Origin of the sequence: Halomonas sp. ALS9 (genome assembly GCF_001651035.1) — a bacterium.
Classification (GTDB): domain Bacteria; phylum Pseudomonadota; class Gammaproteobacteria; order Pseudomonadales; family Halomonadaceae; genus Vreelandella.
In genome coordinates, this window is record NZ_LXRG01000065.1 from 337,873 (window position 1) to 394,842 (window position 56,970).

At 54.1% G+C, this 56,970-nt stretch carries 52 protein-coding genes, 2 tRNA genes and 1 pseudogene (2 of these 55 cut by a window edge); 33 read left to right on the plus strand and 22 right to left on the minus strand.

The window, feature by feature from the left end:
• Positions 1-1,171, plus strand: the 3' portion of a protein-coding gene (locus tag A6R74_RS05800) for an O-succinylhomoserine sulfhydrylase (RefSeq protein ID WP_064233504.1). It extends 56 nt beyond the left edge of the window; 1,171 of the gene's 1,227 nt are visible here — the last part of the coding sequence; the start codon falls outside the window, past its left edge; its stop codon occupies positions 1,169-1,171.
• A gap of 115 nt (positions 1,172-1,286) precedes the next feature.
• Here the strand turns inward: A6R74_RS05800 and A6R74_RS05805 are convergent, their stop codons facing one another.
• The gene (locus A6R74_RS05805) at positions 1,287-1,565 is read right to left on the minus strand and encodes a hypothetical protein (RefSeq protein ID WP_064233505.1); all 279 of its coding nucleotides are present in this window, start codon (positions 1,563-1,565) and stop codon (positions 1,287-1,289) included.
• A 386-nt stretch (positions 1,566-1,951) separates the two neighbouring features.
• Between A6R74_RS05805 and A6R74_RS05810 the strand changes: the two genes are divergently transcribed.
• From A6R74_RS05810 to A6R74_RS05820, 3 genes are all read left to right on the plus strand, one after another.
• Positions 1,952-2,518, plus strand: a complete 567-nt coding sequence (locus A6R74_RS05810; protein WP_064233506.1) for a cytochrome b — start codon at positions 1,952-1,954, stop codon at positions 2,516-2,518.
• 79 nt (positions 2,519-2,597) lie between these two features.
• A complete protein-coding gene (locus tag A6R74_RS05815) occupies positions 2,598-3,182 on the plus strand; it encodes a YceI family protein (protein WP_064233507.1) in 585 nt (194 codons plus the stop codon).
• 93 nt (positions 3,183-3,275) lie between these two features.
• A complete protein-coding gene (locus A6R74_RS05820) occupies positions 3,276-4,610 on the plus strand; it encodes an MATE family efflux transporter (RefSeq protein ID WP_064233508.1) in 1,335 nt (444 codons plus the stop codon).
• Here the strand turns inward: A6R74_RS05820 and A6R74_RS05825 are convergent.
• The 4 genes and pseudogenes from A6R74_RS05825 to A6R74_RS05840 form a co-directional block, all read right to left on the minus strand.
• Positions 4,607-6,091, minus strand: coding sequence for a hypothetical protein (locus A6R74_RS05825; protein ID WP_064233509.1), 1,485 nt, complete (start codon positions 6,089-6,091; stop codon positions 4,607-4,609). The two genes, A6R74_RS05820 and A6R74_RS05825, sit on opposite strands and share 4 nt — an antisense overlap.
• 169 nt (positions 6,092-6,260) lie before the next feature.
• Positions 6,261-7,451: an amino acid aminotransferase gene (locus tag A6R74_RS05830; protein ID WP_064233510.1), complete on the minus strand. Its 1,191-nt coding sequence runs from the start codon at positions 7,449-7,451 to the stop codon at positions 6,261-6,263.
• Positions 7,452-7,790: pseudogene (locus A6R74_RS05835) on the minus strand (4a-hydroxytetrahydrobiopterin dehydratase). It abuts the gene before it with no gap.
• A gap of 30 nt (positions 7,791-7,820) precedes the next feature.
• The gene (locus tag A6R74_RS05840) at positions 7,821-8,723 is read right to left on the minus strand and encodes a GGDEF domain-containing protein (RefSeq protein WP_064233511.1); all 903 of its coding nucleotides are present in this window, start codon (positions 8,721-8,723) and stop codon (positions 7,821-7,823) included.
• A gap of 245 nt (positions 8,724-8,968) precedes the next feature.
• On the opposite strand from A6R74_RS05840, the gene cobA reads away from it, so the two are divergent.
• The 4 genes from cobA to dcd all read left to right on the plus strand — a co-directional run bounded on the left by cobA (position 8,969) and on the right by dcd (position 12,782).
• Positions 8,969-9,790, plus strand: a complete 822-nt coding sequence (gene cobA, locus A6R74_RS05845) for a uroporphyrinogen-III C-methyltransferase (protein ID WP_064233583.1) — start codon at positions 8,969-8,971, stop codon at positions 9,788-9,790.
• Positions 9,791-9,995: 205 nt separating this feature from the next.
• Entirely contained in the window at positions 9,996-11,228 is a 1,233-nt protein-coding gene (locus A6R74_RS05850; RefSeq protein WP_064233512.1) for a hypothetical protein, read from the plus strand.
• A 175-nt stretch (positions 11,229-11,403) separates the two neighbouring features.
• Positions 11,404-12,204 (plus strand): iron-sulfur cluster carrier protein ApbC, encoded by an 801-nt coding sequence (apbC, locus tag A6R74_RS05855; RefSeq protein ID WP_064233513.1) that lies wholly within the window; start codon positions 11,404-11,406, stop codon positions 12,202-12,204.
• Between the two features lie 11 nt (positions 12,205-12,215).
• On the plus strand, positions 12,216-12,782 hold the full coding sequence (dcd, locus tag A6R74_RS05860; RefSeq protein WP_040481325.1) for a dCTP deaminase: 567 nt from the start codon (positions 12,216-12,218) through the stop codon (positions 12,780-12,782).
• Between the two features lie 83 nt (positions 12,783-12,865).
• Here dcd and purN read toward each other — a convergent pair whose 3' ends face one another.
• Positions 12,866-13,621 carry a phosphoribosylglycinamide formyltransferase gene (gene purN / locus A6R74_RS05865; protein WP_064233514.1) on the minus strand — a complete coding sequence of 252 codons (756 nt, stop codon included), beginning with the start codon at positions 13,619-13,621 and terminating at the stop codon, positions 12,866-12,868.
• A complete protein-coding gene (gene purM, locus A6R74_RS05870; RefSeq protein WP_064233515.1) occupies positions 13,618-14,685 on the minus strand; it encodes a phosphoribosylformylglycinamidine cyclo-ligase in 1,068 nt (355 codons plus the stop codon). The genes purN and purM overlap by 4 nt, the downstream gene beginning before the upstream one ends.
• 265 nt (positions 14,686-14,950) lie before the next feature.
• Here purM and A6R74_RS05875 point away from each other — a divergent pair, with 265 nt between their 5' ends.
• Entirely contained in the window at positions 14,951-16,078 is a 1,128-nt protein-coding gene (locus tag A6R74_RS05875) for an AI-2E family transporter (protein WP_064233516.1), read from the plus strand.
• Entirely contained in the window at positions 16,075-16,782 is a 708-nt protein-coding gene (gene hda / locus A6R74_RS05880; RefSeq protein ID WP_064233517.1) for a DnaA regulatory inactivator Hda, read from the plus strand. Before A6R74_RS05875 ends, hda begins: the two co-directional genes overlap by 4 nt.
• Positions 16,783-16,890: 108 nt before the next feature.
• On the opposite strand, the gene A6R74_RS05885 is transcribed toward hda, so the two are convergent.
• Positions 16,891-17,265, minus strand: coding sequence for a phasin family protein (locus tag A6R74_RS05885; protein ID WP_064233518.1), 375 nt, complete (start codon positions 17,263-17,265; stop codon positions 16,891-16,893).
• Positions 17,266-17,555: 290 nt separating this feature from the next.
• Between A6R74_RS05885 and A6R74_RS05890 the strand changes: the two genes are divergently transcribed.
• Entirely contained in the window at positions 17,556-18,932 is a 1,377-nt protein-coding gene (locus tag A6R74_RS05890) for a class II fumarate hydratase (protein ID WP_064233519.1), read from the plus strand.
• A gap of 36 nt (positions 18,933-18,968) precedes the next feature.
• On the opposite strand, the gene A6R74_RS05895 is transcribed toward A6R74_RS05890, so the two are convergent.
• Entirely contained in the window at positions 18,969-20,039 is a 1,071-nt protein-coding gene (locus tag A6R74_RS05895) for an endonuclease/exonuclease/phosphatase family protein (protein ID WP_064233520.1), read from the minus strand.
• 303 nt (positions 20,040-20,342) lie between these two features.
• Between A6R74_RS05895 and A6R74_RS05900 the strand changes: the two genes are divergently transcribed.
• Both A6R74_RS05900 and A6R74_RS05905 read left to right on the plus strand, forming a co-directional pair.
• Positions 20,343-20,419 (plus strand) — tRNA-Val (locus A6R74_RS05900).
• 22 nt (positions 20,420-20,441) lie between these two features.
• Positions 20,442-20,518, plus strand: a tRNA-Val gene (locus A6R74_RS05905).
• A 55-nt stretch (positions 20,519-20,573) separates the two neighbouring features.
• On the opposite strand, the gene A6R74_RS05910 is transcribed toward A6R74_RS05905, so the two are convergent.
• The 4 genes from A6R74_RS05910 to A6R74_RS05925 all read right to left on the minus strand — a co-directional run bounded on the left by A6R74_RS05910 (position 20,574) and on the right by A6R74_RS05925 (position 23,737).
• Positions 20,574-21,062 carry a GAF domain-containing protein gene (locus A6R74_RS05910; protein WP_064233521.1) on the minus strand — a complete coding sequence of 163 codons (489 nt, stop codon included), beginning with the start codon at positions 21,060-21,062 and terminating at the stop codon, positions 20,574-20,576.
• Between the two features lie 102 nt (positions 21,063-21,164).
• On the minus strand, positions 21,165-21,956 hold the full coding sequence (locus A6R74_RS05915) for a MetQ/NlpA family ABC transporter substrate-binding protein (protein ID WP_064233522.1): 792 nt from the start codon (positions 21,954-21,956) through the stop codon (positions 21,165-21,167).
• Positions 21,957-22,059: 103 nt separating this feature from the next.
• A complete protein-coding gene (locus tag A6R74_RS05920) occupies positions 22,060-22,713 on the minus strand; it encodes a methionine ABC transporter permease (RefSeq protein WP_064233523.1) in 654 nt (217 codons plus the stop codon).
• Positions 22,694-23,737: a methionine ABC transporter ATP-binding protein gene (locus A6R74_RS05925; protein ID WP_064233524.1), complete on the minus strand. Its 1,044-nt coding sequence runs from the start codon at positions 23,735-23,737 to the stop codon at positions 22,694-22,696. The genes A6R74_RS05920 and A6R74_RS05925 overlap by 20 nt, the downstream gene beginning before the upstream one ends.
• Before the next feature lie 316 nt (positions 23,738-24,053).
• Between A6R74_RS05925 and A6R74_RS05930 the strand changes: the two genes are divergently transcribed.
• From A6R74_RS05930 to moaE, 10 genes are all read left to right on the plus strand, one after another.
• The gene (locus A6R74_RS05930; RefSeq protein WP_064233525.1) at positions 24,054-24,686 is read left to right on the plus strand and encodes a riboflavin synthase; all 633 of its coding nucleotides are present in this window, start codon (positions 24,054-24,056) and stop codon (positions 24,684-24,686) included.
• A gap of 247 nt (positions 24,687-24,933) precedes the next feature.
• Positions 24,934-26,232, plus strand: coding sequence for an NCS2 family permease (locus A6R74_RS05935; RefSeq protein WP_064233526.1), 1,299 nt, complete (start codon positions 24,934-24,936; stop codon positions 26,230-26,232).
• 38 nt (positions 26,233-26,270) lie between these two features.
• Positions 26,271-26,816 (plus strand): adenine phosphoribosyltransferase, encoded by a 546-nt coding sequence (locus tag A6R74_RS05940; protein WP_007114414.1) that lies wholly within the window; start codon positions 26,271-26,273, stop codon positions 26,814-26,816.
• A 6-nt stretch (positions 26,817-26,822) separates the two neighbouring features.
• A complete protein-coding gene (gpt, locus tag A6R74_RS05945) occupies positions 26,823-27,302 on the plus strand; it encodes a xanthine phosphoribosyltransferase (protein ID WP_007114413.1) in 480 nt (159 codons plus the stop codon).
• A gap of 2 nt (positions 27,303-27,304) precedes the next feature.
• Positions 27,305-27,988, plus strand: coding sequence for a uracil-DNA glycosylase (ung, locus tag A6R74_RS05950; RefSeq protein ID WP_176459045.1), 684 nt, complete (start codon positions 27,305-27,307; stop codon positions 27,986-27,988).
• 95 nt (positions 27,989-28,083) lie between these two features.
• Positions 28,084-28,713: a uracil phosphoribosyltransferase gene (gene upp / locus A6R74_RS05955; protein WP_007114411.1), complete on the plus strand. Its 630-nt coding sequence runs from the start codon at positions 28,084-28,086 to the stop codon at positions 28,711-28,713.
• A gap of 87 nt (positions 28,714-28,800) precedes the next feature.
• A complete protein-coding gene (locus A6R74_RS05960) occupies positions 28,801-30,033 on the plus strand; it encodes a uracil-xanthine permease family protein (RefSeq protein ID WP_064233527.1) in 1,233 nt (410 codons plus the stop codon).
• Positions 30,034-30,104: 71 nt separating this feature from the next.
• On the plus strand, positions 30,105-30,677 hold the full coding sequence (mobB, locus tag A6R74_RS05965; protein WP_064233528.1) for a molybdopterin-guanine dinucleotide biosynthesis protein B: 573 nt from the start codon (positions 30,105-30,107) through the stop codon (positions 30,675-30,677).
• Positions 30,678-30,717: 40 nt separating this feature from the next.
• A complete protein-coding gene (moaC, locus tag A6R74_RS05970) occupies positions 30,718-31,515 on the plus strand; it encodes a cyclic pyranopterin monophosphate synthase MoaC (protein WP_064233529.1) in 798 nt (265 codons plus the stop codon).
• A 2-nt stretch (positions 31,516-31,517) separates the two neighbouring features.
• The gene (gene moaE, locus A6R74_RS05975) at positions 31,518-31,985 is read left to right on the plus strand and encodes a molybdopterin synthase catalytic subunit MoaE (RefSeq protein ID WP_276204775.1); all 468 of its coding nucleotides are present in this window, start codon (positions 31,518-31,520) and stop codon (positions 31,983-31,985) included.
• Positions 31,986-32,009: 24 nt separating this feature from the next.
• Here the strand turns inward: moaE and A6R74_RS05980 are convergent, their stop codons facing one another.
• On the minus strand, positions 32,010-33,620 hold the full coding sequence (locus A6R74_RS05980) for a ribonuclease J (RefSeq protein WP_064233530.1): 1,611 nt from the start codon (positions 33,618-33,620) through the stop codon (positions 32,010-32,012).
• Positions 33,621-33,850: 230 nt separating this feature from the next.
• Here A6R74_RS05980 and purU point away from each other — a divergent pair, with 230 nt between their 5' ends.
• Positions 33,851-34,705: a formyltetrahydrofolate deformylase gene (gene purU / locus A6R74_RS05985; RefSeq protein WP_064233531.1), complete on the plus strand. Its 855-nt coding sequence runs from the start codon at positions 33,851-33,853 to the stop codon at positions 34,703-34,705.
• 34 nt (positions 34,706-34,739) lie between these two features.
• Positions 34,740-35,411, plus strand: a complete 672-nt coding sequence (locus A6R74_RS05990; protein ID WP_064233532.1) for an energy-coupling factor ABC transporter permease — start codon at positions 34,740-34,742, stop codon at positions 35,409-35,411.
• A 9-nt stretch (positions 35,412-35,420) separates the two neighbouring features.
• Here the strand turns inward: A6R74_RS05990 and lexA are convergent, their stop codons facing one another.
• Positions 35,421-36,101 (minus strand): transcriptional repressor LexA, encoded by a 681-nt coding sequence (gene lexA / locus A6R74_RS05995; RefSeq protein WP_064233533.1) that lies wholly within the window; start codon positions 36,099-36,101, stop codon positions 35,421-35,423.
• A gap of 267 nt (positions 36,102-36,368) precedes the next feature.
• On the opposite strand from lexA, the gene A6R74_RS06000 reads away from it, so the two are divergent.
• The 4 genes from A6R74_RS06000 to A6R74_RS06015 all read left to right on the plus strand — a co-directional run bounded on the left by A6R74_RS06000 (position 36,369) and on the right by A6R74_RS06015 (position 39,297).
• Complete coding sequence (locus A6R74_RS06000; RefSeq protein ID WP_064233534.1) at positions 36,369-37,061, plus strand: TetR/AcrR family transcriptional regulator; 693 nt, start codon at positions 36,369-36,371, stop codon at positions 37,059-37,061.
• On the plus strand, positions 37,039-37,575 hold the full coding sequence (locus tag A6R74_RS06005) for a L,D-transpeptidase (RefSeq protein WP_064233535.1): 537 nt from the start codon (positions 37,039-37,041) through the stop codon (positions 37,573-37,575). The genes A6R74_RS06000 and A6R74_RS06005 overlap by 23 nt, the downstream gene beginning before the upstream one ends.
• A 63-nt stretch (positions 37,576-37,638) precedes the next feature.
• Positions 37,639-38,670 carry a beta-N-acetylhexosaminidase gene (gene nagZ, locus A6R74_RS06010; RefSeq protein WP_064233536.1) on the plus strand — a complete coding sequence of 344 codons (1,032 nt, stop codon included), beginning with the start codon at positions 37,639-37,641 and terminating at the stop codon, positions 38,668-38,670.
• 48 nt (positions 38,671-38,718) lie between these two features.
• Complete coding sequence (locus tag A6R74_RS06015) at positions 38,719-39,297, plus strand: hypoxanthine-guanine phosphoribosyltransferase (protein ID WP_064233537.1); 579 nt, start codon at positions 38,719-38,721, stop codon at positions 39,295-39,297.
• A 31-nt stretch (positions 39,298-39,328) separates the two neighbouring features.
• Here A6R74_RS06015 and ppsR read toward each other — a convergent pair whose 3' ends face one another.
• On the minus strand, positions 39,329-40,162 hold the full coding sequence (ppsR, locus tag A6R74_RS06020) for a posphoenolpyruvate synthetase regulatory kinase/phosphorylase PpsR (RefSeq protein ID WP_064233538.1): 834 nt from the start codon (positions 40,160-40,162) through the stop codon (positions 39,329-39,331).
• A gap of 272 nt (positions 40,163-40,434) precedes the next feature.
• Here ppsR and ppsA point away from each other — a divergent pair, with 272 nt between their 5' ends.
• Positions 40,435-42,810, plus strand: a complete 2,376-nt coding sequence (ppsA, locus tag A6R74_RS06025) for a phosphoenolpyruvate synthase (protein ID WP_064233585.1) — start codon at positions 40,435-40,437, stop codon at positions 42,808-42,810.
• 164 nt (positions 42,811-42,974) lie between these two features.
• Positions 42,975-44,765, plus strand: coding sequence for a gamma-glutamyltransferase (ggt, locus tag A6R74_RS06030; protein WP_064233539.1), 1,791 nt, complete (start codon positions 42,975-42,977; stop codon positions 44,763-44,765).
• 8 nt (positions 44,766-44,773) lie between these two features.
• Here the strand turns inward: ggt and A6R74_RS06035 are convergent, their stop codons facing one another.
• The 3 genes from A6R74_RS06035 to acnB all read right to left on the minus strand — a co-directional run bounded on the left by A6R74_RS06035 (position 44,774) and on the right by acnB (position 50,047).
• The gene (locus A6R74_RS06035; RefSeq protein WP_064233540.1) at positions 44,774-46,717 is read right to left on the minus strand and encodes a glycerophosphodiester phosphodiesterase family protein; all 1,944 of its coding nucleotides are present in this window, start codon (positions 46,715-46,717) and stop codon (positions 44,774-44,776) included.
• A gap of 42 nt (positions 46,718-46,759) precedes the next feature.
• The gene (rraA, locus tag A6R74_RS06040; protein WP_064233541.1) at positions 46,760-47,257 is read right to left on the minus strand and encodes a ribonuclease E activity regulator RraA; all 498 of its coding nucleotides are present in this window, start codon (positions 47,255-47,257) and stop codon (positions 46,760-46,762) included.
• A gap of 186 nt (positions 47,258-47,443) precedes the next feature.
• Positions 47,444-50,047: a bifunctional aconitate hydratase 2/2-methylisocitrate dehydratase gene (gene acnB / locus A6R74_RS06045; RefSeq protein ID WP_064233542.1), complete on the minus strand. Its 2,604-nt coding sequence runs from the start codon at positions 50,045-50,047 to the stop codon at positions 47,444-47,446.
• Between the two features lie 548 nt (positions 50,048-50,595).
• On the opposite strand from acnB, the gene A6R74_RS06050 reads away from it, so the two are divergent.
• Together A6R74_RS06050 and A6R74_RS06055 are read left to right on the plus strand one after the other, a co-directional pair.
• Positions 50,596-51,279 carry a tRNA-(ms[2]io[6]A)-hydroxylase gene (locus tag A6R74_RS06050; RefSeq protein WP_064233543.1) on the plus strand — a complete coding sequence of 228 codons (684 nt, stop codon included), beginning with the start codon at positions 50,596-50,598 and terminating at the stop codon, positions 51,277-51,279.
• 27 nt (positions 51,280-51,306) lie between these two features.
• Positions 51,307-55,206, plus strand: a complete 3,900-nt coding sequence (locus A6R74_RS06055; RefSeq protein WP_064233544.1) for an AAA family ATPase — start codon at positions 51,307-51,309, stop codon at positions 55,204-55,206.
• 21 nt (positions 55,207-55,227) lie between these two features.
• Here the strand turns inward: A6R74_RS06055 and A6R74_RS22220 are convergent, their stop codons facing one another.
• The 3 genes in view from A6R74_RS22220 to queE are tightly spaced (each overlapping or abutting the next) and all read right to left on the minus strand, a layout consistent with a single transcriptional unit that may run on beyond the window.
• Positions 55,228-55,485, minus strand: coding sequence for a YkgJ family cysteine cluster protein (locus tag A6R74_RS22220; RefSeq protein WP_082906607.1), 258 nt, complete (start codon positions 55,483-55,485; stop codon positions 55,228-55,230).
• Complete coding sequence (locus A6R74_RS06060) at positions 55,482-56,363, minus strand: 6-pyruvoyl trahydropterin synthase family protein (protein WP_064233545.1); 882 nt, start codon at positions 56,361-56,363, stop codon at positions 55,482-55,484. The genes A6R74_RS22220 and A6R74_RS06060 overlap by 4 nt, the downstream gene beginning before the upstream one ends.
• Positions 56,363-56,970: the 3' portion of a 7-carboxy-7-deazaguanine synthase gene (gene queE, locus A6R74_RS06065; RefSeq protein ID WP_064233546.1), read on the minus strand. The gene runs 37 nt beyond the window's last position; 608 of the gene's 645 nt are visible here — the last part of the coding sequence; the start codon falls outside the window, past its right edge; it ends in the stop codon at positions 56,363-56,365. The genes A6R74_RS06060 and queE overlap by 1 nt, the downstream gene beginning before the upstream one ends.

Here is a 56,970-nt window from a genome sequence, read left to right on the forward strand (position 1 = left end):
GTGGTCACTTGAGACGCTGGCGATCCGTGCGGGCCATCAGCGCACCTTTGAGCAGGAGCACTCGGAGCCTATATTTCCGACCTCAAGCTTTGTTTACGCAAGCGCTGCTGAAGCGGCGCGTAAGTTCGGTGGGCAGGAGCCGGGCAACGTTTACTCGCGCTTTACCAACCCTACGGTGCATACCTTTGAGCGCCGCCTGGCGGCTCTTGAGGGTGGCGAGCGCTGTGTGGCCACCAGTTCAGGTATGTCGGCGATCCTTTCCACCGTGCTGGCGCTGCTGTCAGCAGGCGATGAGATTGTTGCTTCCCGGTCGCTGTTTGGCTCGACGGTGAGTCTGTTTGATAAATATTTTGGTAAGTTCGGTATTACCACGCGCTATGTTGAGCTTTCCAACCTCTCTGCCTGGGAGGCTGCCATTACCCCCAAAACGAGACTGCTATTTGCCGAAACGCCCTCAAATCCGCTGTCAGAAATTGCCGATATATCGGCTCTTGCAGCGTTGGCAAAGCGTCACGATGCGCTATTGGCCATCGATAACTGCTTTCTTACCCCGGCACTCCAGCAGCCGCTGGCGTTTGGCGCTGATTTGGTGATTCACTCGGCGACCAAGTATCTGGACGGCCAAGGCCGTGCCGTCGGGGGGGCTGTGGTAGGTAGTCATAAACTGCTTGAGGAAGTTTTCGGTGTGGTGCGTACTTGCGGACCTTGCCTTAGCCCCTTCAACGCGTGGATTTTTACCAAAGGACTGGAAACCCTGTCGCTACGTATGAATGCCCACTGTGACAACGCCTTGACCCTGGCGCGCTGGCTGGATGCCCACCCGGCGGTTACGCAAGTCTTCTATAGCGGTCTGGAACATCATCCCCAGCACGATTTGGCTAAACAGCAGCAAAAAGGTTTTGGTGCCGTTTTGGGTTTTGAAGTGAAGGGCGGCCAGGAGGGTGCGTGGCAGGTGATCGACGCGACTCGTATGCTCTCTATCACGGGTAACCTAGGTGATGTAAAAACCACCATTACTCATCCTGCGACCACCACCCATGGCCGTTTATCCGATACGCAAAAAGAAGCGGCGGGTATTACGCCAGGGCTAATTCGCGTGGCAGTAGGCCTTGAGAGCCAGCAGGATATCCAGCGCGATCTTGCCCGTGGCCTGGATGTTCTCGCTGGCTAGTTGATAGTGAGCAATCCGGCGCTAACGAAAAACCCACCTTTGATGAAGGTGGGTTTTTCGTATTTCTGAAACTTAATGGATCATATGCTGTGCAAGCAAAGAACCATTCTGTGTTTTAAGAAGCGTTGCGGTGGGGCAGGTCTGACAGCGCAATCTGGTCTTCATTATTGGAAGAGTGATTGATGTGCGAGCTCGGAGCAACAACGCTGTTATTCTCTGCACCGCCGTTAACTAAAGGCAAATCAGCCGGCGTCATGTGCAAAGTGTCAGTGCTGTAATTCGCTGAAGAGCTAGGGTGAACAATCTGGTTAAGTTCGCCAGAGCCCTGTTCAGCTAGAACGGCAGTAGAAGTCAACGTCATGGCAATAGCAGTGATAAGGGTGATCTTTTTCATGATTGGCGCTCTCTAATAGAAAATTTGTGTGCAGCTTTTAAGCTCGTTGCACAATGTCTCTTAGGACATGCGCTAATAGTAAGCGTGCAAACAAAATAATTAAATTGATTAAACTTGCAGGATTTGTTCGATTTTGTAGAATGGTTTTTCGGTAAATTTTTCAGAAAGGTGTTTCGTTAAAAATCGTTAGCTGGTTATTCAATGGTTTTTACGAATGAAATATTCTGCTTTTTTCAGAGGTTTTCAGTAGCCTGTAGCGGTAAGGTTCAAAGCATGGTGCATTGCGCAATCCAAGCTCTGATAAGCGCGTTGGCGAAATTGAAGTACCCATGGATAAGAAGCAGTCATGATAATAAGCAGTCATAGATAAAATGAGGAATAGCAAAATGTTGCGAAACAGTCGCAGCGGATGGGGATTGATCAGTATTCTATTTCACTGGTTAAGTGCGCTGACCATTATCGGACTGTTTGCATTGGGCTGGTGGATGACCGATCTGGGCTATTATGACCCTTGGTATAATCAGGGGCCCTGGGTACACCGCTCAATTGGTATCTTGCTGCTGTTTGCCACACTGGCGCGTTTGGTATGGCGCTTCGTCCAGCCGACACCCCGTGCAGAGGGTAGCCGATTGGAAACTATTGCGGCTCATCTCGGTCACATTATTCTTTATGTACTTGTATTAGGCGTCATGGTGAGTGGCTACTTGATCTCTACCGCCGATGGGCGTGGTATCAGCGTATTTGGTTGGTTCGAGGTGCCTGCGCTGTTATCTGATCTGCCCAATCAGGCAAGCTTGGCGGGTGACATCCATTGGTACAGTGCTTTGGCGCTAATGATTTTAGCCGGTGGGCATGCGCTCGCAGCGCTTAAGCACCATTGGTTAGACAAGCACACAACGCTGGTGCGTATGTTTAACCCCGCTTATAGCATGCGCTCTGATTCAGAGTCGTAAGATAGATCCGTTTTGACCGCCGTGAAGACGATGTCCGCCTGTCACGGTGTTTATTAAGTAACCCAAGGAGTTGTTATTCATGTTAAAGAAGACTGCATTTGCCACTGCGATTGCCGCCGCGGCGCTGGTACCATTGAGCCAGGCTCAGGCAGCTGATTATCAAATCGATACCGAAGGCCAGCATGCCTTCGTTCAATTTAAAATTTCCCACCTGGGCTTCTCTTACATTCTGGGTAGCTTTGAAGAGTTCGATGGTCAGTTTGCTTACGATCCTGAAAACCTCGATGCCTCCTCTGCCGAAATCGAAGTACAGGTTAATAGCCTGACCAGTAACCACGCCGAGCGTGATCGTCATATCTTAAGCGGTGACTTCCTCAACGCCAGCGAGTTCCCCACCGCCACATTCACCTCAACAGGCTTTGAATCAACGGGTGAAAATGAAGGCGTACTGACCGGTGACCTGACCCTGCACGGCGAAACCCAGGAAATTGAAATGCCGGTGACGTTGATGGGTGAAGGCGATGACCCTTGGGGCAACTACCGTGCTGGTTTTGAAGGCAGCACAACGCTGACTCTGAGCGATTACGGAATCGATATGAGCGATTTCCCTGAATCCATGCATGAGCTTGAGCTATACGTGACGTTCGAAGGTATTCGTCAGTAAAGAGTACGTTTAGTTAAACGCCATCACCCCGCTAGGGGTGATGGCGTTTTTGCGTTTAAGGTGAATGAAAGGAGAGTTGACTTGGCAATTGTTATGCAACAACGCGAGTTGGCAATAACCCTATGGCGCCAAACATGGCCAATGGCCATTGGGGTATTGGCGCTATTGGGTTTTCAACTTGTTGATAGTGCGTTTATTGCCCGCCTGGGTACCGCACAGCTAGCCGCCCAGTCGTTCACCTTTCCGCTGTCCTTTCTGATTATCGGCATTCAGGTGGGCATGGGCATTGCCATTGCTGCGCTTATTTCCCGGGCATTAGGCGCAGGGGAAGGTGATCGGGCTAGGCGCTTAAGCAGTTTGGTGTTAATGGCTGGCGGCGGGGTGATCGGTCTATTGGCGATCGCTTTATGGCTATTCCACGTGCCAATTTTTCAACTACTGGGGGCGGATCAAACCACACTCTCGTATATCCGCATTTATTGGGGCCCGCAGCTGCTATCAGCTTGGCTGGGGGCACTGCTCTATTTTAGCTATAGCGTCTTTCGCGCCCATGGGGACACCCGTTTACCGGGCAAGATGATGGTGCTGAGTAGCCTCGTTAACCTTGCGCTCGACCCTCTGCTGATTTTTGGGGTAGGCGATTGGCAGGGCTGGGGATTGCCGGGTGCTGCCTGGGCAACCGCGATTGCCTTTTCCGTGGGGCTGTTGGTGACCTCGCGCAAATTGCTCAAACGCCAGTGGGCATCGCAACAGGGACTGTGGTTAGAAGCACAACAGTCGTGGCGGCCGTTTGCTGGCATTGCGGCTCCCGCTATGGTCAGCCAACTAATGCCACCCTTGGCGGCGATGCTGGCTATTTCTGTGGTGGCGGGCCTGGGTGAAAGTGAAGTAGCGGCCTGGGGCTTGGCGAGCCGTTTGGAAACGCTCTCGCTGATGGTGATTCTGGCCATGACCATGTCGCTGCCACCGTGGTTAGGACGCTGCTACGGCGCCGGTGATTGGGGGCAGATACAGCAGCTGATGCGTTTGGCGGTCAAGGTCGCGCTAGCTTGGCAGCTAGGCCTTGGCGTGGTGCTAGCGTTAGGGGCTCCCTGGCTAGCCATGGCCTTAGCGGGTAACCCTGACGTGCAAAGCGAGCTCACGCTGCTGATTCGCTTTTTACTCCCCAGCTACGCAGCGCTGGGCGTTTGTATGCTAGTGGTTTCGGCGGGGAATGCCTTAGGTTGGCCGCTGCGAGCGATGCTGCTATCCAGCGCTCGGCTGTTTATTTGCTATTTACCCTGCCTATGGCTGGGCTCGCAGTTATTCGGTTGGTGGGGGCTGGCGGCGGGCGCCGCCGTGGGTAACCTGCTGGCGGGCTTTATGGCGTGGCAAGTTATGCGACGTATTTTGTCCCGCCCGCATCGGCAGGCGGGATTCGTCAATTAACGCAGTCGACCTGCTTCTTGAAAAGAGAAGTAGATAAACAGTAGTGCCATACCCAGGTAGCCCATCACGAACTCAGGGGCGGCATTGGGCGATAGCTCCGGGGCATGCATCAGCCCAACGAAGGAAAAGCCTGCGGCAATGGCCGCGAAGGCGGCCGCGCGCCGGAACTGGTGGTCAATCACCGACACGGTCATAGCACCGAGCAGAATGGCCATAAACATGGCCCCTTGGCCCATCACCACAATGGCGCTGGAAATGTCTGTGACGACCTCGCCCGCCCCGCGGTTAAAGCGCGTCATTACGTAGTTGGCGAAGTAGGGCAGCATGGCCAGCGCCACAGCGGGGTAGTAGCGCGTGTCGTTGGCTTGAAAGGCGGTGGCAATCATCGACATACCGACAAACACCAGGATGGGTGCGACCACCGAAACGGGAATAATCGCGGCCAAGGCGGCGATTAAGCCGAACATGGTCGCCAGCGCATATACCGCGCCGTTGAGCAGGCTGTAGCCGCGGCCTGCGCCCATCCACTTGGCCCCCACGGTGGCAATATAGACCGTGGTAGGAAACACGCCGCCAAATAGGGCACCAATCATAGTTCCTGCGCCATCCACTGCCTGACACTCGCGGACATCGTACTTATCGCCCGCGGCTTCCATCGCCTCCACATTATTCATCGTCTCAATAGCGTTATAGAGCGTGATTGGCAGCACCACGGTAAGTACCGCTAGCATACTGGTGAGCAGTAACCCCAGCCCTTCAAACCAGGCCAGATTGGGAAGCAGCGGATAAAAACCCAAGTGGGTAAATGCATCGCTGAAGCGCTCGGTACCGGCATCGCCAATCAAATAGGCCATGGCGGTGCCGACGATGATGGCGAAGAGCGAGGTGGGTAGCTTAAACGGCATGCTCACTCTAGCAACCAGACCCACAATAATGATCGCTAACACCAGCAGACCAATAATCGGCATTTCCAGGGTTTTGAACAGCATTTCACCGGCGATAAAGGTCAGGGCGACACCGGCAACGGCGCCCAGCATGGCAGCACGCGGCAGGTGATACTGCACCCAGCGGCCAATCACGCTGATGGCGGCTTCGATGGCGCCGCTGATAAAGCAGGCGGCCACCGCTACTTTCCAGGCCATTTCTGCATCACCGGTGAGCTGTTTGGCGGGTAGCAGTACGCCGAACAAGAACACAAACATGACCGGTGTTGAAATGCCGTAAGAGAGCGCCGTGACATCGGCACGGTTCTCTTTGCGTGCCAGCCTTGCCGCGCTCCACGCGTAGTAGAAGTTGCCCACCATTACCGCTACCGCAGCACCCGGAAGCACCTGGCCGTATACAATAGAGGAGGGAAAGCCCATGCCCAGCATCGTGATCGCGATAATCACAAAGTTGGCAATGTTATTTTGAAACAGAGCGAAGAACGCGTCGGTGTCTTCTTTTTTGTACCAGGGGTAGTGGGTGCTGGCAGCCGCCATATTAGGCCTCTTGATTATGGTGTGTTGTATACAAGGCAATACTGAGTGTGCCTAAGAGTTGACTAATCGGTCAAGCGCCCGGTACTCAAAAACGTTCAGCACACAAAAACGCCCAGGAAGGCCTGGGCGTTTGTAGTGCGGTAGTACTTGTTAAGTGCTCGGACGCTACCTAGTCGTTGACAGCGGCGATCGCTTTAGCCAAGTAGGGCAGGTTCTCCTGGGAGAAGCCCGCTACGTTGGCGCGACCCGAGCGCACCATGTAGATGCCAAACTCATCGCGCAGACGATCTACCTGTTCCGGGGTTAAGCCGGTGTAGGAAAACATACCGCGCTGCTCTGCTACGCAGGCGTATTTCTCATCCAGCCCGTAGGGCTTCAGCGCTTCAACGAAATCGCGACGCAGAGTATTAATACGATCACGCATTTCGGTGAGCTCTTCACGCCATAGCGCGGTCAGTTCGGCGTCGTGGAGAATCTCGCTGACGATAGCGCTGCCGTGAGCAGGCGGGTTTGAGTAGTTTTCCCGGGCAACAATCGCGACCTGGGAACGAATGTTACCCATCTGCTCGCTGTCTTTTGCGACCATGATCAAGCAGCCGGTACGCTCGCAGTAAATACCGAAGTTCTTGGAGCAGGAACTGGTGATGATCGCCTCACCCAGGTTTTCCGCCATTAGACGAACGCCATAAGCGTCCTCATCCAGACCTTCGCCGAAGCCCTGATAAGCAAAGTCGATCAGCGGCAGTAGCTTGCGTTCACGGACAATTTCCAGCACTTCCTGCCACTGGTCGTGGGAAAGATCAAACCCGGTAGGATTGTGGCAGCAGGCGTGAAGTACCACTACATCGCCTTGTGGAATGCTTTTTAGCGCTGTTCGCATACCGTCAAAATCGAGACGATTGTCAGGATCAACGTAAGGATACTTGTGCAGCTCAATACCCGCCGCGGTGAAAATACCGTGGTGGTTGGGCCACGTTGGGTCGCTTACCCAGATACCTTTGCCCGGCAACTGTGAGGAAATGAAGTCGGCTGCTAGACGCAGGGCGCCTGTACCGCCAGGTGACTGGGTAGCGCTGGCACGATTGGCTTTCAATACAGGTGACTCGGCGCCAAACACCATGGGAAGGACTACTTCACCGTAGCTGGGCGCTCCGTGAGAACCAATATAGGTTTTCGTCGTTTCATTCTTGAGCAGACGAGCTTCTGCTTCCTTAACGGCGCGCATAACCGGCGTATTGCCTTGGGTATCGCGGTAAACACCAACACCTAAGTCCACCTTTTGCGGATTGGTATCTTTTTTGAAAGCTTCGATCAGCCCGAGAATGGCGTCTCCTGGGACTCGCTCAATATGCTCAAACATTTAGTTGGCTACCTCGTCGGTTCTGGCGGCAAGAATGAAATCATTAAGATGCAGGCCTTTGATAGCGTGAGACTACCACGTGACGGTGGCTTTGCCCCACTCAGTCATGATAACGGGGTGATGGCCCGCCTGCTCTGCAATATCGCCAACGCGTTGGGTAAAGGCCAATGCGCTAGCAAAGTCACGGAATTTAAAACGTCGCGACAGCTTCATGATGCCATCGTGCTCGACAATCTGCCACTGGCTGAGGCTTTTTAGCCGCTCTTGGGCTTCATCTTTGCTTAGCGGCTGAGCATTTTTGCGGCAAGGTTCGCAAATAGCGTCGGCTAGCGTGGTCATCGTTTTCCTCCTGCGCTGTGGCATTTACTTTTAGCGTAGATGGCAAACGCAGTCGCGACCAACGTCTTTAGCGCTATATAGCGCTTGGTCGGCGCGCTCAATCAAACTGGTGAGGGGTTCTCCACAGCGATACTCGGCAACCCCAATGCTTAGCGTCACCTGGCCCGGCCCCATACCAAAGTCGCGTACACTGATGGCTTGGCGTAAGCGGTCAGCAAGTGCATGGCATTGCTGCAGCGGTGTGAGCGGCAGCACGACCATAAACTCTTCTCCTCCCAGCCGGGCAATCATGTCTTCACACCGCAGTAGCGATTGGGCGTGAGTTGCCAGCTGTTTAAGAACGTCATCGCCATGCAGATGGCCCCAGCGATCGTTAAGGCGTTTAAAATGATCGATATCGATCATCATGATGGAGAGCGGAGTGCCGTGACGGGTGCTCAATGATGCAACATGGGTTAAGTGCATCATCAGTTTGCGCCGATTGGGCAGTTGGGTCAGAGGGTCTGTGTCGCATAGCTTACGCAGTCGCTGCTCTTCGCCAACCTGATCGCTAATGTCCATCATTATGCCGTTCCACTGAACACCGTCGGCAACGGGCTTTGGCTGGGCGCTAACCGCAATCCAGTGAGGTTTTTGTTTTGGAAATGGTAGCCGAAAGCGCGTAGTGAGAGGCAGCATCCAGCGCGCCGAGCGTTCGATCGCCGACATTATCTTTGGGTGGTCGTTGCCGGTCAGTTGCTCAACCAGCTGGCCAGCATTTTGCGCGAGCAGGTCGCGGTCAATATGTTTAAGAGCCGCGCCGCCGCCCTCTAAATAGGGGAACCGCATATGGCCATTGCGAGCGCGGTGAAACTGAAAGATAACGCCGGGTATGTGAGCAACAAGGTGGTCTGCACTGACTCGCTCGGGTGCGTCTATATCATTCACGGGCATGCGTGAATCTCCAAACATATGCCAATTTGAATTCGATCGTGAAGATTAGCCCTAAATACGTAATCAGGATGTAAGCCATTGCAGACAAAATGGCTATTATCTATATTTTTTTAGAATATATATGTTCTATTTTTATATATATTCGATTGTATTCTAAGCAACAGGCAAGGCGTTATTGGCTTTTAGTGGTAAAATTAATTACTTTTTTGCATATCAAAAACTTTTTTTATTCCTGGGGTGGTTTCTTGGAAGCAGGACGAGAGCAAACGTCTCAGCCATACGGCTTGGTAAGTTTAGTGGGCGCAGGGCCTGGCGATCCGGAGTTGTTAACGCTAAAAGCGTATAAGCGCCTTCAGTCCGCTGAAGTGGTGTTGTATGACCGCTTGGTTAGCGATGAAATCGTCGCCTTTATTCCCACGCAGGCACAGCGCTTTTATGTGGGCAAAGCACGCTCGCTGCACAGCGTTCCCCAAGAGGGCATCAATCAAGCGCTAGTCAAATGGGCTCAGCAAGGTAAGCGCGTTGTGCGCTTGAAAGGCGGCGACCCGTTTATTTTTGGCCGTGGTGGAGAAGAGCTTGAAGCGCTGGTGGCGGCGAAAGTGAGCGTGGAAGTGATTCCTGGTGTAACAGCGGCATCAGGCTGTGCGGCGTATGCCGGTATTCCTTTAACCCATCGCGATCACGCTCAGTCGGTGCGCTTTGTTACCGGCCACTTGCAGCAGGGTGAGTGTGAGCTTGACTGGGATGCGTTAGCACGGCCAGGGCAAACCCTGGTGTTTTATATGGGGTTAGGCAGCGTTAGAGTGATTAGCCAAGCATTGGTTAAGCACGGTTTAGCGCCAGACACGCCGCTGGCATTAATTGAGCAGGGGACAACTCGCCAACAGCTTACCCATGTAGGTACGCTGTATGCACTGCCCGATACTTTCTTGGCGGGCCACATTAAACCGCCTACGCTGCTAATTGTGGGTAGCGTAGTGTCGCTGCATACCACCCTGGATTGGTTCGATGCGCTTAGTGGAGAGGCTTCGGGCTTTCATGAGGGAAAGCATCCCTCTTCAGACTAAAATGATAAATATCTTTGCTTGGTTGGTAACACTGCGGCAACATTTATACACGATTTTGCAAACAGACTGGCTAGATACTGCGAGCTGTGTATGCTGAAGGGGGAGATCATTCACGGTTAGCGCATTTTCCACGTACTTGATTATCGTCAGTTCGGATAAACGTTAGCTTGGACAAACGTTAGCTTAGACCATAGAGGAAAGCATAATGTCGGAAGCAAACCACTCGGATCACCAGTCGCCAGCCAACAAGCCACAGCCGGCTAAAAAGTCGGACATGAAAACCCTCTTCCAAGATAACCGGGTAAAAGCCATTGCTGGTATCGCAGCTATTGCGGTTATTTGGGCGATTATGGCGCAGTCTAATGCAAGCTCCCGCCAGGATCGCGTGGATAGCTTAGAAGAGCAGCTCGCCAGCGCTGAGCAAGAAAATAACCAAATGAGCCAGCGTGTCAGCGAAATCGAGGAAGCTGAAACCAATTTAGCCGCGCTGCAGGAGGAGATGGCATCTCTAGAAGCGCAGCAGCAAGAGGCCCGCTCGTCACTTGAGAGCGCCGAGGGCAATGTCAGTGATGTAGAGTCTCGTTTAGCAGAGCTTGAGTCTGAGCGAGATGCGTTGGAAGAAGAAATTGCCACTCTTAATGAACAGGTAGCTACCGCTGAGAGCGAGATGGGCTCACTGCGTGAGGAACGCGACGAGATTACCAGTACTCGTGATGAAGCGGAGAGCGCCCTCCAGCAAGTTGAAGAAGCACGTACGAGCGCTGAAGAAGCCCGTCAGGAGGCTGAAGCCGCCCGTCAGGAAGCTGAGCAGCAGCGTCAGCAAGCGGTTGAAGAGCTGGGGGCCACTCAAGAAGAGTTATCTTCGCTTGAAGAACAGATTAGCCAAGCTAACGAACAGCTAAGCGGCTTGGAGGAGGAAATTTCCTCTGCCCAAAGCGAGCTAGATGAGCTAAAAAATGAACGCGACTCACTCACCAGTGAACGTGATGAACTGCAGAATAATGTTGATTCTCTGACAGCACTGCGCGAAGAGGAAGAGCAAAGCTTAAGCCAGGTGCGCAGTGAACTGGATGACGTTATGGTCGCTCTGGATATGGGGCGTGAAGAGGTGGCCAGCGTCGAGAGTGACATCGAACAGCGTGAAAATCAGTTGGAGCGTTTGGAGAACCAGTTAAGCGAATGGCGCGATGAACTGTCGACTCTCGACAGCCGTTTGGCCGATGCAGAGCAGTCTGCGGCTGAGGCCACTTCGTCTTCACAGGACAGCTCTTCACAGAATGGCTCTTCACAGAACGGCGGTTCTGAACAGTCTTCAACAGAGGGGAGTTCAACAGAGGAGAGTTCCTCAGATCAAGGTTCTTCAAGTGAAAGCTCTTCGAGTGAGAGCGCCAACGACAGTGATGGCGGCAGTGAAGAGTCGCAGCAAAACGCTGGCTAATAGTAGGCTAGAAGGTAATGCGCTAACGCACCTTTCGCGTTAGCAAAATGAGGGCGGATGACGGGGAACCGGCATCCGCCCTCTTGTTGTTGGTTTATGATTGGGGCTACGAGGCGTATCATTCACTCAAATCTTAATGCAGTTGTTAACAGCATAAAACGAGGAGTGCCATTGAATGGATGGGGTTAAGCATATTATTGCAGTGGCATCGGGCAAAGGGGGCGTGGGGAAATCCACTGTCACCGTGAACTTGGCGTTAGCGTTGGCGGCACAGGGCTATCGCGTGGGTGTCCTAGATGCTGATATCTATGGGCCCAGCCAGGCGCAAATGCTCGGTGTTAAAGAGGGCGTGCGCCCTCAGGCGGCAGGCAATGACAAATTCCTTCCGCTCCAGGCCCATGGCATTCAGGCCATGTCGATGGCGTTTATGGTTAATACCCGTGAGCCAATGGTATGGCGTGGGCCGATGGTGGTAGGCGCATTCCAGCAGATGCTGACGCAGACTCAATGGGATAATCTCGATTTTCTATTGATCGACATGCCCCCAGGTACTGGCGATATCCAGCTGACCTTGGCCCAGAAAGTGCCGGTGGCAGGCGCGGTGATTGTGACTACCCCACAGGACATTGCACTGTTAGATGCCCGTAAAGGGATCGAAATGTTCCGTAAGGTTAACGTGCCAGTGCTTGGCGTTGTTGAAAATATGAGCCTTTACCATTGCGAAAATTGCGGTCATGAGGCGGCGATTTTTGGCACTGGCGGTGGCGATAGCATCGCTCAGGAGTACGATACGCAAGTGCTTGGACGACTACCGCTGACGCTTTCCATCCGAGAGCTGACTGATTCGGGACGCCCAAGCGTCGTTTCTGAGCCTGAGGGGGCGGTAAGTCAGACTTTTGCGGCTATCGCTAAAAAAGTCGCTGAAGCGGTTAGCGCGAATCAAGGCGACGGCCCAACTATTTCTTTTAGTGAGTGATAACGAAATAAATGAGTATCAAATCTGATAATTGGATTCGTCGCATGGCCAAAAGCGACGCGATGATCGAGCCCTTTGAAGCCGAGCAAGTGCGCTATGTAAATGAGCAGCGCGTGATTTCTTACGGTACCTCAAGCTACGGCTATGACGTGCGCTGCTCAGATGAATTCAAAGTCTTTACCAATATTCACTCCGCTATTGTTGATCCCAAAGCGTTTGATGCGAAAAGCTTTGTCGATATTAAAGGCGACGTATGCATTATTCCGCCTAACTCGTTTGCCCTGGCGCGCACGGTGGAGTACTTCCGTATTCCCCGTAACGTGCTGACTATCTGCTTGGGTAAATCCACTTACGCGCGCTGTGGCATTATTGTTAACGTGACACCGCTGGAGCCCGAGTGGGAAGGCCACGTGACCTTGGAATTCTCTAATACCACCAATCTGCCGGCGAAAATCTATGCCCATGAGGGTGTGGCGCAGATGCTGTTCCTAGAGTCCGATGAAGTGTGCGAAACGTCGTATAAAGACCGCGGCGGGAAGTATATGGGGCAGCGTGGCGTTACTCTGCCGCGTACCTAGCCCTAGGTAATGCATTGCTACAAAAAGCGCCTTACTGGAAAACCGTAAGGCGCTTTTTTAATGCTTACTACGAAGATGATGTGCTAGTCCGGCGACTCTTCGTCGAGCTCCTCATCAAGCTCTTCTGCAGCGTCGGCGTGGGCAAGCCGCATACCGTGTTCTGGCAGCAGATGACCATCCATTTTGGCGCCTTCGGCGCTGAACTGTAGCCTGCCTTCCAAAAACCACTGCACCGCAATCGGGTAGATCAGATGCTCCCGGGCGCGAACCTTCTCTTGCAGTGTTTCAGCGCTATCATCAGCGCTGACCAGCAGCTCCGCCTGCAGTACCACCGGGCCACCGTCCAGCTCTTCAGTGACGAAGTGAACGCTACAGCCATGGCTGGCAACACCGTCTGCCAAGGCGCGGGCGTGGGTGTTAAGCCCTTGGTAAGCTGGCAGCAGCGAAGGGTGGATGTTCAGCATCCGTCCCAGAAAGCGCTGCACAAAACGAGGTGTCAAAATGCGCATGAAGCCGGCGAGGACGATCAGATCTGGCTCGTGGCGCTCAATGACCTTGATTAAGGCGCCGTCATAAGCTTCGCGACTATCGTATTCCCGGTGGGGTAGGGCAACCGCTTCAATGCCTGCTTCATGGGCACGCTTCAAGCCATAGGCGTCAGCGATATTGGAAATGACCGCGACAATCTCACCACCGCCTAATCGGTCATGGGACTGAGCATCAATCAGGGCCTGCAGATTGCTACCACTGCCTGAAATAAGCACTACAATACGTCGCGCACCGAGGGGCTCCGGCGTTACATCTTTAATAGTATCGCTCTGGTAGTCCGTATTGGTCATGCCGAGAGGTTCTCCAGAATAACGGCGTCCCCTTGGCGTTTAACGATCTGACCTAGACGATAAACGGATTCGCCTTCGGCTTCCAGATGCGCCACAGCCTGCTCTGCTTGATGTTGCGGCACTACAACGACCATGCCAATACCGCAATTAAGTACGCGGTGCATTTCGGTTTCATTCACGTTGCCGTGAGCCTGCAGCCAGTCAAACACAGCGGGGCGCTGCCAGCTGGCAATATCGATATGCGCAGCGAGGTTGTCGGGCAGCACGCGGGGAATGTTTTCAAGCAAGCCGCCGCCAGTAATGTGCGATAACGCGTGTACAGCAATATCGCTGCCGCGCATTAAGGAGAGCAGTGATTTTACATAGATGCGGGTAGGTGCCATCAGCGCATCGCCGAGGGTTTTGCCGTCGATGTCGGTCTCTAGCGAAGCATTGCTGACCTCGAGTATTTTACGAATCAGCGAGTAGCCATTGGAGTGTGGTCCAGATGACGCCAGCCCTAAGATTACATCACCTTCGGCCACTTTACTGCCATCTAAAATATCGGCTTTTTCAACCACGCCCACGCAAAAGCCCGCTAAATCGTAGTCACTGCCTTCGTACATGCCCGGCATTTCGGCAGTTTCGCCGCCTACGAGAGCGCAGCCAGCCAGTTCGCAACCAGCGCCAATGCCGGTAACAACGTCAGCAGCAATATCCACATCTAGCTTACCCGTGGCATAGTAGTCGAGAAATAGTAGCGGTTCGGCGCCAGCCACGATGAGATCGTTGACACACATAGCGACCAAGTCAATACCGATGGTGTCGTGCTTGCCAAGATCCATCGCCAGGCGCAGCTTGGTGCCGACGCCATCGGTGCCTGAGACAAGTACGGGCTGCCGGTAGCCCGCTGGTATTTCGCATAGCGCGCCAAAACCGCCAAGGCCGCCCATTACTTCTGGGCGAGTAGTGCGTTTGGCAACATGTTTAATGCGGTCAACTAAGGCGTTACCGGCATCAATATCGACGCCGGCGTCCTTATAGCTGAGAGAAGGAGTAGCCGAAGAAGAGGAAGTCTCGGTCATGACAGATCCTGTGAAGCAAATAGCGGTGCTGGTAGTGCTGGCGACGAGGCCAGTGCTAGACGATAACTGGAGCGGATTGTAACACTCAGCGGCGCAGGCCGCACCGCTGTCGCACATGATGAAAAGCTTACGAGCGAGTTTCGCCAATATGCGGCATAGTAGTGATGAGTAAAAATAGTAGTAATGAGTAAAAACAGTAGTGGTAAGTAAAAATAGTAACGATAAGTGAAACTGGTCAGATTCAATCCACGTTTGAGAGGAAACTATGCGGAATTCTTGGTGGGGTGTCCTATTTTTGGTGGTGATAGGCGGCTTGATCTATTTGTTAGACGCGGTGCTGATGCCTTTTATTGCTGGGATGATACTCGCTTACTTAGCTGATCCGCTGGCTAACCGTTTCCAACGCTGGGGCATGAATCGGCCGTTCGCGGTAAGTAGCGTGTTTTTAGTACTGTTGATCGTGCTTGTGGCGAGTTTGTTGATACTAATACCGCTTCTTGTTCAACAGCTTAAGCAGCTGGGCGAGGCAATCCCCGGTATCTTCAATTGGGTAGAAAATACCCTCGCTCCCCAGGTACAAGAGTGGACGGGTTATGACCTCACCGCAGAGTTAACCAATGCGCGTGAGACGCTGGTCGAAAACTGGCGCGATGCAGGTGGCTACCTAGCCCAGGCGCTTGGTCAAATAGGCCGTTCTGGCATGGCCTTTGCGTCTTGGATCACCTATGTAGCACTGATTCCTGTGGTTACCTTCTATTTGCTGTTGGATTGGAACCGGCTGCTGACCAATATCGCTAATCTCATACCACGCCAGTGGGCGGACGATACCTTCCGGCTAGCGCGTCGCTGCGATGAGGTGCTGTCGTCGTTTTTACGTGGACAACTGCTGGTGATGCTCTGTCTAGGGATTATTTATGCAGTGGGTTTAACGCTGATGGGGCTTAATTTTGGCCTGTTGATTGGCTTTGTGTCTGGGTTAGTAAGCATCGTGCCGTTCTTGGGCTTTATTGTCGGCTTGGTGATAGCGCTTGTTGTTGCACTGTTCCAATACGCTACCTGGTGGGCAGTACTCGGGGTCATCTTGGTATTTAGCATTGGTCAAATGGCCGAGAGCGTGATTCTACAGCCTAAATTATTGGGCGATAAAATTGGCCTGCACCCGGTCGCGGTTATATTTGCCGTACTGGCGGGCGGCAATCTGTTTGGGTTAACCGGTGTGCTGCTGGCACTTCCGGTTGCTGCGGTTATCCTGGTGCTACTCAAGGAAGTTAAAGTTCGCTATCAGGACAGCGAGCTTTACGATGATCATAATGCTGATAATCATACAATAATCGAGGTCAGTTCTTCGCACCATGATGAGCTGGGACGTCGTGATGAACGGGAGTCACCATGAGCCGAATGCCGGCACAGCTTCCCTTGGGAATTGGTCTGCGTGATGACGCGACCTTCGACAACTACTATGTGGCGCGATCAAATAAACCGCTGGTAGAGCACCTTACCCAGCAGCTTACTTCAGAGGGAGAACAGTTTCTCTTTTTGTGGGGTTCGCCAGGGGTGGGGCGAAGCCACCTGCTTCAGGCGGCGTGCCATGCAGCGTCAGATGCCGATAAACGCGCGCTTTACTTGCCGCTGAATGACTTGGGCCACTTTCCACCATTAATGCTGGAAGACATTGAGCGCTTGGATCTTGTCGCCATTGATGACCTGGAGTGCGTGATGGGGCGCAAGCGCTGGGAGGAAGCGCTGTTTCATGCTTTTAACCGGCTAAGAGATGCGGGGAAAAAATTAGTCATCGCCGCCAGTGCCTCTCCGCGACAGCTAAACGTGGTGCTACCTGATTTGGCTTCGCGCCTGGCCTGGGGAGTCACTTTTCATGTTCATCCCTTAGAGGATGATGACGAACGTTTGGCAGCGCTAAAGCTGCGCGCCAGCGTGAGAGGTATGCAATTGCCTGATGACGTTGGGCGCTATATTTTGCACCGTGGTCCTCGCGAGTTAGGTGAGCTTTGCCGCGCCGTGGAAACCCTGGATAAAGCATCGCTATCAGCCAAGCGTAAATTGACGATTCCGTTTGTGAAATCCGCCCTCGGTTGGTAAAGCCGCTGGTAAAATAGGCTAAAGATAGTAACTAAAACGCCCCTGTCAGCGAGAGCCGACAGGGGCGTTTATACGACTTGCTTACCAGCTTATTGATTCAATAAGCGATTAAGCGGTTTTGCTCAACTTGCTAGCAGCGGTTTGCGCCTGCTTAACGTTGTCTTCGGTAATTTTCTGGCTTTTCTGGATGAAGTCTTGCTGTAGGGATACGACTTTATCGGTATCGCCCTTAACACGCTCAGCCAGCTCTTTAGCCACTTTTTGCTGACCTTCCATATAGCTGCGCAGACCTTCTGCGTCTTTCACGTCCATCATTTGACGCATTTGCGCAATGCCGGTATCAACGTAGGCTTTGCTGGCGTCCATTTGAGCGTTAAGCATTTTTTCGCTGTAATCGATGCTCAGCGCCATGTAAGCGCGTACTGGCGCCATAAACATGTTGTCAAATTGCTGAGTCATTTCGTTAGTATTTAATGTACGCATCGTCATACCCTCCAGGGTTTGGTCTTGCCAAAAGCAGCTATCCAGAGGTTGGCGCTGCCTATTGAGTGGTTAGCTTTTTAAGCTATCTTGCGTTGCAGCATAGCAACTGTTTTTGTGCAGTGCAACATTTGGTTTTTGGCATTTAATGCCCGTGGGGTAAGCATATGTTTACCCGTATGGTCTAAACAGCTAGCTTGAAGGTAGAGAAGGTGGCTTTAAACAGCGAACGATAGACCAGTTACGGGCTCAGATAAGCATCACTGTTAATCTCACTGTTGGGAGAAAGAGCAATGGCAACACGGAAGGAACGCGACAGCATGGGCGAATTGGAAGTGCCATCTGAGGCCCTTTATGGTGCGCAGACTCAGCGGGCAATCAATAACTTTCCTGTCTCTCATTCGCCCATGCCCCCGGCCTTTATTCACGCCGTCGCGCGTATCAAGCTAGCGGCAGCCCGCGCTAATCAAACCCTGGGAGGGCTTGATAGCGCGCGTGGGGAGGCAATTCAAAAAGCGGCGCGCGAAGTGTTAACGGGTAAGCATGATCAGCACTTTCCCATCGACGTGTTTCAAACCGGTTCAGGCACCTCCACCAATATGAACGTCAATGAAGTGTTGGCGACCTTGGCAAGCCGAGAGGGGGTTGAGGTAACCCCGAACGATCACGTCAATATGGGGCAGTCCAGCAATGACGTAATTCCTACGGCGATTCACCTGTCGGCTGCCATCGCGGTGCACGAATCGCTGCGCCCAGCCCTGGTTCACCTGCGCGATACCATCGACCAGCGCGCCAGTGAGTTGAGCCATGTGGTGAAAACTGGACGTACCCATCTCATGGACGCCATGCCGCTGCGTATGGATCAAGAGCTGGGCGCTTGGTCGAGTCAATTGAGTCAGGCCATTGAGCGCTTTGATAGCGCCATGAAGAGGCTGTGTCGGTTAGCCCAGGGCGGCACCGCCGTGGGTACCGGCATTAACGCACCTATCGGCTTTGCTGAGCAGATAGCGCAAGAGCTGAGCGAGCAGACGGGGTTGATGTTCACCCCTAACGACAGCTTCTTTGCCAGCCTCTCTTCCCAGGATGCAGCGGTAGAGCTTTCCGGGCAGTTGAAAGGCTTGGCCTGCGTGATTATGAAAATTGCCAACGACTTGCGCTGGATGAATTCAGGCCCGCTGGCGGGGCTGGGTGAGATCGAGCTAGAGGCGCTTCAGCCCGGCAGTTCGATTATGCCGGGGAAAGTTAACCCCGTTATTCCTGAGTCGGCTGCTCAAGCTGCTGCTCAAGTCATCGGTCTGGATGCTGCGATTACCGTCGCGGGGCAAAGTGGCAATTTCCAATTAAATGTAATGTTGCCGCTGATAGCTTCCAATCTGCTTACCTCCATTAGCTTGATGAGTAATACCGCACGGCTGCTGGCTGACCGTGCGATTGCCACCTTTAAGGTTCGTGAAGATAACCTAAAAGAACCGTTGGCGAGGAATCCTATCTTGGTGACCGCGCTAAATGGTGCCATTGGCTACAACGCCGCCGCGGCTATTGCCAAAGAGGCTTATCAAGCGGGGCGGCCGATTATTGATGTGGCGGAAGAGAAAACTGACCTTGACCGGGAGACGCTAGAGCGGCTGCTGGATCCGGCCGCGTTAACTCAGGGAGGCATCCCGGAGTAAAGCGTTTAAGGTCAGCTTACGTGAGGCTTCCCGTTTTCAGGTCTCTTGCTGCTCAGTTTTACCTTGCTGGATTGTTTCGCTGGCTTCGCTACGCTCTTCGGTATTAGCTTCGGGTGTTTCATGCTCGTTTTGGCGCGAGGGGCGATAGCAAAAGGTGGCCAGTATCGGAAAGTGGTCGGAGCCGAAGTAGCTAAGGCGCTGCATGCCGACTAAGGTGAAGTGCTCGGTCACAAAGATATGATCTAGGGGCCAGCGCAATACTGGATATTTTGCGTGAAAGGTGCTGAATAAGCCACGTCCCCGGCGTGGATCGAGCATGCCGCCAACACGGCAAAACAGTCGTGTTGTGCGTGACCAAGCCACATCGTTCAGATCGCCAGCGACCAATGTCGCTTGTGGATCTTCATGAATCTTTTTACCCACCAGCAGCAGCTCTGCATCCCGCCACAGGGATTTTTCACTTTCGCTGGGCGCTGGTGGTCGGGGGTGGAGTGCGTAAAAGCGAATTCTATCGCCGTTGGCTAGCGTTACGCGGGTATGAATGGACGGAATGTCGTCTTGAATCAGCCACTCGACGGAGGTGTCGGAGAGTTCGAGGTGCGAGTACAGGTGCATGCCGTAGAGGTTGTCGAGTGGGATTTTAACGCTGTACGGCCACTGTTCTGCGAGCGCAGGATCCAGTTGATCCTGCCACCACTGATCTGACTCCAGGGTCAGTACAATGTCGGGCTGATGCTGTTTAATCATATCGATCAAGGGTTGAACTTGCCGATTCGGGGTCAGCACGTTAGCGATCAAAAGCGTGATCTTTTTATCTGCATCGTTACTCTCTGCCGCCTTAACCTGCACAGGCCACAACGTTGTGAAGGGCAAAATGTAGTAGCCTTGAAATAGCACAGTGATACCCGAGGCGAGTAGGGCCACCCATAACCAGGGGCCTGATTCAACCAAGGAAACGGCTAATAACCAGGTGATTAGGGCTAGGAAAGCGATCTGCAGGCGTGGGAATTCAAAACTGCGAATCCACCACCAGTGCAAATGTATGCGTGCTATCAGCGTCGCTAATAACAGCACGATCGCTATGCTTCCTAGCAAAATACCTGGCATGGTTTATCTCCCTGTAGATAACGACCAACAAATTGAAGCGCTAAGCCTAGCGCTAGAAGGTTGTAGGTGTCGAATTGAACATCTATTCGACATGGGAGTAAAGCCGGTGGGAAGAGGGCGCACAATGGGAAAGAGCTTGCAATTCAGTGATAAAAGCGTAAGATATGCATCCGTTGCAAGGCGTGCAGCTATCCAAATAGCGCACTCCAGATAGACTAATAGCAGATAGACAGATAGACAGATAGACAGATAGACAGATAGACAGATAGACAGATAGACAGATAGACAGATAGATAGCGTAATAGAACCATAGCTCAGTTGGTTAGAGCGCCACGTTGACATCGTGGAGGTCGGCGGTTCAAATCCGCCTGGTTCTACCATTTTAATGTCAAGCCTTTTTTCAGGACCATAGCTCAGTTGGTTAGAGCGCCACGTTGACATCGTGGAGGTCGGCGGTTCAAATCCGCCTGGTTCTACCAGCTTTTATCAAAAACGCCCCAGGCATTTACTGCTTGGGGCGTTTTTGCGTGGACGTTATGTAGCGGCAGGCTCTATCAGGTCGGGCAGCTCGGTCTGGCGCATAAACGTTGCTACCAGCGCTTCAACACCGGCTTGATCTTGTTGAGTAAAGCGCGCATGCATTGGGCTATCCAGATCCAAGACGCCCCACAGAAGGCCATCCACTACGATGGGAACCACTAGCTCAGAGCGAGAGTTGGCGTCGCAGGCAATATGGTCGGCAACCGCATGCACGTCGTCCACTCGCTGGGTGGTTTGCAGTCGGGCAGCCGCGCCGCATACGCCTTTGCTAAAGGGAATCGGATGGCAAGCGGGTTGACCCTGAAACGGGCCTAGGCCTAATACCTTTGGCTGGCGCTGAAGGTAAAAGCCCACCCAGTTTAAGTTGCTAAGCTGTTGGTAAATAAAGGCACAGGTTTGCGCGCTGTTGGTCAGCCAATCGCGGGTATCGAGCAGTGCTTCAAGCTGGCGATTGAGGAGGGGGTAGTCAACACTGTTTTGCATTTGGCATCCTTCGCTACTAATGCAGCAGGCCGGCACTTTTGCATAGGGGGTTACCTATGCGTGCCGGCCTGCATGTTATCTATTGATGGCTAGTGTGCAGTGTTACTCGATCCAGCCAGGTACGGCTGCGCCTTTGAATAGCTCTTCGGCTTTCTCGATCACTTCATCGCGCTGATAAGCGTCGACCAGCTGGCGAATCTCTTCACGATCTTCGTCGCCGCCGCGTACTGCAATCAGGTTGACGTAAGGGGACTCGGGGCCCTCTTTGATTAAGGCGTCATCCAGGCTTAAGCCAGCCGGCTGTGCGAAGGTGTTGTTGATGAACGCCATGTCCACATCGGGCAGCACGCGGGGTAGCTGGGCAGCTTCAATTTCGCGGAAACGGAAGTCGCGGGGGTTTTCCGCGATATCGATTGGTGTGGATTCTAAGAATTCAGGATCATTAAGGGTGATCAGGCCCTCGTTGTGCATCAAAATCAGCGCGCGTCCTTCATTGGAAGGGTCGTTGGGCAGCGCGATCTGAGCACCGTCAGGCAAGTCATCAATGCTGTCATATTTTTCGGAATAGGCGCCAATCGGGTAAACGAACGTATAGCCAGCGATGGCCAAATCATAGCCACGGTCGTCGACCATCGACTGTAAATAGGGCTCATGCTGGTAGGCATTGGCATCTAAGCTGCCGTCGGCCAGGGCGGCATTGGGAGTGACGTAGTCGGTAAACTCGATGATTTCGACATCAAGGTTGTACTCTTCTTTGGCAATGCGCGCTGCCACTTCCATCACTTCAGTTTCAGGGCCCGCAACAGTGCCCATTTTGATGCTGCGCGTTTCAGCATTGGCGACGTTAACCGCAAGCGCCAGGGCGGTAAGGCTACCGATAATTAGTTTTTGCATAAGATCTCTCCAGTGACGTTGTGCTTAATGGTGCAATGATGCGGCAATAAAAAACCGCTGTCTAATGCATTTTTGTTATAAAGGATGATTGATGTACGCAATGTCACTTACGGTCACTTTTGCGTACCAAGTAGTCGCCCAGGCTCTGAAAGCCCTGCACCATGATGACCAAGATCACCACCGTAATAAGCATGATGGTAGGGTTGAAACGGTTATAGCCGTAGCGAATGCCTAAGTCGCCGAGGCCGCCGCCGCCCACTGCGCCTGCCATGGCGGAGTAGCTGACCAGTGTCACAACGGTAATGGTTAAGCCTGTCATGATCCCACCGCGAGCCTCTGGAATTAGCACTTTGCGAATAATTTGCCAAGGCGTAGCCCCCATGGCTTGGGCGGCTTCAATTAACCCCGGCGAGATTTCATTAAGGGCCGCCTCGACCAATCGAGCGACAAACGGGATAGCGGCAATCGTCAGCGGTACCGACGCTGCATTAATACCAATCGAGGTACCCACCAGCATGCGTGTAAAAGGAATGATCGCCACCATCAAAATAATAAACGGGATGGAGCGGCCAACGTTGGTGACAATGCTCAGCACCTGATTAAGTACCGGCTTGGCTAATATTTGTCGCGGGCGAGTAACATAGAGCATCACCCCGAGAGGGAGGCCGACGAGGGTAGAAATCAATCCTGAAACGGCCACCATATAAAGGGTATCCAGCGTGGCCTGTAAAATTAAATCAATCATTGCGCTGGACATGGCCGAGTACCTCCACTTGCAGTTGATGAGATTCGAGATAGTGCATGGCTTGCTGGGTTTGCGTCGGAGAGCCTAGCAGCTCCGCAATCATCAGGCCCAGGGTGCGTTCCTGAATGGACTCTACTTTTGCTTGCAGAATGCTCACATCGACCCCGCATTCGCGAGCTAAGCGCGAAATCAACGGAGTTGAGACCGCGTCGCCCGAGAAGGTTAAGCGTACCACTGGATGGGTATGTTCACCGGGGGCATCAAGGAGCCTTTCGATTAGCTCTTTGGGGGGTGTTAGCTGTAGGAAGTCGTTGAGAAACTCACGTCCAAGTTGGGTGCGCGGGGCGGTAAAGAAGTCGCCGACTTCTGAATCCTCCACCAATTCGCCATCCGAAATCAGGCTCACCCGGTGGCAAATCGATTTAACTACTTCCATCTCGTGGGTAATTAGCAGGATGGTAATGCCCAGTTGATGGTTAATATCGCGCAGTAGCTCCAGTATGGAGCTGGTGGTTTGTGGATCTAGCGCGGAGGTTGCCTCATCGCAGAGTAGTACCTGTGGTTTGCTGGCTAACGCTCGGGCGATTGCGACTCGCTGCTTCTGGCCACCAGAAAGCTGAGCGGGGTACTGATTGGCTTTATCTGCCAGGCCGACCATTTCCAGCAGCGGAACAACGCGCTCTTGCACGGCACTCTGTTTTTGCCCCATTAATTCAAGCGGGAGTGCAACGTTGTCGAAAACCGTACGTGTAGTGAGCAGGTTGAAGTGCTGAAAAATCATGCCAATACGATGGCGTGCGCGGTTTAAGGCCGCGTTGCTCAGGCGCGTCATTTCTTGACCATCTACTGTGACGCTGCCGCTAGTCGGGCGTTCTAGCAAATTCACGCAGCGAATCAACGTGGACTTACCTGCGCCAGAAAGGCCGATGACGCCATGAATGGTGCCTTTAGGCACAGTGAGGTTTGCTGCTTTGAGCGCATGGACGGCGCTTGTGCCGCTACCATATGTTTTACTGACGTTGCTAAGTTCAATCATGGCGTCTGCCTTGCTGGTAGGCCGAAGACGAAGTGCGGGAGAATAGGAGCAGGCGTAGGGCGGGGATAAAAAAAGCCACCCTCGTGGGTGGCCATTAACGCTGGACACACCCTTTTAGCTGCACTTCACTAGGCTGCTGGCCTGGTGGACGCCCGCAAGATGGGTACAAATCGGCGTCGTTTCATTTGCGCCAAAAGTCTAAAGATAGGCGGTTGGCATGTCAATTAGAAGCGAGGTGACTGCACAAAGATGAGGCACCAGTAGTAAGCTTGCAGATTACATCCATGATTTTTACGAGCTTAAGGAGCAGGGCGCTATGTTTACCGGCATTGTGCAGGGTGTGGCTACAGTGGAGGCGGTGCGCGAGCTAGATGATTTTCGCGTGCATGTGATAAAAATGCCGCCTGCGATGCGTGAGGGTCTTGAGATCGGGGCGTCTGTTGCTCATAACGGTGTTTGTTTAACGGTAACGTCGATAGAAGGCGATAGCGTTAGTTTTGATTTGATGCGTGAAACGCTACGTTTGACTAATCTTGGTGCAGTCACTCCTGGGCAATGCGTCAATATAGAGCGTGCTGCTCGTTTTGGTGATGAGATTGGTGGGCACTCGATGTCGGGGCACATCATTTCCATGGCAGACGTAGTGGCCATTGAAGAGGCGCCTAACAACCGTCGGCTGTGGTTTTCACTGCCGGAAAGACTGGGCCGATTTGTGTTTGAAAAGGGCTATATCGGGGTAGACGGTATCAGTTTGACGATCGGTGATGTACGCCACGCTGAGAACGGAGCTGTGGAGTTCAGCGTCAACTTAATCCCTGAAACGCTATCGCGCACCACACTTCAGGAGCGCGCGCCCGGGGATCAGGTCAACATCGAAATTGACCCACAAACTCAGGTGATTGTTGAAACCGTTGAGCGCGTGCTTGCTAAGCAAGGTAGGGCTCAGTAAAGCGGGACTAACAAAAAGCGGGGCACGGCAGCATCAGTAATGGTGTTTGTTGGTTTTTGGTTGACCGATCGGTTAGGTTGTGGCCTAAAGATTGCTTGGTATTCACTGGTGGGGCTCGCCCCGTCAATATTGGTCGCCTTGCTGAGGCGCTCGCATCAAGGCGAGCGTTTCGGTAGTATGTGCGGCTTTTCTCAGCACCCGAACGCATACAAATCATGCGGCGTTAGCGCTAAGGACAACAAACTTCATGAAACTTCTGGATAACTATTTCAAGCTCTCCGAGCAAAAAACCAACGTGAAGACAGAAGTTATCGCCGGGATTACCACCTTCCTGACGATGGCCTATATCATCTTTGTTAACCCGAGCATCCTGTCACAAGCAGGGATGGACTACGGCGCGGTGTTTGTGGCGACTTGCCTGGCGGCAGCGATTGGCTGTTTTGTCATGGGGCTGTGGGCCAATTATCCCATTGCTCAGGCACCAGGCATGGGGCTAAACGCCTTCTTCACCTACGGCGTGGTGCTGGGCATGGGATATACTTGGGAGGCCGCGTTGGGGGCGGTCTTCTTCTCTGGTTTAACGTTCTTCTTGTTAAGTATTTTTAAAATTCGCGAGTGGATCATTAACGCCATTCCAATGACGTTACGGCTGGGGATCGCCGCCGGTATTGGTCTGTTCCTGGCGATGATCGCGTTGAAAAACGCCGGCATTGTGGTTGCCAATCAGGCTACCTACGTGACGCTGGGTGATCTATCTCAACCACCGGCTATTTATGCGCTGCTAGGCTTTTTTGTGATTACCGCGCTGGCATACCTGAAAGTCACCGGTGCTGTGATGATTGGTATTTTGGGTGTGACCGTAGCGGCAATGGTGCTTGGCCATAATGAGTACGGTGGTCTTATGTCGATGCCACCCTCTATCGCGCCGACCTTTATGGCCATGGATTTAATGGGCGCCCTGGATGTGGCGATGCTCAGCGTGATCTTTGCCTTTCTATTTGTGGATCTATTTGATACTTCAGGCACGCTGGTCGGTGTTGCCCATCGTGGCAAGCTGCTAGACAAAGATGGCAAGTTGCCGCGTATTGGTCGTGCCATGATGGCTGACAGTACTGCGTCAATGGCGGGCGCCGCCTTGGGTACTTCCACGACAACAAGCTATATTGAATCAACCGCGGGCATCGCATCGGGTGGCCGTACTGGCTTGACGGCGGTAGTCGTGGGTGTTTTGTTTCTGATCAGCCTGTTTTTCGCACCGTTGGCGGGTTCGATTCCGGCCTACGCTACCGCGGGTGCGTTGCTGTATGTAGCGGTACTGATGGCGGGCAGCTTGGCCCACGCGAACTGGGAAGACCCCACCGATGCAGCGCCTGTGTTGATTGCTGCCCTAGCAATGCCGCTAACATTCTCGATTGCCGAAGGAATCGCGCTAGGCTTTATTAGCTACGTGGCGATCAAGACGCTTTCGGGCCGCTTTAGCGACCTGAACCCGGCGGTGATTATTTTGTCACTGCTGTTTGCGGCAAGATATCTTTTCTTGGTTTGATTAAACACCACCCCTTTTATTACTCAATGAGAGACGCGATGAGCATCTACGGCGACTATATTAAGTCCGTTATTCGCACGGTTCCCGATTGGCCTGAAAAGGGCGTGAATTTTCGCGATATTACCCCCTTGTTGCAAAATAGCGCTGCCTTTCGCAAGCTGATCGATAGCTTCGTACACCGCTACCAAGAGATGAACCTGGATGCCATCGCGGCCATTGATGCGCGAGGGTTTATTATTGGTGCGCCGCTCGCCTATGAGTTGGGCTGCAGCTTTGTGCCGGTGCGCAAGAAGGGCAAATTACCCTTCAAAACCATCAGCGAGACCTACACCCTGGAGTACGGTCATTCTGAAGTGGAACTGCACTCCGATGCGTTCCAGAAAGATGACCGTATCCTGCTAATGGATGACTTGATCGCCACCGGTGGCACCATGCTGGCAGCGGCCAATCTGATTCAGCGCAGCGGTGGTCAGGTGGTTGAAACGGCCACTATTATCGATCTGCCCGAGCTTGGCGGTTCACAAAAAATTCGCGATGCCGGTTACAGCGTATTCGCCGTTTGTTCTTTCACCGAAGACGAGTAATTCCCCATGAGCAGCGATCGTTATCACCAGCATTTCACTGTCTCCTGGGATCAGTTGCACCGGGATGTGCGCACCCTGTGTCATCAGATGATCGAGCGTGATTTCAAAGGCATTGTAGCGATTACCCGCGGCGGTTTAATTCCTGCCGCGCTAATAGCTCGAGAGCTTAATATCCGCTTGATCGATACCGTGTGTATTAAAAGCTATGACCATATGGATCAAGGCGGCCTGGATATTATGAAAGGCGTTGATCATGACGGTGAAGGCTGGTTGCTGGTCGATGACTTGGTGGATACCGGCAAAACAGCGCGGGCAGTACGCAAAATGTTGCCTAAAGCTCACTTTGTGACTATCTACGCCAAGCCGGACGGTCGCCCCCTGGTGGATCAATACCTGACGGAAGTTTCCCAACAATGCTGGATTCAATTCCCCTGGGATATGGGCGTTGCTTACGTTGAGCCGCTTGTCGATCAAATGAAGAGGTAATGATGGCCAATCCACTTCCCGGCGATTGGAGTCAGTGGCTGGGTAATGAGTTTCAGGCTGACTATATGCTGGCGCTAAAAGCCTTTTTGGCGCAGCAGAAAGCGGCCAAGAAAATTATCTACCCACACTCCACACAATGGTTTCGCGCCTTTGAGCTGACGCCGTTGAGCGAAGTGAAGGTGGTTATTTTAGGCCAAGATCCCTATCACGGCCCTAATCAGGCTCATGGCTTATGTTTTTCCGTGCAGCCCGGTGTTCCTGTGCCGCCATCGTTGGTCAATATCTACAAAGAGTTGGCCACCGATGTCGGTTTCACCCCTGTGCGCCACGGCCATCTGGAAGCATGGGCCAAGCAGGGCGTGCTGTTGTTAAACACCTCGCTTACCGTTGAGCAGGGCAATGCGGCCTCGCATCGCGGTAAAGGGTGGGAGCCGTTCACCGACCGCGCCATTGAAACTGTTAGCCAGCACGCGCCGCCGTGTGTATTTCTGTTATGGGGAAGTCATGCGCGCCAGAAGAAGGCGTTAATCGACCAGGGGCGCCACTTAATACTTGAAGCCCCGCATCCTTCACCGCTCTCTGCGCACCGGGGCTTTTTCGGTACTCGGCATTTTTCCCAAGCCAATCAGTTTCTGCAGGCCCAGGGTCGAGCCCCCATTGAGTGGCAATTGCCGGAAACCCCTTAACCTCGTAAGTGGTTGCGGGTAGAATACGCGCAATTTTGTGCCTAGCTGATGCAACCCTGGTTGCCATTCTGAATCCCCTGCAGTGAGGAAGTCCCATGAGTGTTTACGCCATTAACCATCCGCTTGTTCAACATAAGCTGGGACTGATGCGCGAAGCTGACCTGAGCACTAAGAGCTTTCGTGAACTGGCAGGTGAAGTCGCCAAGCTATTGACCTATGAAGCAACCAAAGGTCTTGAGTTGGAAGATCATGAAATCCAGGGATGGAACGGCGAGCCGATTGCCACCCGTCGGCTAAAAGGTAAAAAAGTCACCGTTGTACCGATTCTGCGTGCTGGGCTCGGCATGTTGGAAGGCGTAACGGATCTGATCCCCAGTGCCCGGGTAAGCGTTGTCGGTCTATACCGCGATGAAGAGACGCTGCAGCCGGTGCCTTACTTTGCCAAGTTTGCCAACGATATCGAAGAGCGCATGGCGATCGTGATTGACCCTATGTTGGCTACCGGCGGCTCGATGGTGGCAACACTGGACATGCTGCGTGAACGCGGCTGTGAAAGCATGAAGGTGATCGTGTTAGTTGCCGCCCCTGAAGGCATCAAACGGGTGCAGGATGCTTACCCCGATATCGAAATTTACACTGCCTCAATCGATGACCGCCTCGACGAAAATGGCTACATCGTCCCTGGATTGGGTGACGCTGGCGATAAGATTTTCGGAACGCGCTAAGCATCGTTACTGACATTGCCCCTTACGCCCAGCGTCAGGGGCATTTTTTTGCACACCTACAATCGAATAATCACTAGGAATTCACTTATGCGTGAAGCTGCCAGTCAGGCTGAGTCGTGGCCAAAAGTCATTTTAACCGGCGCGCAAATGCTGTTTGTAGCGTTTGGCGCCTTGGTGTTAGTGCCTCTTCTGACCGGTCTTGACCCGAGTGTTGCACTGTTCACGGCCGGGGTGGGAACCCTAGTATTTCACGCGGTTACCAAACAAAGCGTGCCAGTTTTTTTGGCCTCATCGTTTGCTTTTATTGCCCCCATTCAAGGCTCTGTGGCGAGTTTTGGCGTGTCAGCGACCATGGGCGGGTTAATGGCGGCGGGGCTGGTCTATGTGGCGATTTCCCAGGCGGTGCGCTTAAAAGGTACTGCTTGGCTGCACCGCTTGCTTCCCGCTGTAGTGGTGGGGCCGGTGATTATGGTGATTGGCCTGTCGCTGGCACCGGTGGCGGTTAGCATGGCGACCGGGGAAACCAGTGACAACATCGGCTATGGCGCGGCAATCTTTCTCTCGATGACCAGTTTATTAGTGACGTTAGTGCTAGCCGTATTTGGCCGCGGGCTACTTCGCCTAGTGCCGATTATCGGCGGCATTGTCACCGGCTATTGTTTGGCGTTGGTGATGGGGGCCGTCGACTTTACGCCTGTGCGTGAGGCAGCGTGGCTATCAATCCCCAGCTTTACCGCTCCGAGTTTTCACTGGGCGGCTATTCTGTTTATGATTCCGGTCGCGATTGCCCCGGCGGTAGAGCACATTGGTGATATGGTGGCGATTGGTTCGGTGACCCGCAAAAACTACCTAGAAAAGCCTGGCCTACATCGCACGCTGTTAGGCGATGGGTTGGCAACCAGCGTGGCAGCGCTATTCGGCGGGCCGCCGAATACGACCTACTCGGAAGTCACCGGCGCCGTAACCCTCACTCGGGCGTTTAATCCCAAGTACATGATCGTTGCCGCGATTATTGCCATTGTGCTGGCGTTTGTGTCCAAGCTTGGCGCGCTGCTGCAGACCATTCCTGGCCCGGTAATGGGCGGCATTATGACGCTACTGTTTGGCTCCATTGCGGTGGTTGGTATGAACACTCTGGTACGCGCTGGTCAGTCGCTGACGGCACCCCGCAATTTAGTGGTGGTCTCACTGATACTGGTGTTCGGTATTGGCGGCATGCAGTTTGGCGGTGGCCAGTTTACGCTGCAGGGCGTTAGCCTGGCCGCCTTAGTGGGTATTGCGTTGAACTGGCTATTACCCCGCGAGCAAGAGGGCGAGTAGAGTCATTCTCTATAGCGCTGCGTGAATCGTTAGAACGGTAGCGTTTAGTGATTATCAGGAGTCTTGGCAGCATGGAAAACGAATTAACCGCGCCCTTTCCCGTACTGGGGATTGCTGCCTGGAGCGGCACCGGAAAAACGACGCTGTTAGAGAAGCTGCTACCGCGATTAGGCGAGTATGGCTTGAAAGTTGCTGTCATTAAGCACGCTCACCACTCGTTTGATGTCGACCAGCCCGGCAAAGATAGTTATAAACTGCGCAGCGCCGGTGCTGCGCCGGTACTGGTGGCTTCTCGTCAACGGTTTGCGCTGATGCAGGAAACCCCCGGGCAGGAAGAGCCGGATTTAGCCCAGTTAATTGCCATGATGGCGCCGCACCAACCCGACTTGGTGATTGTCGAAGGTTTCAAGGCTTGGCCGATTCCCAAGCTGGTGCTTTACCGCGAAGGCATTGGTGATACGGCTATTTTAACCGGCCAATGGGTCGAGGCAGCCGCGCTGAGCGCACCACCGCCTATCGACCTAGCGGCTACGGTGACCCAGTTAAATCTAGACGATAGCGAAGCAATAGCGCGCTGGATAGTCAGTTGGTTAAGCGCGAAAAACGACGCTAGATTTTCAAGTTCTTCGGCTTCAAGTATCTAAATTTCAAGTGCTTGGGCTTCAAAAAAGCAACGGTGACAATATGCATCTTACCCACCTCAATACCCGTGGCGAAGCCAATATGGTGGATGTCGGCGATAAACAAGAAACTCGCCGCGAAGCCGTCGCTTCAGGCCGTATTGTCATGCAGCCTGAAACGCTGAAACTGCTTAGCGATGGTGAGTTGCCCAAGGGCGATGTGCTGGCCACCGCACGTATCGCCGGCATTCAGGCGGCCAAACGCACCCATGAGCTGATTCCACTCTGTCATGCATTGGCGCTCTCTAAGGTGTCCGTTGAGTTTGACATCGATATTGCCGAATCCTGCGTTCATGTGACGTCTCTGTGTCGTTTGAATGGCCGCACTGGGGTTGAAATGGAAGCCCTTACCGCCGTTTCGGTAGCCTGTTTGACGCTTTACGATATGTGCAAAGCGGTCGATAAAGGTATGCGGATCGAAGCCATTCAGCTCGACAGCAAGCAGGGTGGACTGCGTGGTGACTACCAGCGTATGAGCGCTCAGGCGCCCATTGTTACCGGCGACGGCGTGGCCGGAGAAGTCAGCTTGGGCGAACGCTGCCCTTCACCCTGCATACGGGTTAAGTTTTTAGCTGAGCTGCGTGAGCGGGTTGGCGAGAGCGAGGCAGTGGTGAGCCTTGATCAACTGGCTAGCCGCGACATTAGCGGACTGAAAGCCGCGCTGACCGAGCGCGATAGCCGCTTTAAACAGCTAACCGACCAGCGCACGTTGTGTGCGATTAACCAAGTCATGGCCAATGACGAAGCGTTAGTGACCGATGATGACGAAGTGGCGTTTTTCCCGCCAGTCACAGGGGGGTGAGGGTGGATAGTAAGCTGGATATTAAAGTAGCCATTCAAGCAGCCCCGTTCTCAATGGCCTATGGCTATGACGATGCCTTGGCGGGGCGCAGCGATATTGGCGCGGTAGTCAGTTTTACCGGCTTGGTGCGTGATTTTAATGAGACGCCTGACGTCACGGGGTTAACGCTGGAACACTATCCGGGCATGACCGAGCGCACGCTGACAGAGATTGGTGAGCAGGCCTGGCAGCGCTGGTCGCTCCAAGCGGTGCGGATTATTCATCGCGTTGGCTATCTGGAGCCGGGTGATCCAATTGTGCGGGTGCTGGTGGCTAGTGCACACCGGCGTGAGGCATTCGAAGCCTGCGATTTCATAATGGATTACCTGAAAACCCAGGCGCCTTTCTGGAAGAAAGAGCACTCTACCCAGGGTGAGTATTGGGTTAAAGAGCGCCACTCTGATCAGCAGGATGCAGCGCGCTGGCGTTAATGTAGGTCCAGCGCGAGTAGACTCCTATCGATTGGCGGCGTTGTCCAGGATGACTGTGTCTGGCATTTCGGCGGCCATAATCTGTAGGTGCACATCGGGCAGGTGCTGCATATGCTCCGCCAGCCAGTGAACCAAGCGGGGCTGCAATGCCTGACGCAAGTCGGCAAGCGTCTCTGCTGCAATCTCCTCAAGCTGATCATCCAGCCAATCGCTAAAGCTATCTTCATCCAGCGGGCTGGCCCCTGAGGCATCCAACATCAAGCGGCCAATCCGTGCCCAGCCAGTGTCAGTCGCGGTCACCGGTAGCGCAAGGTATAAGCTGCCGCGACGGGTCTTATTGGCGTCATTCAACTCAAGACCGGGATGGGGCACCACGCTGTTCTGACTGACTATGCAGGGCGGCTGCGGATAGCGCGCCTCGCAGCGCAGCCCGTGGCTATCAAAATTGATCAGATCGCCGTTTATCGGTGTCAGTGGGGCACTAATGCCCAGCTGGTTGGCGATGGCCTGATGGGCCTGCTGATGGCGTGCTTCGCCATGCACCGGCATAAGATGCTTGGGCCTGACCCACTGATAGAGTTTGATCAGCTCATCCTGAGCAGGATGCCCTGTGGCATGTAATTCAGGGTGATTGAACTCGTCATAGATGCTGACACCGAGATGCGCCAAACGCTTTTTAAGCTGCTCGATGGGGCGCTCATTGCCGGGAATGGCTTTAGCCGAGAAAATGACGTTATCGCCCGGCTGAAGATCCACATAGGGGTGACGGCCCTGGGCGAGACGCTGAAGTGCGGCGCGGGGCTCGCCCTGACTCCCGGTGGCGATAATCACCACTTCATCCCGAGGCAGGTAGCCAAGGTCGTGGTTGGGCACCAGCGGCGGCAGATCATCCATATAGCCTAACCCACGCGCGACGCTGACCATGCGCTCCATGGAGCGCCCCATTAAGCTGATACGACGGCCGCATCGATGCGCCGCGCGTCCTATCGCTAACACCCGGGCAAGATTGCTGGCAAAGCAAGAGATCACCACGCGGCCCTGGCAATTGCTGAGGGTTTTTGCCAACGCCCGGGCGACGTCCCCTTCGCTGCCAGAGTGGCCAGGCATTGGAGCGTTGGTGGAGTCGCCCACGACTAAGTCAATTGGTGCAAGCGCCTTGAAGTGGGTGGCGCTGATCGGCGTGCCGATGATCGGTTCGGGGTCGAGTTTCCAGTCACCGGTATGCAAGACACGGTAGCCACCGGCGATCATCATTAACGCACAGCTCTCTGGGATCGAGTGCGTTAACAGCAAATAGCGCAGCGTGAACGGTCCGCTTTCCAGCGCCTCGCCAGGTTCAATGACATGGATAGCCGCGCTGCTAAGCTGATGCTCGGCAAACTTTAGCCGCAACAGGCCCGCCGCTAGCGGAGTGGCGTAAATGGGACAGTTCCACATCGGCCAGAGCCAGGCCACCGCGCCAATGTGGTCTTCATGGCCGTGGGTGATAAACAGCGCTTTGGGTACAATCCCTAATGCTTTCGGCGTATCGAGATTGGGCACTTGTAGCGGTGAGTTGGGAAGATCCTGGCGGATCGTCATGCCGCAGTCCACGGCTATCCAGTGGTCGTCATAGCCGTATAGCGTTAGATTCATTCCAATCTCACCGCAGCCCCCCAGCGGCAAGATGCGCAGCGGTGGACGACGACGGGGACGAATTTGAACGCGTGGTGAATGCATCTGTTATGAAAAACCTAAAAAGTAGTGACTTAACTATACGGGAAGGCAGGGGCGGCTAACAATCATCCTTGGCCTTCCGATACAATATGCAGCCTAAGCCGCTGGTTTGTCATAATTACCTTAGAAATAGGTCAAGAGTAGCTCACATGTCTCATTATTATCGTTTAGTGGTTTCCTGTCCTGACCGGGTGGGGATTGTTGCAAGGGTCTCGAGTTTTATTGCCCAGCAGGGCGGCTCTATTACCGAAGCCAGCCAGCACTCTGATTTAGAAACCGGCTGCTTTTTTATGCGCTATGAAATTTTGGCGGATTCGGTAGGTATGACCGTAGAAGCGTTGCGCGAGGCGTTTGCGCCGGTAGCCAGCGAATTCAATATGCAGTGGTCACTGGTGGATACCCAACAACGTCGGCGGGTAGTACTGATGGTATCGCGAGAGTCACACTGCTTGGTCGATCTACTTTACCGCTGGCAAGCGGGTGAGCTGGATTGCGATATTGTTGGGGTTATCTCCAATCATGACGATATGCGTTCTTTGACAGAGTGGTACGGCATTCCATACCACCATGTGCCGGTAGACCCTGACAATAAGCAAGCCTCCTTTGCCAAGGTACAGGCCGAAATCGACAGTGCCCGCGCTGACTGCGTGGTGTTGGCACGCTATATGCAAATTCTGCCCCCTGATCTGTGTGCACGCTATGCGGGACGCGTGATCAATATCCATCACAGCTTTTTGCCCTCTTTTGCCGGGGCAAAACCCTACCACCAGGCTTACCAGCGGGGCGTAAAACTTATCGGGGCTACCTGCCACTATGTGACCGAGGAGCTCGATGCAGGCCCCATCATCGAACAGGATATTCATCGTGTTAGCCACTGCCATACACCTACGGATTTAGTACGCTTTGGCCGTGATGTAGAGAAGGCGGTGCTCGCTCGCGGGTTGCGTTGGCACTTAGAAGATCGCGTGCTGGTGCACGGCAATAAGACAGTGGTCTTTAGCTAGAGGCTCCCTAACGCCATCAACCCGAGAGGCCGCCATGTCATTCGCGCAAAGTGTTTTAGCGCCCTGGGCGCTGCTGTTTACCTGGCTACTCTCGCTAGGCGTTTTAGCGTGGGCACTTTGGGGGCGGCCCTGGCAGGTGTTGCTAGCGGATACGGCGCTTCAGCACCGCTGGCTAGGCGCCACGCTGGCAGTGCTGCTGATGTGGCAGCTTCGTGCGCAGGCGGTTGATTGGCTCACGCTGCACCTTGTTTTCACAGTATTAATGACACTCGTTTTTAAAGCACCATTAGCGCTGATTAGCAACGTGCTGATTAATATCGCTATGGTGGTCATTGGTCGCAACGAGTGGATGCTAATGGGGGCAAACGTACTGGTTACCGGTGTCGTCCCGGCGGCCGTCATTGGCACGGTATGGCGGCTGGTAGATCGCCGCCTGCCGGATAATTTAATGGTCTTTCTGTTTGCCTGCGGCTTTTTCGGCGCGGCGCTGGCAACGCTGGGGGGAGGGTTAGCGGCGGTACTGCTGATTATCGTCTCAGGAACCGATCCAGAGGCGATCTATCTCGCCCAGGAGTATGCGCGCTTCTTACCGCTACTAATGCCTTCAGAGGCCTTTATAACCGGCATGCTGCTGAGTATTCTGCTGGTCTATCACCCTAACTGGGTGGCCACCTTCAATGACCACCGCTATATCGACCTGCAATAGTGGTGGTTGCTAGCCGAGTGCCTGGCCGTTACCGCCACGAATTACCCCTACACCAACGCCTTCGATATCGAGCGACTGGGATCGCAGGTCGATTTCAATGGGCGCAAAGTCGGGGTTTTCAGCAAATAGCGTCACTTGGTGCCCCTGGCGTTTGAAGCGTTTGACCGTTACTTCATCATCTAGTCGTGCTACTACAATCTGGCCATCGCGCACCCGGTCGGTGCGATGCACCGCTAATAAATCGCCTTCCAAAATACCAATATCTTTCATCGAAAGCCCGCGTACGCGCAGCAGGTAGTCGGCTTTGGGTGTAAAATACTCGGCTGGCAGGGGGCAGTAACGATCAATATGTTCAGCGGCTAAAATGGGGCTGCCAGCGGCCACCTCACCGATTACGGGCAGTCCAGTCGGCAGCGTCTCAACGTTGGCAGCAGGTAACGAGGTGACGGCGTTTTCCAGGACGTCTTGAGGTTCCTGGTTGGGCAGGCGGATGCCACGAGAGGTGTTGCGGATAATGCGAATAACGCCTTTGCGTTCCAGCGCGCGCAGGTGCTCTTCTGCAGCGTTGGGAGAGCGGAAGCCAAGTGCTTTGGCAATTTCGGCGCGGGTAGGAGGGTAGCCAAATTCGCCCATAGTCTTAACGATAAAATCAAACACGTGCTGTTGGCGAGCGGTTAGCGGACGCGACATACCAGACTCCATAAATTGTGAATAGACAGTAACAAGTTAAATGTCGACTTAATCAATGAGTGGTTAAGTATACAGTATGTTCCTCTGTCCAGTATATGGCTTGTCAGCGCCTATCGGTGATGCCTATGCAATTTTCCTAATCGTTTGAAACTAAGTTTCTGCTTATTTAACCAGCCACATTTTGTCAATAAATCAAGCGTTGAGCCCGCCAAAGTTATGGCATAGTATTTTGCTATGTTTTAAACACCTGTTTCCCTGGAGAGCGACATGGCTCAATCTGATACGGTGACACGTATACTCGATACCGCTGAGGTGCTGTTTGCAGAGCGGGGTTTTGCCGAAACGTCGCTGCGTAACATCACAAGCAAAGCGCGCGTTAACCTGGCCGCCGTCAATTACCACTTTGGTTCCAAAAAAGCCCTGATTCAGGCTGTTTTTTCGCGATATCTGGATCCTTTTAATCAGCGTTTTCACACCGCTTTGGATGAGCTGGAAGGCCAACACGCTGGGCGCGTTATCCCGCTTGAAACACTGCTCGAAACCATGGCCACAACTGTTCTTGCGGTGCCAGCTGAGCGCAACAGTTTAAAAGTGTTTATGCGTCTGCTCGGTCTTGCCTACAGCCAGGCCCAGGGACATCTCCGGCGCCATATCCAGCAAGAGTACGGCGATGTATTTACCCGCTTCACCGAGCTTGTCCGTAAAGCAACGCCAAACCTGCCTGACGCAGAGCGTTTTTGGCGGCTACACTTTATGCTTGGCACGGTTATATTTACCCTGTCTGGCCTTGATGCACTGCGCGATATCGCGGAGAAGGATTATCACGAACAGGTCTCTGTGCGTGACTTGGTAAGGCGGCTGCTCCCGGTCGTTGTAGCTGCCATGAATGCGCCTTTACCTCTGACCCTTGAAGAAGCCAAGCCTGAAGAAGGAAAACATGCGAACGCCTACGCTAGCTGAGCTACCTCCGACTGATAATATCTGGCTGGAAATTGATACCACTCAACAGCAACTGCGCTGTTGGCGAGGACCTAAAGTGCTCCACGAGTGTGCAATTTCATCCGGTGCCGCTGGAAGCGGGGAGCTCAGTGGTAGTGGTCAAACGCCCCACGGCTGGCACTATGTGCGAGCCGCTATTGGTGGCAACATGCCCGAAAATGCTGTGTTTCGAGGCCGCCGCTGGACGGGCGAGATATTTTCAGCCGCGCTAGCTGAAGCTTATCCTAAACGTGACTGGATTTTGACCCGCATCCTGTGGCTGTGTGGATTGGAGAGGGGGGTGAACCGCGGTAAGCAGGTGGACTCTCAGCGGCGCTATATTTATCTTCACGGCACACCACCTGAGGAGCCCATGGGCGTTGCTGCTTCCCACGGCTGTATTCGTTTACGTAATAGTGATTTGCTGACCATTTTTTCTTTAGCGTTGCCGGGTACCCCTGTTTGGTTGCACGGTGGCCGTCAATGCTTTGATTAATCAGATTTTGACACCGCTAGACGATCGTCTAGAATCATCGCCCCTTTCAATGGATCTCTCACGATGACTCAACCGTTAGGCCCGGTCATGCTTGACCTTGAAGGCCCAAAATTGACGGCTGCAGAGAAACGCTTGTTGCTAGAACCGACGGTAGGGGGTGTCATTTTATTTGCCCGCAATGTCGAAAATGGCTATCAGGTGCGCCAGCTTTGTAGCGATATTCGCCGCGTGCGGGCTGATTTACTGCTTGCCGTGGATCAGGAAGGCGGTCGCGTGCAGCGCATTAAGGAGGGCTTAACACGTCTTCCTGCCATGGCGCGTATCGGCGAATGTTATCACGCTACCCCGGAAGATGGCCTGGCGTTAGCCAAAGATGCTGGTTGGCTGCTGGGGATGGAGATGGCCGCCTGCGGGCTGGATCTAAGCTTCGCTCCGGTATTGGATGTTGAGAGCGGCCTATCCAGTGTTATCGGTGACCGTAGTTTTAGTAGTGATCCTCTGCACGTGGCCCAACTGGGCAGTGCCTTTATTCAAGGGCTTCACGATGCCGGTATGGCCGCTGTGGGTAAGCATTTCCCGGGTCATGGCGGCGTTGCAGCGGACTCCCACGTTGCGCTACCGGTCGATGACCGCCCGCTAGACGTGATTAAACAGCATGATCTTGTGCCCTTTACCCAGTTAGCCTCACGGCTGGATGGGGTTATGCCTGCGCACGTTATTTATAGCGCTTTCGATACGCGCCCAGCGGGGTTTTCACCCACTTGGCTGGGCATGCTACGGGAATCGCTAGGCTTCAAAGGCTGCATTTTTTCAGATGATCTAAGTATGGCGGGCGCCCATGAAGCAGGAGACCCCAAAGCGCGTGCCCAGGCCGCACTTGCAGCAGGTTGCGATATGCTGCTGGTGTGTAATGACCGTACCGCCGCGCTTGATGTCATGCAAGCATGCCAAGGGGTCAATACCAAACGCCCCGCAAAGCTACGTTATGGCCGTGCGCGACCAGACCTGGATGCACTGAGTGCGCTGGGCCGTTGGCGGCGTGCCCACGCCAAGTTGGAAGCGCTAGCGGACAAGCCCAAGCCAAGCGCTGAATAGATCTCTTGCTCAAATAACTGAAGCTTTTAACCCGCGTGGAGTTGGTAGATGTCAAAGCTGGATAAAGAAGCCTTAGAGTCGTTGGACTCGATGCGCGAATTGATGGATAACGCCGACTGCCTTATTTCACAGCAAGAGGTAGAGCGGGCGCTTGACCGCATGGCGGAAGCGATCACACAAGATTTAGGCGATAAACTGCCAGTGTTTTACTGCGTGATGAATGGCGGCTTGATTACCACCGGGCACCTGCTGACCCGCTTGGGCTTCCCGCTGGAAGTGGATTATTTGCATGCCACCCGCTACCGCAACGAGCTGCGTGGCGGCGAGCTATTTTGGCGCGTTTCCCCAGAAGTGCCGATGGCCGGTCGCCATGTGGTTATTGTTGACGATATTTTGGATGAGGGCGCGACCCTGGCGGCGATTCTGGCTTACTGCGAAGAAGCCCAGGCCGCCAGTGTCACTACGGCAGTGCTGGTAGATAAACAGCACAACCGCAAAGCCGTACCCGGTTTAAAAGCTGACTATTGCAGCCTGGAAGTTGCCGACCGCTACGTGTTTGGCTTTGGCATGGATTACAAAGGGTACTGGCGCAACGCACCGGGAATTTTTGCCCCCAAAGGTATGTAATCCGCTGAGGGCTTGTGGTGATTTTTTACGCTTAGCGGGGCGAGAAACGCCTCGCTAAGCCCGTTTCGGCAATCATCCGCGTCGAAATTTCTTCTACCGAGAAGCGCGTTGCGTCAATAAACGGAATGTGCATAGTACGGTAGAGCGACTCTGCCTGTTCCACTTCTTGCAGGCACTTATCCATAGAGCTGTAACGGCTATTGGGGCGTCTTTCGTTGCGAATCGCCGATAAGCGTCGCGCATCGATGGTTAGGCCAAACAGCTTTTGCCGATGGGGTGCTAACGCCTTGGGTAGCTTGAGCATGCCGTCTTCATCTAGATCATCTTCTGTTAGCGGATAGTTAGCCGCTCGAATGCCAAACTGTAACGCCAGATAGAGTGAGGTAGGGGTTTTACCGCAGCGCGAAACGCCAACCAGGATGATATCGGCCTTATCATATTGGTGGGTGCGGGCACCGTCGTCGTTATCCAGTGCAAAATGCACGGAATGAATACGATCCATATAGACGTCGTCGCTGCCAATCGAGTGAGTGCGGCCAACGCTGTAGGAAGAGTGCGTCTCTAACTCTTGCTCTAAGGGTTCTAAGAAAGTTGAAAATATATCGACTTTAAACCCGGATGCCTGACGAATAACGTCGCGAATCTGTTGATCCACAATGGTGTCAATGATGATCGGGCGGTGGCCGTCGCGGCTAGCTGTTGACTCAATAATCGCGGCTAACGCCTGAGCTTTTTCCAACGTGTCAATATAGGGCTTGGTCTGCATGTCGATTTCAACATCGCTGAACTGGGCCAACAAGCTTCGCCCTAGACTTTCCGCCGTAATCCCGGTGCCATCTGAAATAAAAAAAGCCGTACGCTTCATAACGCAATCCACTGGTGAGTGATTCGCCTATTGTGTGCCGAGGCGTTTGCCAGCACAACGTGTCATCGGTTGTCAGGACGGCGTCAAAGGCGTCTGACTACATAAATAGTCCAGAAAGCGCCGCTGTTGTAAAAATCCTCCACTCTCTTCGCTATTAGACCAATGGCGAATGTATCGGCGCGGTGCTAGGGTAGCTCAGTGTATTATCCATGGCCTACGGCATTAATGCCCATATCAGTGGCCATGCCGATATCTATGAGAGAGGGGGTTACGTGGAAGAGTACATTCTGTGGTTCGATCAGTTGGGCATGGCGGACGTCGAACGCGTAGGTGGTAAAAACGCCTCTCTGGGTGAAATGATTTCCAACCTGTCCGGTGCTGGCGTAACGGTTCCCGGCGGCTTTGCGACTACCGCCCATGCTTACCGTGAATTTCTCTCCCACGAAAGCTTAAACCAACGCATTAATACCACCCTGGCCCGTCTTGACGTCGACGATGTTAAGGCACTGGCTGAGGCGGGCCGCACCATTCGCCAGTGGATTATCGATACGCCGCTCCCCCCTAGCTTTGAAGCAGCCCTGCGTGATGCTTACGGCCAGTTGCAGCAACAGCACCCGCAACTGAAAGTGGCCGTGCGCAGCTCAGCGACCGCTGAAGACCTGCCTGATGCCTCCTTCGCAGGCCAGCAGGAAACCTTCCTCAATATTGAGGGCTTCGAGAATATCAAGCGTGCGGTGCATGAAGTCTTCGCCTCGCTATTTAATGACCGTGCGATCTCTTATCGTGTGCACCGCGGCTACGCCCACGAAAATGTCGCCTTGTCGGCAGGCATACAGAAAATGGTGCGCTCAGAGACCGGCGCAGCTGGCGTTATGTTTACTTTAGACACCGAATCCGGCTTTAAAGAGGCCGTTTTCGTCACCGCCTCTTGGGGCTTGGGTGAAACCGTGGTGCAGGGTGCCGTCAACCCCGATGAATTCTACGTGCACAAACCGACCCTGGCAGCAGGTCGCCCGGCGGTGCTACGCCGGAACCTAGGTTCCAAGCTAATCAAGATGGTTTACGGTCAGGACGCCAGCGCGGGTAAATCGGTGGAAACCGTCGATGTGCCGCACCAGGATCGGGGTCGTTTTTGTCTTAATGATCAGCAAGTGATGGATCTTGCTCGCCAAGCGATGACCATTGAACAGCACTACCAGCGGCCTATGGATATTGAGTGGGCGTTAGACGGTGATGACGGTGAGCTTTACATCGTTCAGGCGCGCCCTGAAACGGTGGTCTCCCAGCAGGAGGGCGGCAAGCTCGAGCGCTTTCAACTGCGTGAAAAAGGCCGCACGTTAATTACTGGCCGGGCAATTGGTCAGCGCATCGGCCGAGGTACTGTCAAAGTCGTACTCAGCCCTGACGATATGGATAAGATCCATGATGGCGATATCCTGGTCACTGATATGACTGACCCGGATTGGGAGCCAATCATGAAGCGGGCTTCCGCGATCGTCACCAATCGCGGCGGACGAACCTGCCACGCGGCGATCATCGCCCGTGAACTTGGCATTCCCGCAGTGGTCGGCTGTGGCGATGCCACTACCCAGTTAAAAGAAGGGGTCGACGTCACGGTCTCTTGCGCGGAAGGCGATACTGGCAATGTCTATGAGGGGCTGTTGGAGTTTGATTGCAAGGTCTCCAGCGTCGATGCAATGCCGGAAATTCCCTTCAAAATTATGATGAATGTGGGTAACCCTGATCGCGCCTTTGGCTTTGCCAGTTTGCCTCACGCTGGCGTGGGGTTAGCGCGTCTCGAATTTATCATTAACCGCATGATCGGCGTGCATCCCAAAGCGCTGTTGGAGTACAGCACGCTGCCAGTGGACTTGCAGCAGGTGATCGATTTACGTACCGCGGGCTATAGCGATCCGGTCAGCTTCTATGTCGATAAGCTGGTTGAAGGCATCTCTACATTGGCGGCGGCGTTCTATCCCCAGCGTGTCATCGTGCGGCTGTCAGACTTCAAGTCAAACGAATACGAAAACCTGATTGGCGGTAAACTCTATGAGCCGGGTGAAGAGAACCCCATGTTGGGTTTCCGGGGCGCATCACGCTACATTTCAGAGGCATTCCGACCCTGCTTTGAGCTTGAGTGTCGCGCGCTGAAGAGGGTGCGTGAAGAGATGGGTTTCGAGAATATCGAAATCATGGTGCCTTTTGTGCGCACCACCGACGAAGCGCGTGAGGTGGTAGAGCTACTGGCTGCAAACGGCCTGGAGCGCGGCGGCCCAACAGGCTTGAAAGTGATTATGATGTGCGAGCTGCCGGCTAACGCTTTGCTCGCCGATGAGTTCCTGGAGTATTTTGACGGTTTCTCCATCGGCTCAAACGACCTGACCCAGCTAACGTTAGGATTGGATCGTGACTCGGGTATCGTGGCGCATCTGTTTGACGAGCGTAATGGGGCGGTTAAAAAGCTCCTTGCCATGGCAATTCAGGCGTGCAAAGCGAAGGGTAAATATGTCGGTATCTGTGGGCAGGGGCCGTCAGACCATCCTGATCTGGCTAAGTGGTTGATGGAGCAGGGCATTGACTCTGTATCACTCAACCCCGACGCGGTACTGGAAACCTGGTTTATGCTCGCAGGCCAAACAATCGAATAGTTACATTTATTTTAACTAATTTACCGCCCGGCCATTGTGCCGGGCGTCGTTGTTTTTATAGGCTACTCTTTTGGAGTAGTTTTTCCGGAGTAGTTTTTCCGGAGTGGTTTTTCTGGAGTAGTTTTTCTGGAGTTGTCTTTTAATTTGTCGCGGAGAGCGCTGAGATGTCCCCAAAGTCAGTTAAGTTCGCGCTACCTGTTTTGCTGGTGGCGCCTTTATATAGCTGGGGGTTTAGCTATGAGACTCCTTCCATTTCGCCTGAAAGCGAGTCTGGTTACGAAGAGAAGCCAGGTTGGGCGGCGGAGTCGTTCGCGGTGGCCGCAGCCAACCCGTTAGCCACCGATGCCGGTTATCAAGTCCTTAAAGCCGGTGGCAATGCCATTGATGCGGCCATTGCGGTACAAATGGTGCTGAATTTGGTGGAGCCGCAATCAAGCGGTATTGGCGGCGGTGCTTTTTTGATGCACTACGACGGCGACGAGGTTCGCGCCTACGATGGACGTGAAACGGCCCCCCAGGGCGTTAACGGCGAACTATTTTTACAGGATGGTGAGCCACTGGCGTTTAACGATGCCGTGGTTAGTGGTCTCTCCGTGGGCGTTCCGGGCACGCTGCGTATGCTTGAGAAGGCTCACGCTGAGCATGGTGAACTGGAATGGGCGGAACTGTTTAAGCCAGCGATTACCTTAGCGGAAGAGGGCTTTGCTGTGAGTAATCGGCTGCACACCAGCCTTGAAAGCGATGAATTCTTGCGCCAAGACCCTCTGGCGAGCCAGTTTTATTACGATGCTGAAGGCGAGCCCATCGCCGCGGGCGAAATGCTCAAAAACCCTGCCTTAGCAGCGGTATTTCGCCAACTCGCTGAACAAGGCAGCGCCGCTCTGCATGAAGGAGCAGTGGCCGAAGATATCGTTGAGCGCGTTCAGAACCATCCTGAACGCCCAGGCAGCTTATCGATGGAAGATATGAGTGGCTATGAAGCGCTTGATCGCGAGCCGCTGTGCACGCCTTGGCAACAGTGGGAAGTATGTGGCTTCCCGCCGCCCTCGTCGGGTCATCTAACCATCATGCAGATTTTGGGCATGCTTGATCAGCAGCCGCTACTTGAAGCCCCGCTAGATGATGGTGTTTCCAGCAGCGGGTGGCTGCACCAGTTTTTAGAAGCTTCGCGCTTAGCGTTTGCGGATCGTGGCCGTTACATTGCCGACCCAGACTTTGTCGAGGCACCGGGTGGTGACTGGTCTCTGATGCTGGCGCCCAATTATCTTGAACAGCGTAGTGCACTTATCGACGAGATGAGTATGGGCGATAGCGCTGAACCCGGTAATCCTGGCGAGCTAAGCGTTAGCTGGGCAAGCCAGCCCGAACAGCCTGAGTACGGTACCAGCCATATCAGCATTATCGATGAGGAGGGTAACGCGGTGGCGATGACTACCACCATCGAGCAGGCATTTGGCTCGCGGATCATGTCTGATGGCGGCACGGGGCTAACCGGTGGTTTCCTGCTTAATAACGAACTCACCGACTTTTCATTTGTACCCGAGGTTGATGGCGAACCGGTGGCAAACCGAGTCGAGCCCGGTAAACGTCCGCGTTCGAGCATGAGTCCGACCCTGGTATTCAATCAGGACAGCGGTGAGTTGGTGGCAAGTCTTGGTTCTCCAGGCGGTGCTGCCATTATTCATTATACCGCCCGTACTTTAGTGGCCATGCGTGACTGGGGCTTGAGTGCGCAGGAAGCGCTCAACCTTCCCCATGCTATTACGCTCGGCGGGGATGTCTATGTGGAGGAGGGACGTTTCCCTGAGGCGACTATCGAGTCACTGCGCGAACGCGGCCATACGGTCAGCGAGCGCGAACTCACCAGCGGTCTCCAGGCCATTATGCGCCTTAGCGATGGCACCCTGTTTGGTGGCGCTGACCCCCGTCGCGAAGGTGTGGTAATGGGTGATTAAGTAAGCGCCTATTGGCGAAGCCAATTGCGCAACTTCACCAACATCAGCGCCCCGTCGCTCAATTCGCGCCGGTCTTGAATGAGTTCGCTTAAACGATCTGGGTAGTCGGTAATGATCGCATCGACACCCAGATCAATCAGCGTCGACATTCGCGCTCGATCATTGACAGTCCAGGCATGTATTTCATAGCCATATAGACGCGCTAAACGAACTTCTCCTTCCGTGATGCGGTTATGACGCAGCCCCAGTGCATCAAAGTCACGCCGGTTCAGTGTGCCAGGCAGTATCAGCTGGGCCAGCAAGGTCACGCGGAGTTCCGGTGCTTGGGTTTTGATATGCTTAACTAATGAAGGTGACATGGTTGCCATACGCATGTCTAAGAGCGCATGGGGGAAACCGCACGCTGTATAGCCGTCGAATGCGCTTTGTTGGGTCGCCCAGCAGCGATAGCGCACGTCGCTCTCTGCATGTAAGGCCTCAATAACGGCATCGGCTAACGCCTGTTCTTGACCTGGTAGAGGCTTGATATCAATCATTAACCCTGCTTTGCCACGAACCCTTTCGAGTGCTTCGTCCAAGCCGGGAATATTCTCGCCTTGAAAAGCATCACCAAACCAACTGCCCACATCGAATTGACTAAGCTGCTCTCTGGTCAGTTCACCAAACTCACGGCTATCGCCGGTTAGCCGCGCCATACTGCGGTCGTGGTAGAGCATTACCTGCTGGTCACTGCTCAAACGTACGTCGATTTCGATATAGTCAGCGCCATCAATCAGTGACTGCTCTAACGCGGCTAGGGTGTTTTCAGGCGCGACCATAGAGCTGCCGCGGTGGGCAATCACCGCGACGTTATCGCGTATCTCAAAGCTATTCAGGATCCACCACGCTTGAAGGCCGGCAAAAATCAGCACGCTGAGTTCAACCGCCCAGGCCAATTTGCCTGCGTTAATGTCTTCAGGAGGGGCTGCTGGACGGGGTTCGCGGTGAGCCAACTGCATATACAGGCAGGCGGAAAGCAGCGCATTGGCGGCAATACCGATAAACGTAATGGCCAGGGTGACCAGTACATAGCCGAGTAAGTAGGCGAGCATCGCCGGGATAAGCACGGCATTATATTCGGGTAGCCACCACAGTAACGGCGTAAATAGCCGGTCAAACAGCAGTGTCACCAACAGCGGCAGGCTAACGATCAGCACCAAAAGCAGCAATACCGCAGCGCCAATAGAGCGGCGCCAGCCACGGGTTAGGTTGACGCTGCGCTTAAGTGCCTGCCACGGGCTGCAGTGTTCCAGTGCCACTAGGGGCAGCGCCAATAGCCAGCGTAGGTAGAGCCATGACGCAGCCCATGCCCAAGCGACAATCAGCGGCAGTGCGCAGGCAATGAAATACCACAGGGCAGGTGGGCGCACGCGCTGTAGATAGTAGGGGTCTATACCGCTTAGCCAGACATCGTAAACCCATGCGAGCCCGGCCATAAAGGGTGCCAGCAGTAATAAGTGAGTGCCTACTTGGAGTATGACCAGGCCTGCCAAAGCAGGCAGTCGTCGGGTACTCAGCCAGAGTGCTTCAAGGGCTAGCCGATAGTGATTGTCGCGGGGTCTGACGGCTACCTGCAGCATGCCCGCCTGCTGCCAATAAATAATCACAAAAGTGAAGCCAAGCCCTACCAGCATTCCGAGCAGTCCCAGCGGGCTGAAGAGTAGCCCAATCAACTCGTCGTTGGTGACCACGGTGCGGTTAAGTTGGGCTAGCAGCCCACGCGTCACCCAGGTGATCGCTGGCAGCAGCAAGGCTGAGGCGAGCAGGGTAAAAAACAGGTGGTAGGCGATCAGTGGGCGAAGATGATCGCGTAAGGTACGCAGTAAGGCTGAGCCAAGGTAGGTCAAAGGCTGCATCGTCATTAAACGGTAAGAATGAACCACCAGGGTGGCAGTAACCGCCACACCTGGCAAGGGGCTCTATTTAAAACAAGCTTGGTTAATACACAGCCGTTATTAAGCAAGGGGCAACTCATGCTCTGCAACAATAATGCCGTTGTTATCGGCATATAGCCACTGGCCAGGCCGCAGGGTGACACCGGCAAAGGTAACGTCGATGTCACGCTGTCCTTCGCCGCGTTTTTCACTTTTGCGCGGGTGGCTACCCAATGCCTGAACGCCAATGGGTAGGGCGGCAAGTATATCCACATCGCGTACGCAGCCGTACATGACAACGCCTGACCAGCCGTTGGCGACTGCCTGCTCGGCGAGCATATCGCCCAACATGGCGCAGCGGTGCGAGCCACCGGCATCCACCACCAGGACAGCGCCGTTACCCGGCTCGGCGACGGCTTGTTTAACCATGGAGTTATCTTCAAAGCACTTTATTGTACGAATGGGTCCGTAGAAGGCTTCAAGCCCACCAAAATTGACAAACAGCGGGTCAAGCACTGCCACATCTGGGTGTGCATCGCAGAGATCGGGCGTCACTATATCAATTGAATTCGTCATCATAGGCTCCTGTTATGAAAGGCTAGTACTAGCATAGGCAGCTAACCGAATCGTGCAAAAAAACGCCCCGCCCTGTAAAGACAGTGGCGGGGCGTTCGGTCATCGACTCAGAAAATGCAATTTGTCACATCGTCTGCGATGTTGCGAGCATCGGCGATGGGGCGGTCTATCTCAAGCACTTAACGAACGTTAGGCTTCTTGAGCGACCGGAATCACGTTTGAGGCGATCTTTTGATACTCCTCAATCTCGTGAAAGTTCATGTAACGATAAATCTCGCCCGCCATAGCGTCAAACTCACCCATATAGCGTTGATACTCTTCAACGCTGGGTAGGCGTCCTTCTACTGCGGCAACGGCCGCCAGTTCCGCCGAGGCGAGGTACACATTGGCACCATCACCCAAACGGTTCGGGAAGTTACGTGTAGACGTAGACACCACGGTGCTCTTAGCGGCAACGCGGGCCTGGTTACCCATACACAGTGAACAACCCGGCATCTCCATACGGGCACCGGCACGGCCGTAAATACCGTAGTAGCCTTCTTCAGTCAGCTGGTGCTGATCCATTTTCGTCGGTGGTGCCAGCCACAGGCGGGTTTTTAAGCTGCCAGCAGGCTGCTTTTCAAGCAGTTTGCCAGCAGCCCGGAAGTGGCCGATGTTGGTCATGCATGAGCCGATAAAGACTTCGTCGATTTTCTGGCCTGCCACTTCAGACAGCAGGCGCGCATCGTCCGGGTCATTCGGCGCACACAGAACCGGCTCTTTAATTTCAGCCAGATCAATTTCGATAACTTCGGTGTACTCGGCGTCTTGGTCGGCACGCATCAGGCTAGGGTTGGCCAGCCACGCTTCCATGCCTTCAATACGACGGCTGATGGTGCGCTCGTCGCCGTAACCGTTGCCCATCATCCACTTCAGCAGCGTGATGTTGGACTTCAGATACTCGGTAACGCTCTCTTCTGACAGGGTAATAGTACAGCCAGCAGCAGAGCGCTCGGCGGACGCATCAGAAAGTTCAAAGGCTTGCTCTACGGTCAGATCTTCCAGACCTTCAATTTCCAACACGCGCCCGGAGAAGGCGTTTTTCTTGTTGGATTTATCAACGGTCAGCAAGCCTTGCTTGATGGCGTAGAGCGGAATAGCGTGAACCAGGTCGCGCAGGGTTACGCCAGGCTGGCGCTTGCCTTTAAAGCGAACCAGTACCGATTCCGGCATGTCCAGCGGCATGACGCCGGTGGCAGCGGCAAACGCGACTAGGCCCGAACCGGCTGGGAACGAGATGCCAAGCGGGAAACGGGTGTGCGAGTCGCCGCCGGTGCCCACTGTATCGGGGAGCAGCATACGGTTCAGCCAGCTGTGAATAATGCCGTCGCCAGGGCGCAGCGAAACGCCGCCACGGTTCATGATGAAGTCAGGCAGGGTATGGTGGGTATCCACATCAACCGGCTTCGGATAAGCGGCGGTATGGCAGAACGACTGCATGACCAGGTCGGCCTGAAAGCCCAGGCAGGCAAGGTCTTTCAGCTCATCACGAGTCATTGGCCCTGTGGTGTCTTGTGAGCCAACGGTGGTCATCTTGGGCTCGCAGTACATGCCGGGACGCACGCCGTCCAAGCCACACGCTTTACCGACCATTTTCTGCGCTAAAGTAAAGCCTTTACCGGTATCTTTGGGCTGATCAGGTAGGCGGAAAACGTCTGAAGTGGGTAGGCCCAGCGACTCACGCGCTTTACCGGTCAGGCCACGGCCAATGATCAGGGGAATACGGCCGCCAGCGCGTACTTCATCCAGAATCAGCTGTGTTTTAAGCTCGAAGGTGGTGAGTACATCATCGCTATCGTGTTTGCACACTTTACCTGCGTAAGGGTAAACATCGATGACATCGCCCATGTTCAGGTTAGTGACGTCCATCTCAACCGGCAGGGCGCCTGAATCTTCCATAGTATTAAAGAAGATAGGGGCAATTTTGCTGCCAAAACAGAAGCCGCCAGCACGCTTGTTGGGAGCGTAAGGGATATCGTCGCCGAAGAACCACAGGACAGAGTTGGTGGCTGACTTACGCGATGAACCGGTGCCAACAACGTCGCCTACGTATACGACCGGAAAACCTTTGGCTTTAACATCTTCAATCTGTTTGAGCGGGCCTGTGGTGCCAGGGGCGACAGGCTCAATGCCGTCACGCTCGTTTTTAAGCATGGCATTGGCGTGCAGCGGAATATCCGGGCGAGACCAGGCATCCGGCGCAGGAGAAAGGTCGTCAGTATTGGTTTCGCCAGGGACCTTAAACACGCTAAGGGTGATTTTTTCAGCCAGTGCGGGTTTAGACAGGAACCACTCAGCGTCTGCCCAGGATTGAATCACTTCTTTAGCGACGCTGTTGCCGTTTTTGGCACGGCTTTCCACATCGTGGAAGGCGTCGAACATCAGCAGTGTGTGCTTGAGTTGTTCGCCTGCTTCACGGGCAAGCTCCTCGTTATCGAGTAGCTCCACCATCGATACGATGTTGTAGCCACCCTGCATGGTGCCCAGCAGCTTAACGGCGTGAATCTTGTCGATCAGCGGGGAGCTTGCTTCACCTTTCGCAATGGCGGTGAGAAAGCCTGCTTTAACATAAGCGGCCTCGTCAACGCCCGGCGGGACGCGGTTGGTGATTAAATCGAGGATAAACTCCTCCTCACCGGCCGGTGGCGTTTTCAGTAGCTCAACCAGTGAGGCTACTTGTTCGGCGGTTAAGGGTTTGGGCGGGACGCCCTCAGCGGCACGTTCATCGACATGTTGGCGGTAAGCTTCAAGCACGTTGGGGCCCTCTCATTCACGTTTCATTTACTTTATGGTGACGGCCTGCACGTTGCACGGTGTTGGCCGCGCAGTTGTTGTAAAGTGGGGCCGGTCACATGTGACATACGCTTGACAAACAGCGTGTGGTTGGTTGGCTGAGATTCTACGGCAAACTGTCGACAATGTTAAGCTGGCAAGCAGAGACGGCTGTTGTACTTTATGTTGATGCCACAATTTCAACGGATCAAAAAAGCGCTTTTTATTAACCAATTGGCTTAAGTGAGGGAAATTTTTCTCCCATTTCATAGCCAACTGCTGGCTGTGCGGGTGTGATTGTCGTTACAGCGCGTTACCATACGCTTCGCTTTATAACCTTAAAGCCCTTTTTACTGTTGTGGTACTTACGTAGGCATGTTGATTAAAAGTGTGTGGAGCATTTTTAAACGCGCATCTACATTAGTAATTGTCGATTTAGATCAAGAAGAATGGAATTCAACAGGGAACTATGAGCGCCTTGCGCGCTTATATGTTGTACAATAATGAGATACAAGCTTGGTGATGGTATTATGTTGATACAACCTGGTATGTCACAGCCCGCTGTGCAAACGAGTGCTTTGCAAACGGCTGATCACGCGGTGAAAGCGGATGATCTATTGCCGGAAAGTTTGCACCAGTTTTTGGCCTGTGCAACGCCTGACGCGTGGCTGCGGTGGGCGCTCGAAAATCCAGAAACGCTGCTGATTGACCATGCGCAGTGTGAAAAAAAAGCCGCTTCTACCGCCATGAGTTTACTCTATCGCTACGTTGATCAGCCCCTTTTGTTAAGCAAAATGTCCCAATTAGCTCGGGAAGAACTGCTGCATTTTGAACAGGTGGTTGCGCTCATGGAGGCACGCGGAGTGGCTTACCAGCACCTAACCGCTTCACGTTACGCGGAAGGCCTCAGACGACATCTGCGCAGCAACGATCCCGAACGGCTAATTGATGTATTAATCATTGGTGCCCTTATCGAGGCACGTAGCTGTGAACGATTCGCTTGTTTAATTCCTTATTTAGATGAAGAGCTTGCCAGGTTTTATCGCACCCTGGTGAAGTCAGAAGGCCGTCATTTTGAGGACTACCTGCTACTTGCTCGCCAGCAGACATCGGAATCAATCGATGAGCGGATCGCTTTTTTTGTAGCGCGTGAAGCGGAGCTGATTACTTCGCCCGATACGGCTTTTCGTTTTCATAGCGGTGTGCCAGCTTAAGCCGCTTAGCCCGGCAGGATGATTATCATGCGCGATGCTCGTGAAACAGATCAGTTAACGCTCTTTGGCCACTTTTCGCTTACCCAGGGCGAAGACGTATTAACCCACTTCAGCTACGACAAAGTGAAAGCGCTGCTCGTTTATCTGCTGCTGCATCGTCAGCCGGTTAACCGGGCTGCGCTGGCCGAGTTGTTGTGGCCCGACCAAGGGTTATCTTCCGGCAGAACCAACCTCCGTCACGCGCTGCACTGTTTGCGCCAGTCACTAGGTGAGAGCGCAGATCAAGTGTTGAGCGTCTCCCGGCAAACGATTGCCTTCCAACTTCCTGCCCATTGGAAAGTCGACCTGCACACGCTGCAGCAGTTGCTTGAAGGGCCACGCGATTTAGACACCTTAGAAGCACTGATGACTTGCTACCAAGGTGACTTGATTGAAGAGCTTCAATTGGCAAGCTGTAGTGAATTCCAGCGCTGGTTAGTCCAAGTGCGTAATGAGTGGCGCCAACGCGTTATTCGTTTTGCTGAACAGGTGCTTGACGCCCACACCGATGTGCCCGACTTGATCCTGGAAACCTTGGTCAGTCGCTTTTCGGGCTATGGCCCGTTTCATGAGCGTTTGGTGCGCCAGTTGGCTGAGCAAAATCAAATGGCCGCTGCTCATGAACAGTATAATAGCTACTTGCAGTTACTGGCGCTGTCAGGCCAGCAGCCTGAACCGAGTTTTTTGCAGCTAGCGAGCTATTGGTCTGATGGTCACCACGACCCCCGCATGATGAGCCCACAGGGTGCTTTTTCTCGCGCGCTGGCGGCGGACAGCAAGCCACTGCGTGAAGATGAAATTGAGCTGCGCCAGCTGTCTGTGATGGCTATCAGGTTGCGCTTGAAAGGGGAGTGGCAAGACCGAGCCGCGACCCGGCACTGCCTGACTCTGCAGTTAGAGCTGCTGCGCTGGTTAGAGCAGCAGTGCCATCACCTGGGCGGCTTCTGGTTGCCTGGCGCCACTGGCGGCCTGGGATTGGCGTGTTTCGGTACCCATGGGCCTGCTCACCAGTTGGCTGAGTTAGTGGCGCTCTATGAGCACTGCCGTCAGGCACTTCCCCAAGAAAGCGCCCGTCACTGGACTGGCGAAGACGACGTGCCGCAATTTGAGCTGGCGGCTGGTTTGCATAGCGGGCGAGTTGTCTACCTGCCTGAGCGGCAATTGGCGGATCCCCTTGGGCAAGTTACCCAAACTTCTTTGGAATTAATGAGCGCGGCTGAAGGCAGTGAACTGGTTATCTCGCAAGAGGCCAGCCAGCACATGCCGCCAGCGCTTGATCTTCAGCCACGGCTGGTGTCGCGCTTGGTGGCCAGCGACGGTCGCGTACGTTTACGTGCCTTGGTGCTGGGCCAGAACGAGGGCGGCCGCGATGCGCTGCCACCCAGTTTGGTCGGGCGTGAAACCTCGCTGCGCACCTTGCGCGATGCGCTGGCGCGGGCAGGTATTGGTTTGCGTCAGAGCGTTTTAGTCCGCGGGGCGTCAGGTATGGGGAAATCGGCGCTGATGGTCGGTTTTCGCCAATTAGAACTTAGTCGCGATGCGGCTATTTGCTGGCAGCCCACCACGCGGCTATCGGTGCTAGATCCCTACGGCGTTGCCCGCACGCTGGTGGGTTGGTATCTCAAGCAACCGCTCACCGTTGAGGCGATTCACGCGCTGCAGGAAACGCTTGAGTTGGCTCAGCTTACACCCGAGCGCCAGCAGCTGTTGGAAGAGGCACTGGGGGTGCACGAAGTTCAGGAGAGCACCCAGCTTGCCCAAAGCGGTGAAGCCGTTGAACTGGTGGTGATGCTACTGCACCGCTTAATCGAGCGACAAGCGACCACCCATACCCTGGTGCTAATGGTCGACGATCTGCAGTGGCTGGATGAGCCTTCCTTCAAAGTGCTCGCTGGGCTACAGGCACGCTTGCCGATCAATACCGCCTTTATGCTGGTGGCGAGCCACCATGGTCGCGAACTGTTGCCGGTGAAGCTGCACTGGGATCAGCAAATTAGTTTGGGAAATCTGGATCCTCTGCAGTCTTCCCGGCTATTGTCACAGCTGTCACGGCGCTACCGCATTCATTTGAGCCCACGGCTACGCAACCAGATTATTGAGCGCTGCGATGGCGTGCCACTCTATATGCAGGAGATTTGTCGCCGCTTGGATATGGATCGTCGCGAAGGACGCAGTGTCCAGTTCGACGAACTCCCCAAAGGGTTACTGGGTTTATTGGCCAGCCGTATTGATCAACTGGAAAGCGATCGAGAAATTGCCCATGTGGCAGCGGTGTTAGGTAAGCGTTTCCGGTTGGATTTCCTACAGGAGTGCAGTGGCTGGGAAAAAGGGCGGCTGAACCAAGCGCTCGAACATATGCGCGCTTTGGAGATTGTTGAGCTGGTCGATAAGGAGAGCGGTGAGCACGAGTACCAGTTTAGCCATCAGTTGCTGCAAGAAGCTGCTTATCTTTCTTGCCCTCGAGATGTACGGGTTAAACTGCACCAGCAGGTAGTGACTTTAATTGAGGAGCGCTTCCCGGTATGGATTAGTCGTCACCCCGGTGATTTTGCCACCCATTTGCGCCGCAGCGGCCACTACGCCCGTGGCGCTCGCTATTTTGAGCTAGCTGCACGGGAGGCGCTAAAAGTCAGCGCTAACCGAACCGCGCTACGTATGGCCGATTTCGGTTTGGCGAGCCTGCGCCATGTTGAACATGAGATTGAGCGTGAGGTGAGTTTACTCACCGTGCGCGGTCAGGCGGCGTTCTCGTTAGAAGGCCACGGTTCGCCAACCGCTCATGAAAGCTTTGTGCGTGCGCGGGAGCTGCTGCGCGAATCGGGTGCCGATAGTCTGGAAGACCCTGAAGATCTCGAACAGATATTCCTGGTCAAATGGGGGCTTTGGGTGGGGCGTAGCCAGCGCTATGCCCATGCGGATGCTTTTGCACTGGCTTCAACTCTCGCTGATATCGCCGCGCGTCTTGAAGATCCTCGTTATCGTCGTTTGGCCGATTATGCCCGAGCCAACTGCGAGTATTGGGCCGGTCGTATTCAGCAGGCCCACGACCACCTGGATGAAATCGATCCGCTCAATGCGCAGATGATGATCGAATGGCTGCCATTCTCTGATCACCCGCAAGTCTCAGCCGCCTGTTTCCAGGGCTGGGCGCTGTGCCTGCGGGGTGATTATCAGCGTGCAGAGCGCCAGGTGTCGGCGGCGATTCGGCTGGCGGAGAAGATTGCTCACCCCGGTACCTTGGCGCTGGCACTTCTCTTTGCCGCTGCGCTCTATCGTCAGCTAGGCCACGTCCACTTGGCTGCTCGCCATGCCGAACGAGCGGCGGCAATGACGGGAACGCCCGATTTACAGCTGTGGCAAATTTCTAGCCAGTGCATCCTCGGCTGGCAACGAGCTCTGGCAGGTGATGCCTCCGGGTTGGCTCAGTTGCGCGATAGCCTAGATCAAATGGCGGAGCTGAATGGGCGCGACCGCTATCAGCGGCCGGTACTGTGGTACTCCGATGCCTGTATTGAGCTGGGCGAGTTAAATGCCGCAGAGGATTACCTTGACCAGTGCCTGGTGATTGCCCGAGAGCGTACTACGCTGTTTCTGCCTGAATTAGCCACTCAACTAGCCAAGGTACGTGACCTGTTGGGGCATCCCGCCAATGAAGTCAAAGCGCTGGCTGAAATGGCGATTAATCAGGCCCGGGAACACGGCAATCGCCATCAAGAGTTAGCGGCTCTTGAGCTATGGCTGACGCGCATTGAGCCCAACGACCAGCAGGCTAAAGAGAGCTTTAGGCAGTTGTTGAGTGAAGTCAGCCACAGTGATGCGCCGGTACTGACACGCTGGATTAGCTTGTTGGATCGCCGTTTGCCGCGGCCGGTAGGCGCTGAAGGTTGATAAGCTAAAGCAGGGCGCTGTTTATCGTGTGTCCTGTTCCAGCCAAGTTAAGGTGGCGAGTGCCTCTTCCCGGTGCTTGCCGCATACGCTAGCGTCAAAGTTAAAACGCTCGCAAACCCTAGGACGACTTGGGTCGCCAAATAGGCGGCATAGATTGTGCTCATCTAACTGCACGCAGCGAACGCCCGCCGGCTTGCCCTCAGGCATGCCGGGGATGGCTGACGTTATTGAGGGCGCGATGCAGCAGGCGCCACACCCAGCACGACATCCTTCACTCATGGCATAGCACTTGATAAAGCACTGGGTATAGCACTTTGTATAGCACCGGGTGAAGACATCGCGATCGCACCCTTGTTGATACCCTCAAACGCTTGTATGCGCGTGATTACGCCGCTTTGTAAGGCCACTTCTTTTGCCAGCCAGGCGGCGATATTTTCTACCGTGGTGGGGCCGGGGAGGACTGCGCATAGCGACTGTGGCAACGTAATGGCGAAATCACCTTGGGCGGCCCTGTAGCCGCAAGTAAGGAAATCGTTATCGCGTTTGGTGATATCCGCTTCCTCGAGGAGGTAGCGATTTTCCAGCCACTTAGCCCACTGTTGTTCAAGCTTTGGTTGCCGCACCCCCTGTTGAAAGATATGTAGCCGCGAACGGTGGCCGTGAGCGATACGCTGGCAGTTGCCTAGGTGGCGCTTAAGGCCATGCGTATAACCATAGGCAGCGCCATCAATGGCCTCATCGCTAAGCGTCAGGGTCACTTGGTGGACATTCTCTGGGCGCTGTTCTGTGAGCTGGTGGCTTAAATGCTCGGCGACCGTGTCAGTATCAATAGCCTGCCAGGGCAGTAAACTAAAGGCCTCTTTCGGCCCGCGCACTTCCATGGTGTAGGGGGTGGTGGTACGTATGCAGATGCCTTCAGGGCACTCCGTCACCGTGACCCCAGGTGCTTGAGTCGGTACCAGTAGTGTGTGGTCGAGTCCGCTGTCGAGCGTGCGTTTGATCCATGGCTTGACTTCACCAAAGTCGAACAGCATACCGTCTTCACCCAGCTCGCCATCGAGCACTGCGTCTACCTGCCAGCTACAGCCGACTAAGCCGCGCTGGGGACACCAGAGGGAGACATCAATATGGGTCAGTTGTTGAACAAATAAGGACATTAATCAAAACCTGCTAATTTGTGCATTTGCAGCGACAAACGCCACTGGGGGTTAGCCATACAGTAAGCGGTCGCTTCAGCGACAGTGCTCTTAGCCTGGTCGAGAGGGGCAAGATCCATCGGCTGTAGAAAAAAGTGGCGAAACCCCAGGCGTGAAAACTGCTCTGGGGGAGCGTCTGCCTGAGGGTAAACGAGCTTTAATTCGTCGCCTCGGGTAACCGCCAGCGGATTGCTACCCTTGGGGCTTACACAGAGCCAGTCAATGCCAGGGGGCGGCTTCAATGTACCGTTGGTTTCGACAGCCACCTCAAACCCATGGCTATGTAAAGTGGCAATCAACGCTGCGTCAAGCTGCAGCAAAGGCTCACCGCCGGTAAACACCACATAGGGCGTCGCATTGTCGTTATGGCTGGGCCAGAGCGCAGCAATATGCTCGGCCAGGGTCGTGGCGGTGGCAAATTTGCCGCCATTGATGCCGTTAGTGCCGATAAAATCCGTATCGCAAAAGGTACATTTAGCCGTTGACCGGTCAACCTCGCGGCCCGACCACAGGTTGCAGCCGCTAAACCGACAAAAAACGCTCGCTCTGCCAGCTTGGGCACCTTCCC

Excerpts from the sequence above, each read along its gene's own strand:
- A6R74_RS05805 (WP_064233505.1), bottom strand. The coding sequence starts at position 1,565 with ATGAAAAAGATCACCCTTATCACTGCTATTGCCATGACGTTGACTTCT.
- A6R74_RS05810 (WP_064233506.1), top strand. The coding sequence starts at position 1,952 with ATGTTGCGAAACAGTCGCAGCGGATGGGGATTGATCAGTATTCTATTT.
- A6R74_RS05815 (WP_064233507.1), top strand. The coding sequence starts at position 2,598 with ATGTTAAAGAAGACTGCATTTGCCACTGCGATTGCCGCCGCGGCGCTG.
- A6R74_RS05820 (WP_064233508.1), top strand. The coding sequence starts at position 3,276 with ATGCAACAACGCGAGTTGGCAATAACCCTATGGCGCCAAACATGGCCA.
- A6R74_RS05825 (WP_064233509.1), bottom strand. The coding sequence starts at position 6,091 with ATGGCGGCTGCCAGCACCCACTACCCCTGGTACAAAAAAGAAGACACC.
- A6R74_RS05830 (WP_064233510.1), bottom strand. The coding sequence starts at position 7,451 with ATGTTTGAGCATATTGAGCGAGTCCCAGGAGACGCCATTCTCGGGCTG.
- A6R74_RS05840 (WP_064233511.1), bottom strand. The coding sequence starts at position 8,723 with ATGCCCGTGAATGATATAGACGCACCCGAGCGAGTCAGTGCAGACCAC.
- A6R74_RS05850 (WP_064233512.1), top strand. The coding sequence starts at position 9,996 with ATGTCGGAAGCAAACCACTCGGATCACCAGTCGCCAGCCAACAAGCCA.
- apbC (WP_064233513.1), top strand. The coding sequence starts at position 11,404 with ATGGATGGGGTTAAGCATATTATTGCAGTGGCATCGGGCAAAGGGGGC.
- dcd (WP_040481325.1), top strand. The coding sequence starts at position 12,216 with ATGAGTATCAAATCTGATAATTGGATTCGTCGCATGGCCAAAAGCGAC.
- purN (WP_064233514.1), bottom strand. The coding sequence starts at position 13,621 with ATGACCAATACGGACTACCAGAGCGATACTATTAAAGATGTAACGCCG.
- purM (WP_064233515.1), bottom strand. The coding sequence starts at position 14,685 with ATGACCGAGACTTCCTCTTCTTCGGCTACTCCTTCTCTCAGCTATAAG.
- A6R74_RS05875 (WP_064233516.1), top strand. The coding sequence starts at position 14,951 with ATGCGGAATTCTTGGTGGGGTGTCCTATTTTTGGTGGTGATAGGCGGC.
- hda (WP_064233517.1), top strand. The coding sequence starts at position 16,075 with ATGAGCCGAATGCCGGCACAGCTTCCCTTGGGAATTGGTCTGCGTGAT.
- A6R74_RS05885 (WP_064233518.1), bottom strand. The coding sequence starts at position 17,265 with ATGCGTACATTAAATACTAACGAAATGACTCAGCAATTTGACAACATG.
- A6R74_RS05890 (WP_064233519.1), top strand. The coding sequence starts at position 17,556 with ATGGCAACACGGAAGGAACGCGACAGCATGGGCGAATTGGAAGTGCCA.
- A6R74_RS05895 (WP_064233520.1), bottom strand. The coding sequence starts at position 20,039 with ATGCCAGGTATTTTGCTAGGAAGCATAGCGATCGTGCTGTTATTAGCG.
- A6R74_RS05910 (WP_064233521.1), bottom strand. The coding sequence starts at position 21,062 with ATGCAAAACAGTGTTGACTACCCCCTCCTCAATCGCCAGCTTGAAGCA.
- A6R74_RS05915 (WP_064233522.1), bottom strand. The coding sequence starts at position 21,956 with ATGCAAAAACTAATTATCGGTAGCCTTACCGCCCTGGCGCTTGCGGTT.
- A6R74_RS05920 (WP_064233523.1), bottom strand. The coding sequence starts at position 22,713 with ATGTCCAGCGCAATGATTGATTTAATTTTACAGGCCACGCTGGATACC.
- A6R74_RS05925 (WP_064233524.1), bottom strand. The coding sequence starts at position 23,737 with ATGATTGAACTTAGCAACGTCAGTAAAACATATGGTAGCGGCACAAGC.
- A6R74_RS05930 (WP_064233525.1), top strand. The coding sequence starts at position 24,054 with ATGTTTACCGGCATTGTGCAGGGTGTGGCTACAGTGGAGGCGGTGCGC.
- A6R74_RS05935 (WP_064233526.1), top strand. The coding sequence starts at position 24,934 with ATGAAACTTCTGGATAACTATTTCAAGCTCTCCGAGCAAAAAACCAAC.
- A6R74_RS05940 (WP_007114414.1), top strand. The coding sequence starts at position 26,271 with ATGAGCATCTACGGCGACTATATTAAGTCCGTTATTCGCACGGTTCCC.
- gpt (WP_007114413.1), top strand. The coding sequence starts at position 26,823 with ATGAGCAGCGATCGTTATCACCAGCATTTCACTGTCTCCTGGGATCAG.
- ung (WP_176459045.1), top strand. The coding sequence starts at position 27,305 with ATGGCCAATCCACTTCCCGGCGATTGGAGTCAGTGGCTGGGTAATGAG.
- upp (WP_007114411.1), top strand. The coding sequence starts at position 28,084 with ATGAGTGTTTACGCCATTAACCATCCGCTTGTTCAACATAAGCTGGGA.
- A6R74_RS05960 (WP_064233527.1), top strand. The coding sequence starts at position 28,801 with ATGCGTGAAGCTGCCAGTCAGGCTGAGTCGTGGCCAAAAGTCATTTTA.
- mobB (WP_064233528.1), top strand. The coding sequence starts at position 30,105 with ATGGAAAACGAATTAACCGCGCCCTTTCCCGTACTGGGGATTGCTGCC.
- moaC (WP_064233529.1), top strand. The coding sequence starts at position 30,718 with ATGCATCTTACCCACCTCAATACCCGTGGCGAAGCCAATATGGTGGAT.
- A6R74_RS05980 (WP_064233530.1), bottom strand. The coding sequence starts at position 33,620 with ATGAATCTAACGCTATACGGCTATGACGACCACTGGATAGCCGTGGAC.
- purU (WP_064233531.1), top strand. The coding sequence starts at position 33,851 with ATGTCTCATTATTATCGTTTAGTGGTTTCCTGTCCTGACCGGGTGGGG.
- A6R74_RS05990 (WP_064233532.1), top strand. The coding sequence starts at position 34,740 with ATGTCATTCGCGCAAAGTGTTTTAGCGCCCTGGGCGCTGCTGTTTACC.
- lexA (WP_064233533.1), bottom strand. The coding sequence starts at position 36,101 with ATGTCGCGTCCGCTAACCGCTCGCCAACAGCACGTGTTTGATTTTATC.
- A6R74_RS06000 (WP_064233534.1), top strand. The coding sequence starts at position 36,369 with ATGGCTCAATCTGATACGGTGACACGTATACTCGATACCGCTGAGGTG.
- A6R74_RS06005 (WP_064233535.1), top strand. The coding sequence starts at position 37,039 with ATGCGAACGCCTACGCTAGCTGAGCTACCTCCGACTGATAATATCTGG.
- nagZ (WP_064233536.1), top strand. The coding sequence starts at position 37,639 with ATGACTCAACCGTTAGGCCCGGTCATGCTTGACCTTGAAGGCCCAAAA.
- A6R74_RS06015 (WP_064233537.1), top strand. The coding sequence starts at position 38,719 with ATGTCAAAGCTGGATAAAGAAGCCTTAGAGTCGTTGGACTCGATGCGC.
- ppsR (WP_064233538.1), bottom strand. The coding sequence starts at position 40,162 with ATGAAGCGTACGGCTTTTTTTATTTCAGATGGCACCGGGATTACGGCG.
- ggt (WP_064233539.1), top strand. The coding sequence starts at position 42,975 with ATGTCCCCAAAGTCAGTTAAGTTCGCGCTACCTGTTTTGCTGGTGGCG.
- rraA (WP_064233541.1), bottom strand. The coding sequence starts at position 47,257 with ATGATGACGAATTCAATTGATATAGTGACGCCCGATCTCTGCGATGCA.
- A6R74_RS06050 (WP_064233543.1), top strand. The coding sequence starts at position 50,596 with ATGTTGATACAACCTGGTATGTCACAGCCCGCTGTGCAAACGAGTGCT.
- A6R74_RS06055 (WP_064233544.1), top strand. The coding sequence starts at position 51,307 with ATGCGCGATGCTCGTGAAACAGATCAGTTAACGCTCTTTGGCCACTTT.
- A6R74_RS22220 (WP_082906607.1), bottom strand. The coding sequence starts at position 55,485 with ATGAGTGAAGGATGTCGTGCTGGGTGTGGCGCCTGCTGCATCGCGCCC.
- A6R74_RS06060 (WP_064233545.1), bottom strand. The coding sequence starts at position 56,363 with ATGTCCTTATTTGTTCAACAACTGACCCATATTGATGTCTCCCTCTGG.